The organism is Streptomyces erythrochromogenes (genome assembly GCF_040684695.1).
In the GTDB taxonomy this organism is placed as follows: domain Bacteria; phylum Actinomycetota; class Actinomycetes; order Streptomycetales; family Streptomycetaceae; genus Streptomyces; species Streptomyces erythrochromogenes_C.
In genome coordinates this window covers 1-56,455 of record NZ_JBFBGM010000037.1, presented here as the reverse complement: position 1 = coordinate 56,455, position 56,455 = coordinate 1, and the positions used below count along the sequence as shown (strand labels likewise).

Annotated in this window: 52 protein-coding genes (1 of these 52 cut by a window edge); 29 read left to right on the top strand and 23 right to left on the bottom strand. The window is 72.2% G+C overall.

The genetic code is table 11. The features are described from left to right. Positions 1-249: the 5' end (the start) of an acyl-CoA carboxylase subunit beta gene (locus tag AB0O53_RS35410; protein ID WP_365201160.1), read on the bottom strand. Its footprint begins 1,344 nt before the window's first position; 249 of the gene's 1,593 nt are visible here — the first part of the coding sequence; the start codon lies at positions 247-249; the stop codon falls past the left edge of the window. Between the two features lie 49 nt (positions 250-298). Next, positions 299-1,609 carry an RNA-guided endonuclease InsQ/TnpB family protein gene (locus tag AB0O53_RS35405; protein ID WP_365201158.1) on the bottom strand — a complete coding sequence of 437 codons (1,311 nt, stop codon included), beginning with the start codon at positions 1,607-1,609 and terminating at the stop codon, positions 299-301. A gap of 81 nt (positions 1,610-1,690) precedes the next feature. On the opposite strand from AB0O53_RS35405, the gene AB0O53_RS35400 reads away from it, so the two are divergent. The 5 genes from AB0O53_RS35400 to hutH all read left to right on the top strand — a co-directional run bounded on the left by AB0O53_RS35400 (position 1,691) and on the right by hutH (position 7,778). Beyond that, entirely contained in the window at positions 1,691-2,554 is an 864-nt protein-coding gene (locus tag AB0O53_RS35400) for a biotin--[acetyl-CoA-carboxylase] ligase (RefSeq protein WP_350988352.1), read from the top strand. Between the two features lie 221 nt (positions 2,555-2,775). Further along, the gene (locus tag AB0O53_RS35395; protein WP_350988350.1) at positions 2,776-3,924 is read left to right on the top strand and encodes an adenylate/guanylate cyclase domain-containing protein; all 1,149 of its coding nucleotides are present in this window, start codon (positions 2,776-2,778) and stop codon (positions 3,922-3,924) included. Between the two features lie 187 nt (positions 3,925-4,111). Continuing rightward, entirely contained in the window at positions 4,112-4,909 is a 798-nt protein-coding gene (locus AB0O53_RS35390) for an enoyl-CoA hydratase/isomerase family protein (protein ID WP_365201155.1), read from the top strand. A gap of 112 nt (positions 4,910-5,021) precedes the next feature. Beyond that, positions 5,022-6,137, top strand: a complete 1,116-nt coding sequence (locus AB0O53_RS35385) for a GGDEF domain-containing protein (protein WP_350988347.1) — start codon at positions 5,022-5,024, stop codon at positions 6,135-6,137. A 99-nt stretch (positions 6,138-6,236) separates the two neighbouring features. Beyond that, complete coding sequence (gene hutH, locus AB0O53_RS35380) at positions 6,237-7,778, top strand: histidine ammonia-lyase (RefSeq protein ID WP_350988457.1); 1,542 nt, start codon at positions 6,237-6,239, stop codon at positions 7,776-7,778. Between the two features lie 104 nt (positions 7,779-7,882). Here hutH and AB0O53_RS35375 read toward each other — a convergent pair whose 3' ends face one another. Further along, positions 7,883-8,221 carry a hypothetical protein gene (locus AB0O53_RS35375; RefSeq protein WP_350988345.1) on the bottom strand — a complete coding sequence of 113 codons (339 nt, stop codon included), beginning with the start codon at positions 8,219-8,221 and terminating at the stop codon, positions 7,883-7,885. A 147-nt stretch (positions 8,222-8,368) separates the two neighbouring features. Here AB0O53_RS35375 and AB0O53_RS35370 point away from each other — a divergent pair, with 147 nt between their 5' ends. The 3 genes from AB0O53_RS35370 to AB0O53_RS35360 all read left to right on the top strand — a co-directional run bounded on the left by AB0O53_RS35370 (position 8,369) and on the right by AB0O53_RS35360 (position 11,213). After that, positions 8,369-8,671 carry a hypothetical protein gene (locus tag AB0O53_RS35370; RefSeq protein ID WP_359117458.1) on the top strand — a complete coding sequence of 101 codons (303 nt, stop codon included), beginning with the start codon at positions 8,369-8,371 and terminating at the stop codon, positions 8,669-8,671. Between the two features lie 132 nt (positions 8,672-8,803). Further along, positions 8,804-10,081 (top strand): L,D-transpeptidase, encoded by a 1,278-nt coding sequence (locus AB0O53_RS35365; RefSeq protein WP_350988341.1) that lies wholly within the window; start codon positions 8,804-8,806, stop codon positions 10,079-10,081. A 133-nt stretch (positions 10,082-10,214) separates the two neighbouring features. Then, on the top strand, positions 10,215-11,213 hold the full coding sequence (locus AB0O53_RS35360; RefSeq protein WP_365201150.1) for a GNAT family N-acetyltransferase: 999 nt from the start codon (positions 10,215-10,217) through the stop codon (positions 11,211-11,213). Positions 11,214-11,267: 54 nt separating this feature from the next. Here AB0O53_RS35360 and AB0O53_RS35355 read toward each other — a convergent pair whose 3' ends face one another. After that, on the bottom strand, positions 11,268-12,182 hold the full coding sequence (locus tag AB0O53_RS35355) for a helix-turn-helix transcriptional regulator (protein WP_365201148.1): 915 nt from the start codon (positions 12,180-12,182) through the stop codon (positions 11,268-11,270). Positions 12,183-12,344: 162 nt separating this feature from the next. Here AB0O53_RS35355 and AB0O53_RS35350 point away from each other — a divergent pair, with 162 nt between their 5' ends. Next, positions 12,345-13,433, top strand: coding sequence for an NAD(P)-dependent alcohol dehydrogenase (locus AB0O53_RS35350; RefSeq protein WP_365201146.1), 1,089 nt, complete (start codon positions 12,345-12,347; stop codon positions 13,431-13,433). Positions 13,434-13,521: 88 nt separating this feature from the next. Continuing rightward, positions 13,522-14,007: a hypothetical protein gene (locus AB0O53_RS35345; RefSeq protein ID WP_365201144.1), complete on the top strand. Its 486-nt coding sequence runs from the start codon at positions 13,522-13,524 to the stop codon at positions 14,005-14,007. Positions 14,008-14,018: 11 nt separating this feature from the next. Here the strand turns inward: AB0O53_RS35345 and msrA are convergent, their stop codons facing one another. The 4 genes from msrA to AB0O53_RS35325 form a co-directional block, all read right to left on the bottom strand. Beyond that, positions 14,019-14,687 (bottom strand): peptide-methionine (S)-S-oxide reductase MsrA, encoded by a 669-nt coding sequence (gene msrA, locus AB0O53_RS35340; protein ID WP_365201141.1) that lies wholly within the window; start codon positions 14,685-14,687, stop codon positions 14,019-14,021. 77 nt (positions 14,688-14,764) lie between these two features. After that, the gene (locus tag AB0O53_RS35335) at positions 14,765-15,919 is read right to left on the bottom strand and encodes a hypothetical protein (RefSeq protein WP_350988329.1); all 1,155 of its coding nucleotides are present in this window, start codon (positions 15,917-15,919) and stop codon (positions 14,765-14,767) included. Then, a complete protein-coding gene (locus AB0O53_RS35330; RefSeq protein WP_350988327.1) occupies positions 15,916-17,514 on the bottom strand; it encodes a M48 family metallopeptidase in 1,599 nt (532 codons plus the stop codon). The genes AB0O53_RS35335 and AB0O53_RS35330 overlap by 4 nt, the downstream gene beginning before the upstream one ends. 174 nt (positions 17,515-17,688) lie before the next feature. Beyond that, positions 17,689-18,795 (bottom strand): hypothetical protein, encoded by a 1,107-nt coding sequence (locus tag AB0O53_RS35325; RefSeq protein WP_350988325.1) that lies wholly within the window; start codon positions 18,793-18,795, stop codon positions 17,689-17,691. Positions 18,796-18,871: 76 nt separating this feature from the next. On the opposite strand from AB0O53_RS35325, the gene AB0O53_RS35320 reads away from it, so the two are divergent. Then, positions 18,872-20,029, top strand: a complete 1,158-nt coding sequence (locus AB0O53_RS35320; RefSeq protein WP_060178795.1) for a cystathionine gamma-synthase — start codon at positions 18,872-18,874, stop codon at positions 20,027-20,029. A 73-nt stretch (positions 20,030-20,102) separates the two neighbouring features. Here the strand turns inward: AB0O53_RS35320 and AB0O53_RS35315 are convergent, their stop codons facing one another. From AB0O53_RS35315 to AB0O53_RS35305, 3 genes are read right to left on the bottom strand one after another with little or no spacing between them, the layout of a single operon-like run. Further along, positions 20,103-20,357 carry a hypothetical protein gene (locus AB0O53_RS35315; protein WP_350988323.1) on the bottom strand — a complete coding sequence of 85 codons (255 nt, stop codon included), beginning with the start codon at positions 20,355-20,357 and terminating at the stop codon, positions 20,103-20,105. After that, entirely contained in the window at positions 20,354-20,776 is a 423-nt protein-coding gene (locus AB0O53_RS35310) for a sigma factor-like helix-turn-helix DNA-binding protein (RefSeq protein ID WP_350988321.1), read from the bottom strand. Before AB0O53_RS35310 ends, AB0O53_RS35315 begins: the two co-directional genes overlap by 4 nt. A 56-nt stretch (positions 20,777-20,832) precedes the next feature. Then, on the bottom strand, positions 20,833-21,354 hold the full coding sequence (locus tag AB0O53_RS35305; protein WP_046779115.1) for a MarR family winged helix-turn-helix transcriptional regulator: 522 nt from the start codon (positions 21,352-21,354) through the stop codon (positions 20,833-20,835). A gap of 346 nt (positions 21,355-21,700) precedes the next feature. Here AB0O53_RS35305 and ilvA point away from each other — a divergent pair, with 346 nt between their 5' ends. The 3 genes from ilvA (at position 21,701) to AB0O53_RS35290 (ending at position 25,017) form a co-directional block, all read left to right on the top strand. Beyond that, positions 21,701-22,933, top strand: a complete 1,233-nt coding sequence (ilvA, locus tag AB0O53_RS35300; RefSeq protein ID WP_350988319.1) for a threonine ammonia-lyase — start codon at positions 21,701-21,703, stop codon at positions 22,931-22,933. Positions 22,934-23,125: 192 nt separating this feature from the next. Next, positions 23,126-24,163, top strand: coding sequence for an ATP-binding cassette domain-containing protein (locus AB0O53_RS35295; protein WP_365201134.1), 1,038 nt, complete (start codon positions 23,126-23,128; stop codon positions 24,161-24,163). After that, complete coding sequence (locus AB0O53_RS35290; protein WP_350988317.1) at positions 24,160-25,017, top strand: ABC transporter permease; 858 nt, start codon at positions 24,160-24,162, stop codon at positions 25,015-25,017. Before AB0O53_RS35295 ends, AB0O53_RS35290 begins: the two co-directional genes overlap by 4 nt. Before the next feature lie 97 nt (positions 25,018-25,114). Here the strand turns inward: AB0O53_RS35290 and greA are convergent, their stop codons facing one another. Next, positions 25,115-25,612, bottom strand: a complete 498-nt coding sequence (gene greA, locus AB0O53_RS35285) for a transcription elongation factor GreA (protein WP_136229834.1) — start codon at positions 25,610-25,612, stop codon at positions 25,115-25,117. Positions 25,613-25,792: 180 nt separating this feature from the next. Continuing rightward, complete coding sequence (locus tag AB0O53_RS35280) at positions 25,793-26,206, bottom strand: DUF4307 domain-containing protein (protein ID WP_350988315.1); 414 nt, start codon at positions 26,204-26,206, stop codon at positions 25,793-25,795. Between the two features lie 173 nt (positions 26,207-26,379). On the opposite strand from AB0O53_RS35280, the gene mca reads away from it, so the two are divergent. Further along, positions 26,380-27,261, top strand: coding sequence for a mycothiol conjugate amidase Mca (mca, locus tag AB0O53_RS35275; protein ID WP_350988313.1), 882 nt, complete (start codon positions 26,380-26,382; stop codon positions 27,259-27,261). A gap of 2 nt (positions 27,262-27,263) precedes the next feature. Next, complete coding sequence (locus AB0O53_RS35270) at positions 27,264-27,491, top strand: hypothetical protein (protein ID WP_350988311.1); 228 nt, start codon at positions 27,264-27,266, stop codon at positions 27,489-27,491. Positions 27,492-27,706: 215 nt separating this feature from the next. Here AB0O53_RS35270 and AB0O53_RS35265 read toward each other — a convergent pair whose 3' ends face one another. Then, on the bottom strand, positions 27,707-31,015 hold the full coding sequence (locus AB0O53_RS35265) for a tetratricopeptide repeat protein (RefSeq protein WP_350988309.1): 3,309 nt from the start codon (positions 31,013-31,015) through the stop codon (positions 27,707-27,709). 374 nt (positions 31,016-31,389) lie between these two features. On the opposite strand from AB0O53_RS35265, the gene AB0O53_RS35260 reads away from it, so the two are divergent. From AB0O53_RS35260 to AB0O53_RS35235, 6 genes are all read left to right on the top strand, one after another. Beyond that, positions 31,390-32,115: a DUF4365 domain-containing protein gene (locus tag AB0O53_RS35260; RefSeq protein WP_350988307.1), complete on the top strand. Its 726-nt coding sequence runs from the start codon at positions 31,390-31,392 to the stop codon at positions 32,113-32,115. Between the two features lie 69 nt (positions 32,116-32,184). Next, the gene (locus AB0O53_RS35255) at positions 32,185-34,251 is read left to right on the top strand and encodes a thioredoxin domain-containing protein (protein ID WP_365201128.1); all 2,067 of its coding nucleotides are present in this window, start codon (positions 32,185-32,187) and stop codon (positions 34,249-34,251) included. Between the two features lie 242 nt (positions 34,252-34,493). Beyond that, on the top strand, positions 34,494-35,810 hold the full coding sequence (locus tag AB0O53_RS35250) for a glycosyltransferase (RefSeq protein ID WP_365201126.1): 1,317 nt from the start codon (positions 34,494-34,496) through the stop codon (positions 35,808-35,810). After that, positions 35,807-37,480 carry an ArnT family glycosyltransferase gene (locus tag AB0O53_RS35245; RefSeq protein WP_403138918.1) on the top strand — a complete coding sequence of 558 codons (1,674 nt, stop codon included), beginning with the start codon at positions 35,807-35,809 and terminating at the stop codon, positions 37,478-37,480. Before AB0O53_RS35250 ends, AB0O53_RS35245 begins: the two co-directional genes overlap by 4 nt. Before the next feature lie 6 nt (positions 37,481-37,486). Then, the gene (locus AB0O53_RS35240; RefSeq protein ID WP_350988301.1) at positions 37,487-38,677 is read left to right on the top strand and encodes a glycosyltransferase; all 1,191 of its coding nucleotides are present in this window, start codon (positions 37,487-37,489) and stop codon (positions 38,675-38,677) included. 23 nt (positions 38,678-38,700) lie between these two features. After that, the gene (locus AB0O53_RS35235; protein WP_350988299.1) at positions 38,701-41,115 is read left to right on the top strand and encodes a galactose oxidase family protein; all 2,415 of its coding nucleotides are present in this window, start codon (positions 38,701-38,703) and stop codon (positions 41,113-41,115) included. Positions 41,116-41,227: 112 nt separating this feature from the next. Here the strand turns inward: AB0O53_RS35235 and trhA are convergent, their stop codons facing one another. Continuing rightward, entirely contained in the window at positions 41,228-41,995 is a 768-nt protein-coding gene (gene trhA, locus AB0O53_RS35230; RefSeq protein ID WP_350988297.1) for a PAQR family membrane homeostasis protein TrhA, read from the bottom strand. Between the two features lie 220 nt (positions 41,996-42,215). Here trhA and AB0O53_RS35225 point away from each other — a divergent pair, with 220 nt between their 5' ends. Then, the gene (locus AB0O53_RS35225; RefSeq protein WP_350988295.1) at positions 42,216-44,045 is read left to right on the top strand and encodes a phosphoenolpyruvate carboxykinase (GTP); all 1,830 of its coding nucleotides are present in this window, start codon (positions 42,216-42,218) and stop codon (positions 44,043-44,045) included. A 124-nt stretch (positions 44,046-44,169) separates the two neighbouring features. On the opposite strand, the gene AB0O53_RS35220 is transcribed toward AB0O53_RS35225, so the two are convergent. The 4 genes from AB0O53_RS35220 to AB0O53_RS35205 form a co-directional block, all read right to left on the bottom strand. Then, on the bottom strand, positions 44,170-44,799 hold the full coding sequence (locus AB0O53_RS35220) for a hypothetical protein (RefSeq protein WP_365201122.1): 630 nt from the start codon (positions 44,797-44,799) through the stop codon (positions 44,170-44,172). Further along, complete coding sequence (locus AB0O53_RS35215) at positions 44,786-46,369, bottom strand: substrate-binding and vWA domain-containing protein (RefSeq protein WP_365201170.1); 1,584 nt, start codon at positions 46,367-46,369, stop codon at positions 44,786-44,788. Before AB0O53_RS35215 ends, AB0O53_RS35220 begins: the two co-directional genes overlap by 14 nt. 80 nt (positions 46,370-46,449) lie before the next feature. Further along, entirely contained in the window at positions 46,450-47,637 is a 1,188-nt protein-coding gene (locus AB0O53_RS35210) for a toxic anion resistance protein (RefSeq protein WP_365201120.1), read from the bottom strand. A 13-nt stretch (positions 47,638-47,650) separates the two neighbouring features. After that, entirely contained in the window at positions 47,651-48,727 is a 1,077-nt protein-coding gene (locus AB0O53_RS35205) for a substrate-binding domain-containing protein (protein ID WP_350988289.1), read from the bottom strand. Between the two features lie 144 nt (positions 48,728-48,871). On the opposite strand from AB0O53_RS35205, the gene AB0O53_RS35200 reads away from it, so the two are divergent. Next, positions 48,872-49,312, top strand: coding sequence for a hypothetical protein (locus AB0O53_RS35200; protein WP_350988287.1), 441 nt, complete (start codon positions 48,872-48,874; stop codon positions 49,310-49,312). Between the two features lie 119 nt (positions 49,313-49,431). Here the strand turns inward: AB0O53_RS35200 and AB0O53_RS35195 are convergent, their stop codons facing one another. The 3 genes from AB0O53_RS35195 to AB0O53_RS35185 form a co-directional block, all read right to left on the bottom strand. Further along, entirely contained in the window at positions 49,432-50,085 is a 654-nt protein-coding gene (locus AB0O53_RS35195; RefSeq protein ID WP_350988285.1) for an RDD family protein, read from the bottom strand. A gap of 309 nt (positions 50,086-50,394) precedes the next feature. Further along, positions 50,395-50,787 (bottom strand): SCO4983 family protein, encoded by a 393-nt coding sequence (locus tag AB0O53_RS35190; protein ID WP_365201115.1) that lies wholly within the window; start codon positions 50,785-50,787, stop codon positions 50,395-50,397. 153 nt (positions 50,788-50,940) lie between these two features. Then, complete coding sequence (locus tag AB0O53_RS35185; protein WP_350988281.1) at positions 50,941-52,152, bottom strand: pyridoxal phosphate-dependent aminotransferase; 1,212 nt, start codon at positions 52,150-52,152, stop codon at positions 50,941-50,943. Between the two features lie 468 nt (positions 52,153-52,620). Here AB0O53_RS35185 and AB0O53_RS35180 point away from each other — a divergent pair, with 468 nt between their 5' ends. Next, entirely contained in the window at positions 52,621-52,833 is a 213-nt protein-coding gene (locus AB0O53_RS35180) for a hypothetical protein (RefSeq protein ID WP_031149837.1), read from the top strand. 488 nt (positions 52,834-53,321) lie between these two features. Here the strand turns inward: AB0O53_RS35180 and AB0O53_RS35175 are convergent, their stop codons facing one another. Further along, positions 53,322-53,552: a hypothetical protein gene (locus AB0O53_RS35175; RefSeq protein ID WP_350988279.1), complete on the bottom strand. Its 231-nt coding sequence runs from the start codon at positions 53,550-53,552 to the stop codon at positions 53,322-53,324. A gap of 523 nt (positions 53,553-54,075) precedes the next feature. On the opposite strand from AB0O53_RS35175, the gene AB0O53_RS35170 reads away from it, so the two are divergent. The 4 genes from AB0O53_RS35170 (at position 54,076) to AB0O53_RS35155 (ending at position 56,358) form a co-directional block, all read left to right on the top strand. Beyond that, positions 54,076-55,038 carry an NsdA family TPR-like regulatory protein gene (locus AB0O53_RS35170; RefSeq protein ID WP_365201112.1) on the top strand — a complete coding sequence of 321 codons (963 nt, stop codon included), beginning with the start codon at positions 54,076-54,078 and terminating at the stop codon, positions 55,036-55,038. Between the two features lies 1 nt (position 55,039). Next, a complete protein-coding gene (locus tag AB0O53_RS35165; protein ID WP_350988275.1) occupies positions 55,040-55,354 on the top strand; it encodes a 4a-hydroxytetrahydrobiopterin dehydratase in 315 nt (104 codons plus the stop codon). Between the two features lie 58 nt (positions 55,355-55,412). Further along, a complete protein-coding gene (locus AB0O53_RS35160; RefSeq protein ID WP_350988273.1) occupies positions 55,413-55,889 on the top strand; it encodes a macro domain-containing protein in 477 nt (158 codons plus the stop codon). A 103-nt stretch (positions 55,890-55,992) separates the two neighbouring features. Next, positions 55,993-56,358 (top strand): hypothetical protein, encoded by a 366-nt coding sequence (locus tag AB0O53_RS35155; protein ID WP_350988271.1) that lies wholly within the window; start codon positions 55,993-55,995, stop codon positions 56,356-56,358. Positions 56,359-56,455 lie beyond the last annotated feature (97 nt).

The following is a 56,455-nucleotide window of genomic DNA, read 5'->3' as shown; positions in this document are numbered from 1 at the left end:
GCCGTAGGGGCGGGTCTTCTCCAGCCCGAAGTTGGTGGAACGGTGCCGGGCGAACTCGTCCAGCTCGACGAAGGATCCCTCGTCCAGCAGTAGGGCAACCCGCTCACGCGCCGTCAGCTTGCCCTTGGCGTGCTGCTTCTCCACGGCACGGGCGGAACCGGCGTGGGTGGCTTCGTCGATGCGGCGCTGCAGATCCGCGATCTTGCCCGCGGTGGTGTGCATGTCGATCGGCTCTGACGGATGTGACATCGGGGTCGCGGCTCCCTGCATGGTGTCAACTGCCTGGTCAATTGATTGACTACTGCTGGCTACTGGTGCGTAGCGTATCGGCGGGCATGGCGCTCGGCAGTGCGGCGTTTGACACACCTACATTGGGTTGCTTGGCTTCGTCGCCTTCCCTAAAGGGGGGCCGTCCCGCCCTCACGGGCGGGCCTTCCTGCTTCATCGCGCGCTGCCCCGGCGTGGCGGACGCCCGCCGGGGTCCTACGCCCGCTCCACAGGCGGACACCGCCAGCCCGGCGGCCAGAAGGTTGATCGCCGCGTTCTCGTCACGGTCGTGCTCTGCCCCGCAGCCCGCGCACCTCCACGCGCGGATGCCCAGGGGCATCTCCCGGACGAGTGCGCCGCAGACCGAGCACAGTTTCGAGCTGGGATGCCATCGGTCAATGGTGATCAGCTCGCGCCCGTACCAGGTGCTCTTGTACTCCAGCATGCTCCGCAGCTCGCGCCATGCCGCATCGGAGATGGCCCGGGCGAGCCGCGGGTTCTTCTGCATGGTGCGGACGGACAGGTCTTCGATCACGAGCGTTTGGTTTTCGCGCACGAGTCGAGTCGTCAGTTTGTGCAGGTGGTCCCGGCGCCGGTCGGCGATCCGTGCGTGGACCTTCGCTACACGGATGCGTGCCTTGGTCCGGTTCGCGCTGCCCTTCTCCTTGCGCGACAGGGCCCGCTGGGCCCGTGCCAGGCGTGCGCGGTCCCTGCGCTCGCACTTCGGGTTGATGATCTTTTCCCCGGTCGACAGCGTGACCAGCGCCGTCAGCCCCGCGTCGATTCCGACCGCTTGTGCCACCTCGGGGAACGGGGCAGGGCTGTCCTCGAAGAGCAGGGACACGAACCAGCGGCCGGCCGGGTCCCGGGAGACGGTCACGGTCGTCGGATCCGCGCCTGCCGGCAACCGGCGCGACCAGACGACCGCCAAGGGGCCCGCCATCTTGGCGAGAGTCAGCACGCCGTCCCGGAAGCGGAAAGCGGATCTGGTGTACTCGGCACTCGCCCTGGACCGTCGCTTCGACTTGAACCGGGGGTGGCGGGACCGCCCGTCCCGGAAGGCGTCGAACGCCCGCTGCAGGTGCCGCAGCGCCTGCTGGAGGGGCACGCAGGAGACCTCGTTCAGAAAAGCCAGTTCCGGGGTCTGCTTCCAAGCGGTCAGCATGGCCGACGTCTGTGCGTAGCCCACGCGCTCCCGGCGGGCCCGGGCCTCGGCGCGGGCGGCGAGGGCCAGGTTGTAGACCTTCCGCACGCAGCCGAACGTCTTGGACAGCTCTGTTGCCTGCGCGTCGTCGGGGTAGAAACGGAACTTGAATGCCCGCTTTACCGCAGAATTCCCCACAGCGGGGAAGCTAGGGTCGGTCACGATCCGAACACAAACCCGGGTCAGAGGATCACACACGGCGACATAAGGAATCCGACCATGTCATCAGATGCATCAGCCGGAGCCTCCGCAGGTCGTTGGTCGAGCCTGGACCGGCCGCCGCTCAATGCCGCCGCGCTGCAGCGGGCCCTCGTCACCGGGGACGGGCTGTGGACCTCGCTGGAGGTGGTCGCCTCCACCGGGTCCACCAATACCGACCTTGCCACGCGGGCGGCGGAGCTGCCCGAGGGGGCCGTGGTCGTCGCCGAGGAGCAGAGCGCCGGGCGCGGCCGGCTCGACCGGAGCTGGGTCGCTCCGGCCCGGTCCGGGCTGTTCTTCTCGGTGCTGTTCAAGCCGGGCGACGCGGTGCCGCAGGAGCAGTGGGGGTGGCTGACCCTCCTGGCCGGCGTCGCCACCGCGACCGGGCTCTCCCGGGCCGCCGGCGTGGACACCGCCCTCAAGTGGCCCAACGACCTGCTGGTCAGTGTCGAGGGCGAGGAGCGCAAGGCCGGCGGCATCCTCGCCGAGCGGGTCGAGGACGGCGTGATCGTCGGCATCGGGCTCAACGTCACGCTGACCGAGGAGGAGCTCCCGGTGCCGGCCGCCGGGTCGTTGCTGCTGGCCAAGGCCACGGTGACCGACCGGGAGCCGCTGCTCAAGGCCGTCCTGCGGTCCCTGGAGGAGTGGTACGGGAACTGGCGCGCCGCCGGCGGCGACCCGGCGGCCAGCGGCCTCCAGGAGACCTACGCGGCGGGCTGCGCCACCCTCGGCCGGCACGTGCGCGCGGAGCTCCCGGGCGGGCGCACCCTCACCGGAACGGCCGAAGCGGTCGACACCGATGGCCGCCTGGTGATCCGTACGGCCGAAGGCACCCACGAGGCCGTGGGGGCCGGGGACGTCGTCCACCTGCGGTCCGTGCACTGACGGGGCGGGGCCGGGCGCTCGGCGAGATGCGCGGAATGCCGCGTTTCGGGTGCGTACGGCCCCATGCGCCGCCGTGCGGGGCCCGGCCCCGGTGCCGGATCGAAGCCGGGGAGGGGGAGTGAGCTACGGCACACCTGCCGTATGGTTTAGGCGATCCCGCTGCTCGTGGTGATCAACCGGTTCGGCAGGGCAGTGCGCACGGAATGGACAGGAGGCGGCCCTTGACCGTCGACGACTCTGCCTCCGGCGCGTCCGCCCCCGGGCCCAGCGGTCCGGGCACCCCGATCGGGCGCGACCAGCACACTCCCCACCACGAGGTCGACCACACCGTGCAGCCGACGGCGGATCCCCTCGCGATCCGCCTGGAGCAGCTCATCCTGGGCGCCGAGCGCCGGTACACGCCCTTCCAGGCCGCCCGCAGCGCCGGGGTCTCGATGGAGCTCGCCTCCCGCTTCTGGCGGGCCATGGGCTTCGCCGACATCGGCCAGGCCAGGGCGCTGACCGAGGCGGACGTACTGGCCCTGCGCCGGCTCGCCGGCCTCGTGGAGGCCGGGCTGCTGTCCGAGCCGATGGCGGTGCAGGTGGCGCGGTCCACCGGGCAGACCACGGCGCGGCTGGCGGAGTGGCAGATCGACTCCTTCCTGGAGGGGCTCACGGAGCCGCCGGAGCCGGGGATGACCCGTACGGAGGTCACGTACCCCCTGGTCGAGCTGCTCCTGCCCGAGCTGGAGGAGTTCCTCGTCTACGTGTGGCGCCGCCAGCTGGCGGCGGCCACCGGACGCGTGGTGCAGGTCGCGGACGACGAGGAGATGGTCGACCGGCGGCTCGCGGTGGGCTTCGCCGACCTGGTCGGCTTCACCCGCCTGACGCGCCGGCTGGAGGAGGAGGAGCTCGGCGAGCTGGTCGAGTCCTTCGAGACGACCGCGGCGGACCTGGTGGCCGCGTACGGCGGCCGGCTGATCAAGACGCTCGGTGACGAGGTGCTCTACTGCGCCGACGACGCGGCGACCGCCGCGGAGATCGCGCTGCGGCTCATCGAGACGATGGAGGCGGACCCGCAGATGCCCGAGCTGCGGGTCGGGATCGCCTTCGGCACGGTGACGACCCGGATGGGCGACGTCTTCGGGACCACGGTGAACCTCGCGAGCCGCCTGACCTCGATAGCCCCCAAGGACGCCGTGCTGGTGGACGGGGCCATGGCCGAGGAGCTCTCCCGGACCGGTGCCGCGCCGGTGTCGGAGAAGGAGGCGGAGAGCGAGCCCGACGAGGGCGCGGCCTACCGGTTCGCCCTGCAGCCGATGTGGCAGCGGCCGGTACGCGGTCTGGGCGTCGTGGAGCCCTGGTCGCTGACGCGCCGCAAGCGCCGCTGACCCCTGCCCGACCCCGCCCGACCCCCCGCCCGACCCCCGCCCGCGCGCCGGGCCGATCGGGCCGTCCCCGACCGGCGGGCCGCGCGTGCGGACGTCACGGCCGTACTGCAATGCGCCGCGGGCCCCTACCGATCGGCGGGACACCGCCTACTATCCCGACGTAACGTTCGTTAACCGGGAGGGTCCTATGGCGTCCGAGTTCGAGTCGGAGTTCGTGGCGGTACGCCGCCACGAGGGCGGGGTCGCGGAGCTGGTCCTGGACCGCCCCAAGGCCATGAACGCGGTCTCGACCGACATGGCCCGCGCGATCGGCGCGGCCTGCGCCGCGCTGGCCGCGGACCGTTCCGTGCGGGTGGTCGTGCTCTCCTCCGCCGTGGAGCGGGCCTTCTGTGTGGGAGCCGACCTCAAGGAGCGCAACTCGTTCTCCGACGCCGAGCTGGTGCGGCAGCGGCCGACGACGCGCGGGGCCTACGGGGGCGTGCTGGAGCTGCCCATGCCGACGGTCGCGGCGGTGCACGGCTTCGCGCTGGGCGGCGGCTTCGAGCTGGCCCTGGCCTGCGACGTGATCGTCGCCGACGAGACCGCGGTGGTCGGCCTGCCCGAGGTCTCCGTGGGCGTCATCCCGGGCGGCGGCGGTACGCAGCTGCTGCCGCGCCGCGTGGGTGCGGCGCGGGCCGCCGAGCTGATCTTCACCGCGCGCCGGGTGGAGGCCGCGGAGGCGCTCTCCCTGGGGCTGGTGGACTCCGTGGTGCCGGCGGGCCGGGACACGGCCGAGGCGCTGGCCCTGGCGTCGCGGATGGCCGCGAACTCGCCGGTGGGCCTGCGGGCCGCCAAGCGCGCGCTGCGGCTGGGGCACGGGATGGACCTGGCGGCCGGCCTGGAGATCGAGGACGCCGCCTGGCGGACGGTCGCCTTCTCCGGCGACCGGGCGGAGGGTGTGGCGGCCTTCAACGAGAAGCGCAAGCCGAACTGGCCGGGGGAGTAGGTTCCGCACCAGAGGTCCCGGTGGGGCCTCCGGTGGTCGTTGCGGCGTCGTAGCGGCGTCGAAACTCGCGCCAATTATCTCAAAATCCGACAAAACTCCCTAACCTGGGGTGATGGGAGCTGACGGGCGGCTGCGAGCCGTGGTGGGCCTCGCCCAGGCGATGGCCGCGGCGTGCACGCCGCGCGACAGTGTGCGTGCGGCCGCGCGGGGCGCGCGCCTGGCGATGGACGGCTCGTTCGCCGCGATCTCCGCGTGGGAACGCGAGCGCGGGTGCCTACGCGTGCTCGTCAACGAGGGCGAGCGGCGCGCGGGCGAGGAGGAGTTCCCCGAGGACGAGTCCTATCCGGTGCACGACTTCCCCGAGATCACCGAGTTCCTGCACGAGCGGTGGGTGGGCGGCGGCGGTCCCCACGCCTGGGTCGAGAGCGCCGGCGGCGACCGGCCGGGGCGGCGCGGCGAGGCCCTGCGCCGCCGGGGCCGCGGCACGTGCGTGGTCGCCCCCGTCGTGCTCAGCGGGCGTGCCTGGGGCGAGCTCTACGTCGCCCGGGACGAGGGGCTGCCCGACTTCGACGAGGACGACGCGGAGTTCGCCACCGTGCTCGCCGCCGTGGTCGCGGCCGGCCTCGCGCAGAACGAGCGCCTGGAGGAGGCGCGGCGGCTCGCCTTCACCGATCCGCTGACCGGGCTCGCCAACCGCCGGGCCGTCGACATGCGCCTCGACGAGGCCCTGGAGGAGCACCGGCGGACCGGTGTCGTCGTCAGCCTCGTCGTCTGCGACCTGAACGGGCTGAAGAAGGTCAACGACACCCTCGGGCACGCGATGGGCGACCGGCTGCTGGAGCGGTTCGGCTCGGTGCTGAGCCTGTGCGGGGCGATACTGCCGGGCGCGCTGGTCGCCCGTCTGGGCGGCGACGAGTTCTGCCTGGTCGGCGTCGGCCCGCCGGCGGACGACGTCGTCCGGGTCAGCGAGGAGCTGTGCGCGCGGGCGGCCGGGCTGGAGCTGGGCGAGGGGGTGGCCTGCGGGGTGGCCTCCACCGGTGACCCGATCGGGCCGGTGAAGTCCTCCCGGCGGCTGTTCCGCCTCGCGGACGCGGCCCAGTACAAGGCGAAGGCGGCCCGTTCGGCCGGGCCGGTGGTGGCGGGCCGGGACACGGCGGTGGTGCGGCTGGCGGACGCCGCCGCCCAGGACGCTCCGGGCGAGCGGCGGCGCTTCCGCGGCCGCCCGTGAACGCGGGCCGGTTGCGTAAGGGGCCCAGAGGGTGCGCGATCGTGACAGTTCCAGCTAGTGACATGAAGCGATTCAATCCGTAGGGTGCTGAATATGGATATGCACACTGTCGTGGTGGGGACGTCCGGTACCACCGCCGAGGACGTCATCGCCGTTGCCCGCGGCAACGCACGGGTCGAGCTGTCCGGCGAGGCGCTCGACGCACTCGCCCGCGCCCGCGAGATCGTCGACGCGCTGGCCGCCAAGCCCGAACCCGTCTACGGGGTGTCCACCGGGTTCGGCGCCCTCGCCTCCCGGCACATCAGTCCCGAGCTGCGCGCCCAGCTCCAGCGCAACATCGTCCGCTCGCACGCCGCCGGCATGGGCCCGCGCGTCGAGCGCGAGGTGGTCCGCGCGCTGATGTTCCTCCGGCTCAAGACCGTCGCCTCCGGCCACACAGGTGTGCGCCCCTCCGTCGCGCAGACCATGGCCGACGTGCTCAACGCCGGGATCACCCCCGTGGTCCACGAGTACGGCTCCCTCGGCTGCTCCGGCGACCTCGCCCCGCTGTCCCACTGCGCGCTCGCGCTCATGGGAGAGGGCGACGCCGAGGGCCCCGACGGCACCGTCCGCCCCGCCGGCGAACTGCTCGCCGAGCACGGCATCGAGCCGGTCGAGCTCCGCGAGAAGGAGGGCCTCGCCCTCCTCAACGGCACCGACGGCATGCTCGGCATGCTGGTCATGGCCCTCGCCGACCTCGACAGGCTCTACAAGTCGGCCGACATCACCGCCGCCCTCACCCTGGAGGCGCTGCTCGGCACCGACAAGGTCCTCCAGCCCGAGCTGCACGCCATCCGCCCGCACCCCGGCCAGAGCGCCTCGGCCGCCAACATGGCCGCCGTGCTGAAGGGTTCCGGGCTGACCGGGCACTTCCAGGAGGAGTCCGCACCGCGCGTGCAGGACGCCTACTCCGTGCGCTGCGCCCCGCAGGTCGCCGGCGCGGGCCGCGACACCATGGCGCACGCCGCCCTGGTCGCCTCGCGCGAGCTGGCCTCCGCCGTCGACAACCCGGTGGTGCTGCCCGACGGCCGCGTGGAGTCCAACGGCAACTTCCACGGCGCCCCGGTCGCCTACGTACTGGACTTCCTCGCCATCGCCGCCGCCGACCTCGGCTCCATCGCCGAGCGGCGCACCGACCGGCTGCTCGACAAGAACCGCAGCCACGGCCTGCCGCCGTTCCTCGCGGACGACGCCGGCGTGGACTCCGGTCTGATGATCGCCCAGTACACGCAGGCCGCCCTGGTCAGCGAGATGAAGCGGCTCGCGGTGCCGGCCTCCGCCGACTCGATCCCCTCCTCCGCCATGCAGGAGGACCACGTCTCGATGGGCTGGTCGGCCGCGCGCAAGCTGCGTACGGCCGTCGACAACCTGACGCGGATCATCGCCGTCGAGCTGTACGCGGCCACCCGCGCCATCGAGCTGCGCCACGGGCTGACGGCCGCCCCGGCCAGCCTGGCCGCGATCGCCGCCGCCCGTGCGGCGGGCGTGCAGGGTCCCGGGCCGGATCGTTTCCTCGCCCCCGACCTGGCCGCCGCCGACGAGTTCGTCCGTACCGGCGGGCTCCTCGCCGCGGTGGAGCCGGTGACGGGTCCGCTCGCCTGACGGCCGGCAGTCCAGCAGTACGGCGGAGGGGCCGCCCCGGGAGATCCCGGGGCGGCCCCTCCGCCGTACCGCGCAGCCGTACTGCGCGCGGGTGCGCGGTACGGCTACGAGCCGGGGGAGCGGCGCACCGAGAAGGCCACGAAGGCCGCCCCGACGCCGAGGCAGAAGGTGCCGCCCAGAAGGTACGGGGCGGTGTCGACGGAACCGGTGTCGGCGAGCGAGAGGGACTGGGGCCGCGCGCCCGAAGCGGAAGGCGCCGAGCCCGTGATCGTCGCGGTGGACACCACCCCGTCGGCCGCCCCCGGGGTGTTCGCTCCCGCGGGTACGGCGGAGGTGCCCTCCGTCACCTCCGGTGCGGTCGCGCCCGCCGAGGGCACGAACCACAGGGCGGCGAGGAGGGTGGTCGCTCCGAGAGCGGTGAGCAGCGGTCGGCGTGCGGACACGGTGCGATCCCCCTTGTGGCAGCAGCGAATTGGCCGTGTGCGCCGATGCTACGGAAAGGGGCGGGTCGTGGGAAAGTCAGGGCTTCCGCGGGCCTTACTCTCCGTCGTATGAACCCTTCTGAGACATCACGATATGTACGACTTCGGGTGGATCTGGTACTTGAAGTGCCGGACGCCCAGGCGCTCACGGGAGCCGCGCTCGCCCACATCAAGGCCGACGAGTTCATGCCGGACGAGGAACGCAGCCATGCGGAAGCCGCCGTCCGGGAAGACGAATCGGAAGCCCTCGCCTACCTCGTCGACCCCACTGACCTGGTGCTGGACATCCCCGGGGTGGAACTCGCGCAGGCTTCCTGGAGCAGCGAGCCCGTCGAATACGACCCCGAGTCGATGGAGTGGGACCTCGACGAGGAAGATGGGGACTTCGACGAAGAACCCGACAACGCCTGACCGTGTGGTTGCCCACATCCCAACGGAATGTGGAACCGGCACACGCCGTTAACGCGTTGTCAGGACCGGGCAGGGGGGTGCGCCCCCTGCCGGGCCAACCCCGGGACGGCGGTCTCGGGGTTACCGGCAACGATGGAGTGGCGTGTGAGGACGGACAGCAAGCGGCGGAGAAGGTCCCTGGCGGCCATATCCGTCGTGCTCGGCGGCGTACTGGTGCTCTCGGCGTGCAACGACGGGGGCGACAAGGGCGGGGACCCGAAGGGCAACGGAGAGGCCAGCAAGTCCCAGGCGGACGTGGACGCGGCAGCGGCCAAGGACGCCTCGAAGGCCAAGATCACCATCACGCCGAAGGACGGCGCGACGAACGTCGGCCTCAACGACGCGGCGAACGTGACCGTCACCGACGGCACGCTCACCCAGGTCGAGCTCAAGACGAGCGAGGGCACGGCCGTGGCCGGCGACATAGCCGCCGACGGCAAGAGCTGGAAGCCCAAGGGCGCGCTCAAGCGCTCCACCAAGTACGCCCTGGCCGCGACGGCCAAGGACGCGGACGGCAAGGAAGCGCACGAGAACGCCTCCTTCACGACCGTCTCCCCGGAGAACAGCTTCGTGGCCTCCTTCGTGCCGGAGGAGGGCCAGACCGTCGGCGTCGGCATGCCGGTCTCGATCACCTTCAACAAGGCGATCAAGGACAAGAAGGCCGTCCAGGCGGGCATCACCGTCTCCTCCAGCAGCGGCCAGGAGGTCGTCGGCCACTGGTTCAGCGCCCAGCGCCTGGACTTCCGCCCCGAGCAGTACTGGCAGGCCGGCTCCACCGTCACGCTGAAGCTGGCGCTGGAAGGCGTCCAGGGCGCTCCCGGCGTCCAGGGCGTCCAGAGCAAGACCGTCACCTTCAAGATCGGCCGCAGCCAGGTCTCCACGGTCGACGCGAAGACGAAGAAGATGACGGTCACCCGGGACGGCGCGGTCATCAAGACCATCCCGATCTCCGCGGGCGCCCCGGCCAACCCGACCTACAACGGTCAGATGGTGATCTCCGAGAAGTTCAAGGAGACCCGGATGAACGGTGCCACCGTCGGCTTCACGGACGCCGACGGCAAGGGCGAGTACGACATCAAGGACGTGCCGCACGCGATGCGCCTGTCGAACTCCGGGACCTTCCTCCACGGCAACTACTGGGGTGCGGACTCGATCTTCGGCACCGCCAACACCAGCCACGGCTGCGTGGGCCTGAACGACGTCAAGGGCGCGGGCGACCCGAACCAGCCGGCCGCCTGGTTCTACGACAACTCGCTCATCGGCGACGTCGTCACGGTGGTCAACTCCCCGGACAAGACGATCAAGCCCGACAACGGCCTCAACGGCTGGAACATGAACTGGGCCGACTGGAAGGCCGGCTCGGCCGCCTGACACCCGGCGCGGCCCGCCGCGCGAACGCCGAACGGCGGGGAACCCCACGGGTTCCCCGCCGTTCGGCGTTCCCGGGGGACGGTGGCCGGAAACTCCCGGGCGGTGCGTCCGGGCGCGCTCTAGGGTCGGGCCCATGATGATCCACTCACTTGCCCTGCCCCCGTCCGACGCCGAGGTGGACGCCTGGCTGGCGGTCCTGACCGCGGCCGCGGCCGTCGACCTGCCGCATCTGCCGCCGCCCTCCCGGGTGGAGGTCGCCGGGCGGCTGCGCGTCACGCCGGCGCGCGGCCGGCCGGTGCTGTGGACGGCCGGGGAGGACGGGGGCGGGGGCGCGGGTGAAGGTGACGGCGTGGCCGCCCTGCTCCTGTTCACCGAGGAGGGCAACACGCACACCGCGTTCCTGGACGTGCTGACCGTACGTCCCGAGGCGCGCCGCCGGGGCGTCGGCACGGCCCTGTGGGAGCGCGTCCGCGAGGAGCTGCGCGCCGAGGGCCGCACCTCGGTCGCGGTCATGCTCGACCTCGGCGGTCCCGGCCAGGCCTTCGCCGAGGCGATGGGCTTTGAGAACGTCCTGCCGATGGCCTGGTACGTACAGGACGTCCCGGCCGGCCACGTCACGGCGGACCGGAGTGCCCAGCCCCCCGCCACACCCGGCTACGAGCTCCTGACCTGGTACGGCCTCGTCCCCGACGCGTGGGCACCGGCCGCGGCCGCCGCCCACGCCGCCATGGAGGACGCTCCGACCGGCGACATGGACGAGCGGGTCCAGACCTGGACGCCCGAGCGGCTGCACACCCTCCAGCAGCTGATCCTGGACCGCGGCGGGGACATGATCACGGTCGCGGCGGTGACCCCCGGGGGCGAGGTGGCCGCGTACACGGAGATCGTCCTGCCGGACCCCGAGGGAACGGCCGCCCTCCAGTACGACACGGTGGTCGTTCCCGCCCACCGCGGCCACGGCCTCGGACGCGCCGTGAAACGGCACATGGTCGCGCAGGCCGCCGCCCGCCACCCGCAGCTGCGGCGCATCGCCACCACGGTCGCGGACGAGAACGGCCCGATGCGGGCGGTCAACGAGGCGCTCGGCCAGCGGCGCGAGCGCGGCGTCGGCATCTACCAGATCAAGCTGTAGCGGGATCCGGAACCCGGGATCCGGAACCCGGGACGCGGCGGCTGCCGCCGCAGGTCACACGGCCCGCCCGGCCGCCTTTTCGTCAGCCTGCCCGTGCGCCTTCTCCGTGGCCTGCTCGGCGGTCCGCTGCGCGTCCCAGGACGCCAGCAGCCGCAGCGCGTCCTCGGAAGCCGACCCCGGCTCCGCGTGGAAGGTCACCAGGGCCTGCGTCGGATCGTCGGGGAGCGTCAGCGTCTCGAAGGACAGGCGCATCTCTCCCACCAGCGGGTGCCGCAGCTGCTTCACCCCGTGGGTCTTGTCCGCCACCGTGTGCGCCGCCCACAGCCGCCGGAACTCCTCGTTCTTCACGGACAGCTCACCGACCAGCGCCGACAGCTGCTCGTCGTCCGGGTGCTGGCCCGCGTACAGCCGCAGATTGCTGACGACCCAGCACGCCTGGCACTCCCACTCCCCGTACAGCTCCGCGGTCGCCGGGTCCAGGAACATCAGCCGGACCAGGTTCCGCTCCGCCGCGGGAAGCGCCCCGAAGTCCCCGAAGACCGCGGCCGCCAGCCGGTTCCAGCCGATGACGTCCTGACGGTTGCCCACCAGGTAGGCCGGTACGCCCTCCATCGCGTCCATCAGCGTGCGCAGTGCCGGACGCACCTGCTGCGGCCGCCGGCTCTGGCGGCGCCTGCGCGCCTTCGGCCGGGCCAGGTCCATCAGGTGCGCCCGCTCGGTCCCGTCCAGGCGCAGGGCCCGCGCGATGGCGTCCAGCACCTCCGCCGACACGTTGTGCCCGTCGCGCTGTTCCAGCCGCGTGTAGTAGGCGACCGACACCCCCGCCAGCTGCGCCAGCTCCTCGCGGCGCAGCCCCGGCACGCGCCGCCGGCGCCCGTAGTCCGTCAGGCCCACGTCCTCCGGGCGCAGCCGTGCGCGGCGGGAGCGGAGGAACTCGCCCAGGCACGCTCGCTGATCACGCTGGTCCATGCGGTCCAGTATCTCCGGGCGGTCCGACACCCGGAGGGCGTCAGCCTGACCCCACCAGTAGTAGGTTCGCCAGTCGTAGGAAGCGCAGGGGTCTGGGTGCCGGCGGGCCGGTCCGGCAGCGTGGTGCGCACCGCACACGCCACCGCTTCGAGGAGCACCCCCATGCCCGGCACCGCCCCCGCGACCACCCCGACCGCCCCGGCCACTCCGATCACCGAGGTCGCCGTGTACGCCGCCCCCGCCCCCGGCGTCCCGCTGGAACGCACCACGGTCCCGCGCCGTCCCGTAGGCCCGCACGACGTCCTCATCGACATCAAGTACGCGGGCATCTGCCACTCCGACATCCACCAGGTGCGCGACGGCTGGGGCGAGGGCATCTACCCCATGGTCCCCGGCCACGAGATCGCCGGAGTCGTCGCCGAAGTCGGCTCGGACGTCACCCGGTTCACCGTCGGGGACCGGGTGGGCGTCGGCTGCATGGTCGACTCCTGCCGCGTGTGCGAGCACTGCCTCAGCGGCCAGGAGCAGCACTGCGTCCAGGGCATGACCGGCACCTACAACGCCCTCGGCCGGGACGGCGAGCCCACGTACGGCGGTTACTCCACCCACCTCGTCGTCGACGAGAACTACACCGTGCGCATCCCCGAGGGCCTCGCCCTGGACGTGGCCGCGCCGCTGCTGTGCGCGGGCATCACCCTCTACTCGCCGCTGCGGCACTGGCAGGCGGGCCCCGGCAAGAAGGTCGCGGTCGTCGGCCTCGGGGGCCTGGGCCACATGGGCGTGAAGATGGCGCACGCGCTCGGCGCGGAGGTCACCGTGCTGTCGCAGACCCTCCGCAAGGAGGCCGACGGCCGGCGGCTGGGCGCCACCCACTTCCACGCCACCGGTGACGAGTCCACCTTCGAGAAGCTCGCCGGGACCTTCGACCTGATCCTGTCGACCGTCTCGGCCCCGCTGGCCCTCGACGCCTACCTGGGCCTGCTGAAGGTCGACGGCGCGCTGGTGAACGTCGGCGCCCCGGAGGAGCCGGTCTCCCTCAACCTCTTCTCCCTCATCGGCGGCCGCAAGACCCTCGCCGGATCGATGATCGGCGGCATCGCCGAGACCCAGGAGATGCTGGACTTCTGCGCGGAGCACGGCCTGGGCTCGGAGATCGAACTGATCGACGCCGCCCACATCAACGAGGCCTACGCCCGCGTCGAGTCGAGCGACGTGCGCTACCGCTTCGTGATCGACACCTCGACGATCTGACGCTGCGGGGCGGCCCGTACGAGCCGGTCCCGGCACCCGGCAGGAATCGAAGGTGCGTCGGGGCGCACGCGGCGGCTAGAACGGCACCATGACCGTGTTCCTGTGTACGAAGTGCGGCGGGGCCCTCACGCCGGACCTGAGGCCGCTGCCCGCCGTTCCCCCGGCGCCCGACGACTCCGGACGCGCCGCCCGCGGCGGGCGGGCGCCGGCCACGATGCCGCACGGGCACTACGCGACCGAGACCGAACCCTGGGGCGCCCCGTACGTGCCGCACCCGGACCAGGGCTACGGCGGGCCCACGCAGCCGCGCGGCCTCGGCCTGAGCGACGCGGGGGTGGCCATGGTCTCCGCCGGGCCGCGCGACAACATCGTGGTCCACCCCGACGACGCGCCCGGCCTGCGGCCGCTGCCGAACGGCGAGAACGGCGCCGGATGCTGCGGGCCGTCAGGAGGGAGCGGGCTCAACCGCGCCTGCTCCTGCGGCGCCCGGGTGGCCACGCTCGCCGCGGACTGCTTCGGCCCGTACGAACTCCACCTCGACGCGAAGCGGGTCCACGGCCACGACCCGTCCTGATCAGCACCCGCTCACTCGCCGGGGGCCGTGGCCACGCCGATCGGGCAGCTCACGCCCGTGCCGCCGATGCCGCAGTAGCCGCCCGGGTTCTTGTCCAGGTACTGCTGGTGGTACGCCTCCGCCGGCCAGAAGGGGCGGTCCGCCGCCGGGAGGACGGCCGTGGTGATGCGGCCGTGGCCCGAGGAGCCCAGCACCCGCTGGTAGGTCTCGCGGGATGCCTCCGCCGCCTCCTGCTGGGCGGGGGAGTGCGTGTAGAGCGACGAGCGGTACTGGGTGCCCACGTCGTTGCCCTGGCGGAAGCCCTGGGTGGGGTCGTGGGACTCCCAGAAGAGCTTCAGGAGGGCGGCGTAGGAGACCTGCGCGGGGTCGAAGACCACGCGGACGACCTCCGTATGGCCCGTCAGGCCCGAGCACACCTCCTCGTACGTCGGATTCTCGGTGAAGCCGCCCTGGTAGCCGGCCAGCGTCGTCCACACCCCCGGCGTCCGCCAGAACGCGCGCTCCGCGCCCCAGAAACAGCCCAGCCCGAAGTCGGCGACCTCCAGGTGCGCCGGATACGGGCCGGCCAGCGGGTTGCCCAGCACGGTGTGCCTCTCCGGAAGGGCGAACAGCGGCTCCGCGCGGCCCGTCAGGGCCTCCTCGCGGGTGGGCAGCACGGGCGTGCGGCGGTACGAGAACATCGGTTGCCTCCTTGTGGGAGGGACAACGGAGAAGGGGCGGGCCGGATTCCCCGGCCCGCCCCCCCGTTCCCCGTGCCTCACAGGCCCGGCGTGACCTCGCGCACCGCCCAGTCCCGGGCGTACACGTAGCGCGCCGGCGACGCGTAGTACCAGGGCATCGCCCCGATGTGCCCGTCGATGTGGCGGAACTGCTCCACCGCCTCCGCGTCCCGGTCCTGCCAGAACAGGAACGACGCCAGCAGGTGCCGCAGCCGGATCGACCGCCAGTCCGCCGGATCGGCCGCCGCCAGGTCGGCCAGGGCGTCCTCCACGGCCGCCAGCACCTCCGGCTCCTTGAAGAAGGTCTCCGGCTTCAGGTCCGACTCGTGCAGCTCCTGCTCGACGTAGGCGATGAGCGGGAGCATGGACAGCAGCTCACCCGGCTCCGCCCCGGCCGCGCACTCGCGGGCGAAGGCCAGCGCCTGCTCGTGCGAGCCGCGCCACTTCTGGCTCCAGTACTGCATGGCGCTCGTGTGGGCCGACAGGTTCTTCGGGTCGCGCTTGATGATCTGCGACCACAGCTCCCGGTACTCCTCGTGCGCGTACCCCAGGCCCTGGCTGAGGGCCTGCTCCACCATGTACGGAACCGGGTCCGCGGGATCCGCCAGCCGCTGGGCCTCGCGCACCTGCTCCCGCGCCGTGAGCAGCAGCTCGCGGAAGATCCGGAACTGCTCCTGGGTGGTGTGGCTGGCCCGCGCGGAGCCCCGCACGTTCCACGCCACCAGGATGCCCGTGTCCGCGTTCACCAGCGCCGCGGACGGATCCGACGGCCTGGCCGCGCGCCAGGCCAGCAGCCAGGCGTCGTCCTCGGCGGCGAGCTCGGACAGCGGACGCAGGCGCTGCCAGCGCTCCTCCCAGTCCTGCCCCGCCCCGTCCAGGTAGGCCGCGGCCGCTTCCCAGTCGCCGGCCTTGACCGCCGCGACGGCCGCGGTCTGCTCGGGCGGGACGGGCCGGGCGTTCTCCGTGTCGAGCTCGGCCTCCGGTACGAAGCCCAGCGCGACGACCGCCGCGGCCTGCTCCGCCTTCCGCCCCGCCTTGACGGCGGCCGTCCCGGCGTTCAGCTCCTCGGTCCGGCCCTCGATGACGGCGATCTCCGCCTCCAGCCGCTTCGCCTTGCGGAGGTAGTAGACGCCGCGCAGGACCTTGAAGGCGCCGAAGAGCAGCATCGCGCCGAGGATGTACAGGCCGATCACGGGGCAAGCACCAGCTTTCGCAGGGGTTCGGTGTCGGACAGGTCGGCGACGGCCGCGTCGAGGGCCGTGCGGAGCTGCTCCTCGAAGCCCTCGGCCGGGTAGCGCAGGGCGGCCGAGTCGGACCAGGACAGCTGCCAGCGGGCGGCGCCGCGGCCCGTCAGCTCCACGGTGACCAGCTGGTTCAGGGCCCGCCGGACCACCGGGCGGGCGAACTCGCGGGCCGTGCGGCCCGTGGCGGCCGCGGCCTCCTCCGACTTCGGGAAGCGGTCGGCGACGCGCCAGCGCACCGCCGGGTCCGCGTCGATCGCGTCGAGCAGGGCCGACAGCCCGGGGCCGGCGCCCTCGGCGGCGAAGGCCTCGCGGATGTCCTCCGCGCCCTGGCCGACGTACTGCGTCATCGACTCGTGGACGAGGTCCTCCCAGTCGACCCGCTTGAGCGCGAGGGCCTCGGGGGTGAGGACGACCTGCTCCAGCGCCGCCAGCGCGGCACCCGCGTCGGACAGCAGCTCCAGGGAGGGGCGGGCGCTCTGGGCGCCGCGGCCGTCGTCGGGCAGGGCCTCGATGCGGGCGACGCGCTCGGCGAGCGGCGGGTGGGAGTCGTACGGGGACGCGGGCTCGGTCGACAGGTCCCGGCGCAGGTCGTCGAGGTCCTCGGAGCGGGCGTCGAGGAGCTTGCGCAGGCCGCCGAAGACCTCACCGGGACGGGGCAGCAGGCCCGCGCCGACGCCGAGGGTGGCGTACGAGCTCATGTAGAAGCCGTGCGCGGAGTCCAGGGCGTTGATCTCGCGCAGGGCGGAGGCGGCGGAGTCCCGGCCGGCGACGCGCACCGAGGCGAGGTCGGCGGCCAGCTCCTGGCGGCGCCCGGCGGTGTGGGTCGCACGCATGTAGAAATTGCCGTACGCCATGTAGATCTTCGCCATGGCGCGGTACGTCGCGCCCTGACCGGAGGTGTCGACGCCCTTGGCGCCCTTGCCCTTGGCGACCCGCTTCTCGTCCCGCTTCTCCTGGCGGGCCCGCTCCTTGGCGACCTTGTGGTCGGCGCGCTCGTGGAAGTGGGCGATCGTCCGGATCAGCTGGGCGCGGCCGCGGGCGATCAGCGGGGTGAGGCGGGTGTCGAAGTTGGCGTAGTGGCCCATCTCGTGGGCGAGCACGGCGCGCAGCTGCATCTCGTCCAGGCCCGTCATCAGCGGCAGGCCCAGGTAGAGGCGGCGGGTCCCGGGCCGCAGGCCCAGCAGCCGGGCGTCCTCGGAGACGGCCGCGTTCACCTCGTCGATCAGCACGATCTCGTCGGGGGCACGGGTGCCGACCTGCTGCGCGACCTCGCGCACGGTCTGCCACAGGACGGGCTCCTGCGCCTCGGTGACGGTGATGCCGGCCGGCGGCTCGCCCTTGGGGGTGCGGAGCATGAACAGACCGCGGACGATCGGAACGGCGAGGACGACCGAAACGATTATGATCTTGAAGGCGACCGGGCCGTGCAGCCAGGTGACGACGGCGAAGTCCACGCCGACGAGGGCGGCGAGCAGGAAGACGCCGAGCAGATAGAAGCCTGCGAGCAGGACGAGCGCGCGCACGGCACGCAAAGAAGCGCCCATATGGACAGATCCCCCCACGGGATGAAAACGGAGCCGAGGTGCGTGGCGAGGGCCGGGCCGATGCCCGATGGCCCAGGGCCGCCACGCCGCATCATGCGGCTCGAAGAATGTTGACGGCAACCTTATTCACCGCTCGTCGCCGCTGGTCGTGGGGGGTACCCGTCGGTAGCCGGCCTACTGGGGGAGGGTCGCCGGAGAGCCGCCGTTGGCCTCGTAGCCGGCCACCGCCAGGGCCCGGTACAGCGCGTACTGCGCCGCCGGGTCGTCCGCCGCCGACCACGGCAGCGCGCCGACGTACCCGTCCACGTGCCGGACCTGCTCCATCGCCTCCGCCCACCGCTCCATGTTGACCAGGAACAGCAGCAGCAGGTGCCGTACGTGCGCCAGCATCGGGTCGTCCTGCCGCGCCGTGTGCACCGCGTACAGCGCCCCCTCCACCGCCCGCGTCACGGCCTCACCGCGGTAGAAACCGCCGCTCAGGATCACGTCCGGCAGGTTCTCGTACAGCGCGAACAGCGGCAGCGCCGCCAGCAGCGAACCCTGCGGGGCGCGCGCCGCGGCCGCGTGCGCGAAGGCGTCGGCCTTCTCCCGCGACCCGTGCCACTTCGCGCACCAGTAGTGCAGCGCCGCCAGGTGCGCGCCCATGTGCTCCGGCGCCCGGTCGATCACCTTCGCCCACAGCTCGTCGAACTCCGCCTCCGGGTACGCCAGACCCCGGGCGATCGCCAGCTCCGTGATGTACGGGACCGGGTCCCCCGGCGCCAGCAGCGCGGCCTTGCGGCACGCGTCCCGGGCCTCCTCCAGGATGATCCGGTGGTCGTCGGACCCGACGCCGCCCGAGTGCCGCCACGCCTGCTGCACCAGCAGCTCCGCGTGCACCTGCGCACCGCCCGCGTCCTTGTCCGCCTCCAGCCGCCACGCCTTCAGCCACTGCGCGCCCACCCCCGGCTGCGCCACCAGCTCCAGCGCCGCCGCGCCGCCGAAGGCCTGCACGCGCTGCCAGCGCCGCTCGCCCTCCCGCGGGGTCCCGGCCAGCAGCTGCGAGGCCGCCTGCCACTGCCCGGTGCGCCGTACGTTGTCGAGGGCGTCCATCAGGTCCTGGTCGGGCCCGGGGACGCGGATGTCGAGGTCTTCCTGCCGGTCGAATCCGTAGTTCGCCGGGTCGGCGGCGTCAGGGCTGTTCGGCGAGACCAGACGGATGCCGCCGCGCCGGCGCCGGACGAACGGGCCGACGATGAACAAGATCATGAGCACGGCGAACAGGAACCACAGAATCTCCATGCCTCCAGCGAACCAGACCGAGGGCCCCACAGGCGAACAGGGGGGTGCACACCGGCCCTGGGCATAGCATCTGACCATGAGCGACGACAGCCACGAGCACCAGAGCTTCGAGACCCGCGCGATCCACGCGGGCAACACCGCCGACCCGCAGACCGGCGCGGTCGTACCGCCGATCTACCAGGTCTCCACCTACAAGCAGGACGGCGTCGGCGGCCTGCGCGGCGGCTACGAGTACAGCCGCAGCGCCAACCCGACCCGCACCGCGCTGGAGGAGAACCTCGCGGCGCTGGAGGGCGGCCGCCGCGGCCTCGCCTTCGCGTCCGGACTGGCCGCCGAGGACTGCCTGCTGCGCACGCTGCTCTCCCCGGGCGACCACGTGGTCATCCCGAACGACGCCTACGGCGGCACCTTCCGCCTCTTCGCGAAGGTCGTCTCCCGCTGGGGCGTGGAGTGGTCGGTGGCCGACACCTCCGACGCCGATTCCGTACGTGCCGCCCTCACCCCGAAGACGAAGGTCATCTGGGTCGAGACCCCCTCCAACCCGCTGCTCGGCATCACCGACATCGCCGTCGTCGCCGACATCGCGCGGACCGCCGGCGCCAAGCTGGTCGTGGACAACACCTTCGCCTCGCCGTACCTCCAGCAGCCCCTGGCGCTGGGCGCGGACGTCGTCGTCCACTCGCTGACCAAGTACATGGGCGGACACTCCGACGTGGTCGGCGGCGCGCTCGTCACCGCCGACGAGGCGCTGGGCGAGGAACTGGCCTACCACCAGAACGCGATGGGCGCGGTGGCCGGGCCGTTCGACTCGTGGGTCGTGCTGCGGGGCATCAAGACCCTGGCCGTGCGCATGGACCGGCACGCGGAGAACGCGGCCAAGATCGTCGAGGTGCTCAAGCGGCACCCGAAGGTCACCAAGGTCCTCTACCCGGGCCTGCCCGAGCACCCGGGCCACGAGATCGCCGCCAAGCAGATGCGCAACTTCGGCGGCATGGTGTCCTTCCAGGTCGCCGGCGGCGAGGAAGAGGCCGTCGCGGTCTGCGGCCGCACCAAGATCTTCACGCTGGCCGAGTCCCTCGGCGGCGTCGAGTCCCTCATCGAGCACCCGGGCCGCATGACGCACGCGTCGGTGGCCGGCTCGGCCCTGGAGGTCCCGGCGGACCTGATCCGCGTCTCGGTGGGCATCGAGAACGCCGACGACCTGATCGCGGACCTGACCCAGGCCCTGGGCTAGTCGCCCCGAACCGGCTCCGCCACGCCGCTCCGGCTTCGCCGGGGGCCGGCACGGCGGAGCCGGAAGGGTTCGGCTACCAGCCCTCCAGCGGCGGGGAGATGCCCGTCGGCGGGCCCGCCCAGGGGCGGGTCAGGGAGGCCCAGACCGCGAAGGCCACCGCGGCCGCGAACAGCACCGCCCAGCCGAACCTGCGCAACGCCCGCCGCCTGCGCAGGAGTTGGTCCCCGCGGGCCGCCGCACCCGCCGCCAGGCCCGTCGGCACCACCGGGTACGGGCCGTCCAGCAGACGCCTGACCTGCGCCTCCTTCCGGTCCGGCAGCCCGCTCACGCCGCCTCCCGGGCCCGCAGCAGGGACACGGCCCGGTTGCACAGCACGCGGACCCGCTCCACCGGCATCCCGAGCTGCGCCGCCGTGACCTCCTCGGCGAGCCCCTCGTAGAGCCGCAGCACGACCACGAGCCGTTCCGGCGGGCTCAGCCGCCCCAGCACCCCGCTCCCGCCGTGGTGGCGCCAGCCGGTCCGGGCGAAGGCCGCGCACAGCTCGTGGCGGGTGAAGTCGTACGGGTCGTCCGCGCGCAGGCGCCGCCAGTGCGCGTACGTACGGGCCAGCGCGCCCGCGAGCAGCCGGCGGGCCGACTCCGGCTCGCCCGTCAGCAGCACGGCGACATGCAGGAGACGCCCCGCCGCACCCGCGACGAAGGCTTCGAACTCGCCGTAGGAACCGGCCTGTTGATCAACCGCCCGCATATTCACATAGTGCGGCCGGTGGGACCGGTCAGGTCAAGAGGGCGGACCGACTCAGCTCAGGAGGCCGGACCGGCTTCGGCCACGGCCGCCATCAGCTCCGACAGCGACAGGTTGAAGCGCGTCAGCAGCCCCGTGAAGGACTCGCGCTCGTCCTCGCTCCAGCCCTCCGTCACCCGGGCCATGAGCTCGCGCCGCGAGGACCGCACCTCCTCCAGCCGCGCCAGCCCCCGCGGGGACAGCGCGAGGACGACGGCCCGACCGTCCTCGGGGTGCGAGGTCCGCTTGACCAGACCGCCGTCGACCAGCGGCGCGACCTGCCGGGTCACCGTCGAGGAGTCGATCCCCATGCCTCCCGCGAGCGCCTTGACGCCCATCGGGCCCTCCAGGTCGAGCCGGTTGAGCAGCAGGTAGGCGGCGCGGTCCATCGAATTGCGGGCCTGGCCCACGCCGCCCAGACGGGTCTGCTCGGCACGCCGGGCGAAGACCGCCACCTGGTGCTGGAGCGCGTCGAGGAGACCGGCTCCGGCGGGCGCTTCGGCCTGCACGGGCAGATCGGAATTGGCCGGGGAGGAAGGCATGGCCGTGGGCTCTCTTCGCATGGGTCCGACAAGGATGGGGGACAGAGTACGCGGCCCTGCGGCGGCTCGTACGCCTCGTACGAGAACTGGTACGGCCCGCCGGGGCACCCGCTCCACCGGCGTCCCGGATGGCGAGATTTCGACCCTGCCGGCCCAGACCCCGGCCTGGCCCCGCCCCGGCCCCGTTCCCGGCCCCGCCCCGGCCCCGTTCCCGGGCTCCGAGTCGACTCCGGCATCCCCGCCAGTCATCGCCTCCGGTCATCCCCGCCGGTCACCGGCCCGGACCCTCCCGCGGCCCCGCCGGACGCTCCGCGCCGGGCCGCGCCCGGGCTGCGAGACTGGCGGCATGAACTACCGCCTGCCCCAGCCCGTTCCCCAGGTCATCCTCGACGACGTCCGGGGGGCGCAGAAGATGCTCTCCGGCGTCTCCCGGGTCACGCCGATGGAAGGCAGCAGGCACCTCTCCGCACTCACCGGCTCGCCCGTCCACTTCAAGTGCGAGAACCTCCAGCGCACCGGATCCTTCAAGCTCCGCGGAGCCTACGTGCGCATCGCGGGCCTGCGCCCCGAGCAGCGCGCCGCCGGCGTCGTGGCCGCCAGCGCCGGCAACCACGCCCAGGGCGTGGCGCTGGCCTCCTCGCTCCTCGGCGTCCGCTCCACCGTGTTCATGCCGGTCGGGGCGCCGCTGCCGAAGGTCGCCGCGACCCAGGAGTACGGGGCCGACGTACGCATGCACGGTCAGGTCGTCGACGAGACCCTCGCCGCGGCCCAGGACTACGCCGACCGCACGGGCGCGGTGTTCATCCACCCCTTCGACCACCACGACATCATCGCCGGCCAGGGCACGGTCGGCCTGGAGATCCTGGAGCAGTGCCCGGAGGTGCGCACCATCCTCGTGGGCATCGGCGGCGGCGGGCTCGCCGCCGGCGTCGCGGTCGCGGTGAAGGCGCTGCGGCCCGACGTGCGGGTCGTCGGGGTACAGGCGGCGGGCGCGGCCGCGTACCCGCCCTCCCTCAAGGCCGGCCACCCGGTCTCGATCGACGACCCGAACACCATGGCCGACGGCATCAAGGTGGGCCGCCCCGGCGACGTCCCCTTCAGGATCATCGGCGAACTCCTGGACGACGTGCGCACCGTGTCCGAGGACGCGCTCTCCAGTGCCCTGCTGCTGTGCCTGGAACGGGCGAAACTCGTCGTGGAGCCGGCCGGGTGCAGTACGGTGGCGGCCCTGCTGAGCGAGCCCGAGCTGTACGGCGCGGGCCCGGTCGTGGCCGTGCTCTCCGGCGGCAACGTCGACCCGCTCCTGCTCCAGCGGATCCTGCGGCACGGCATGGCGGCGGCGGGCCGGTACCTGTCCCTGCGGCTGCGCGTGACGGACCGGCCCGGGGCACTGGCCGGGCTCCTGGGGGTGCTGTCGGTGGTCGACGCGAACGTGCTGGACGTGAGCCACGTACGGACCGACCCGCGGCTGGGGCTCACGGAGGTGGAGGTGGAACTGCAGCTGGAGACCAAGGGACCGGAGCACTGCGCGGAGGTCGCGCGGACGCTGCACGGCGCGGGGTACAAGGTGATGGGCTGACGGCCCCGCCAGGCCCCCTGCCGCCGGCCTCGGCCGGCCCCGCCGGACCCGGTCGGCCCTCCACCCCCGCTCCCGGAACGGCCCGTACCACCCGTTCGGCCGAGCGGGACCGGCCCGGCGCCCATAGGATTTGCGCAGAAACGCCCCGAACGGCACGACCCCACTGGCCCGATTCACATGGGGAGAATCCACATGCCAGGTGCTATCCACGCCGAGGGACTCGTCAAGACCTTCGGTGACGTACGGGCTCTGGACGGCGTCGACCTCGACGTCCCCGAAGGCACCGTCCTGGGCCTGCTCGGCCCGAACGGCGCGGGCAAGACCACGACCGTACGCGTCCTGACCACCCTCCTGCGCCCCGACAGCGGCAGGGCCGTCGTCGCCGGCATCGACGTGCTCAAGCACCCCAACGAGGTCCGGCGCGCCATCGGCCTCTCGGGCCAGTTCGCGGCCGTCGACGAGTACCTGACCGGCCGCGAGAACCTCCAGATGGTCGGGCAGCTCTACCAGATGCGGGCCAGGGCGGCCAAGGCACGGGCCGTCGAGCTCCTCGACCGCTTCAACCTCGCCGACGCCGCCGACCGCCCCGCCAAGACCTACTCCGGCGGCATGCGCAGGCGCCTCGACCTCGCGGCCGCGCTCGTCGTCAGCCCGCCCGTCATGTTCATGGACGAGCCCACCACCGGACTCGACCCCCGCAACCGCCAGCAGCTGTGGGGCATCATCCAGGAACTGGTCGCCGGCGGCACCACGCTGCTGCTGACCACCCAGTACCTGGAGGAGGCCGACCACCTCGCGGACGACATCTGCGTGGTCGACCACGGCAAGGTCATCGCCCGCGGCACCTCCGACGAGCTCAAGGCCCGCACCGGCGGCGAGCGCGTCGAGGTCGTCGTCCACGAACGCGCCCGTATCGCCGAGGCCCGGGAGGTCCTCGCCGGCTTCGGCAAGGGCGAGACCACGGTCGAGGAGCACACCCGCAAGCTCACCGTGCCGGTGTCCGGCGGCGCCAAGCTGCTGGCCGAGGTCATCCGGGAACTGGACGGCCGGGGCATCGAGATCGACGACATCGGACTGCGCCGCCCCACCCTCGACGACGTGTTCATCTCCCTGACCGGCCACGCGGCCGAACGGGAGGCGGAGGAGGAGAACGGCGACGGCCGGGGCGGCGGCGGGGCCGGCGCAGAGGCCAGGGGCCGCAGGGCGGCCCGTAAGGAGGCGGCGAAGTGACCCTCACCTCCCCGACCGGGGACCTCGCGGCACCGCGCCCGCGCGGCGGCCTCGCCCAGGGCGTCAGCGACTCGCTGGTGATCGCCAAGCGGAACCTGATCCGAATGTCCCGGATTCCCGAAATGATCATCTTTGGTGTGATCCAGCCGGTGATGTTCGTCGTGCTCTTCAGCTACGTCTTCGGCGGATCGATCAGCGTCGGCGGCAGCACCTCGCCCGCCGCCTACCGCGAGTTCCTGATGGCCGGCATCTTCGCCCAGACCGTCACCTTCGCCACCGCGGGCGCCGGCGCGGGCATCGCCGACGACATGCACAAAGGCCTCATCGACCGCTTCCGCTCCCTGCCCATGGCCCGCGGAGCGGTCCTCACCGGCCGCACCCTCGCCGACCTCGTCCAGACCTCGTTCACCCTCGTGATCCTGGCCGTCGTGGCCCTGCTCGTCGGCTGGCGCACCCACACGAGCCCCGGCGAGGTCCTCGCCGGCTTCGGCCTGCTGCTCCTGCTCGGCTACGCCTTCTCCTGGATCGGCGCCCTCATCGGCCTGTCCGTGCGCACCCCCGAGGCCGCCACCTCCGGCGGGCTGATCTGGCTCTTCCCGCTGACCTTCATCTCGAACGCCTTCGTCCCCGCCGAGAACATGCCGCCCTTCCTGCGGACCATCGCGGAGTGGAACCCCTTCAGCGCCACCGTCCAGGCCTGCCGCGAACTCTTCGGGAACCTGCCGCCCGGCTACCCGGTCCCGGACGCCTGGCCCATGCAGCACCCGGTCACGGCATCCGTCCTGTGGTCGCTGCTGATCATCGTGGTCTTCCGGACCCTCTCGGTCCGCAAGTACCGCTCGGCGACGGCGTAGGTCCCCGCCCGAGCCCCGACAGGGGCGCTCACGCGTGATGCCCCGGCCGGAGGACCGGCCGGGGCATCACGGGTGAACCAGGGGTGACCGAGGGTGATCAGCCGGTGAAGGGCTTGACGTCCAGGATCTTGACCGAGGCCTTCTTGCCGTTCGGCAGCTCGTACTCGGCGTCCTCGCCGATCGACTTGCCGAGCACGCCGGTGCCCAGCGGGGACTGCGGGGAGTACGTCTCGAAGTCCCCGGACGCGTACTCGCGCGACGCCAGCAGGAACTCCATCGTGTCGTCCTCGTCACCGTCGAAGGCGATCTTCACGAGGGTGCCCGGCGCCACCACGCCGTCGGACGCGGGAGCCGTGCCGACCTTGGCGTTCTCCAGGAGCTGCGTGAGCTGGCGGACCCGGAGCTCCTGCTTGCCCTGCTCCTCCTTGGCCGCGTGGTACCCGCCGTTCTCGCGCAGGTCGCCCTCCTCGCGGGCGGCTGCGATCTTCGCCGCGATCTCCGTGCGGGCGGGACCAGAGAGGTAGTCCAGCTCCGCCTTCAGCTGGTCGTACGCCGCCTGGGTCAGCCAGGTGACGCTCTCGCTCGTCTGGGTCACGGGTGCTCCTCGTCGGTACAGGGGACTACAAGGCCGCCAGCGGCGGACGAAACCACGAGCCTAACAATTCGGGAAGAAAAGGGGGAGGACCCCAGAGGGCCATTGCCCCGCGGGCCGCCCTCCCAAGCCTCGGCCGAGCGCCGTGCGCGCGTGCCCCGGCGGAACGCCCCGCCGGGCGTTTCAGCCGGCGGATCCCGCGGGCTGGCAGCCGATCAGCTCGATCATGGTGGCCCGGCCGGTGGTCTTCACCGACACGACCTCGTCGACCCGCGAGCTGGGTTGGGCGAAGGTGAAGTCGGCCCGGCCCACCTCGGCGTGCTGCTCGTCCTGCGAGACCATGGTGCACACACCGGTGACCGACGCGTCCTTGCGGACCTCCAGGTGCACCTTCACCTCGGTGTCCGAAATCACCTGGAACTTGATCACCTCGGCGCTCACGCTCCGGCCCGCGACGTAGTCCCAGCCGATCCAGCCGATCACGCCCAGCAGCACGGCACCCGCCGCCGCCCCGATGATCTTGAGCTTCCGGTCCGCACGCTCGTCCGCCGACCGGCCGTACCGGCCCTCGGGCAGTCCCTCGCGCACCGCGCTCATGATCTCTTCCTCTCGCCGGGGCGGGTGGGTCGTCGCCGGGCCGCGCCCGGGTCCTGCCCGTGCCGTGCCCGGGCGGTACCCGGGTCGTCCCCGGGCCGTCCCTGGAATTTTCCGTCCCCCAGTTCGGTCACTATAGAAGCCGAGTGTCGCGCCGAATCGCAGAGGATCCTGTTTTGACCGAGCAGCTTCGACTGATGGCCGTCCACGCCCACCCCGACGACGAGTCGAGCAAGGGCGCGGCCACGATGGCAAAGTACGTGTCCGAAGGGGTCCCCGTCATGGTCGTGACCTGCACGGGCGGCGAACGGGGCTCCGTGCTGAACCCCAAGCTCCAGGGCGACAAGTACATCGAGGAGAACATCCACGAGGTCCGCGCCAAGGAGATGGAAGAGGCCCGCCAGATCCTCGGCGTCGAGCAGGAATGGCTCGGCTACGTCGACTCCGGCCTCCCCGAGGGCGACCCGCTGCCCCCGCTCCCCGAAGGCTGCTTCGCCCTCGCGGACGTCCACGAGGCCGCCGGCGAGCTCGTCAAGAAGATCCGCGCCTTCAAGCCGCAGGTCGTCACCACGTACGACGAGAACGGCGGCTACCCGCACCCCGACCACATCATGACCCACACCATCTCGATGGTGGCCTTCGACGGGGCGGCCGACACCGAGAAGTACCCCGAGGCCGAATACGGCCCCGCCCACCAGCCGCAGAAGCTCTACTACAACCAGGGCTTCAACAAGCCGCGCACCATCGCCCTGCACGAGGCGATGCTCTCCCGCGGCCTGGACTCCCCCTACGGCGAGTGGCTGGAGCGGTGGAAGGAGTTCGAGCGCAAGGAGCGGACCCTCACCACCCACGTCCCCTGCGCGGACTTCTTCGAGATCCGCGACAAGGCCCTCATCGCGCACGCCACCCAGATCGACCCGGACGGCGGCTGGTTCCGCGTGCCCATGGAGGTCCAGAAGGAGGTCTGGCCCACCGAGGAGTACGAGCTCGCGAAGTCCCTCGTCGACACCTCCCTCCCCGAGTCCGACCTCTTCGCGGGCATCCGGGAGAATGCGTAGCTATGAGCGCTACGCAGGCAGCACTGACCCAGCTCCTTCCCCTGGCGGGTGACACCTTCGACAAGAACAAGGTGACCCCCGGCATCCTGGGCTTCCTCGTGTTCGCGGCCCTCGCACTCGGCGTGTGGGCCCTGATGAAGTCCATGAACCGGCACATGGGCCGGGTCGACTTCGAAGAGGCCCCCGAGCCGGCCCCCACGGCGACCCCGGCGGCCAAGCCGACCGCCTAGGGCACCACCCGCCCGTGACACCGCCCCGCCCCACGGCGGGGCGGCCCCCACGCACGCCGCCCGGCCCAGGCCGGGCCGGGCCGAGCCGAACGCCCACCACAGCCGCGTGGTCCTGCACCCCTGCGGTCCGGCCGCCGCCGAGCCCTGCGACTCTGCCGTGCGGCCCCGGCCGTGCGGCGCGTTCCCGGCACGGGCAGCGCCGCCCGGCCGGGCCGTCAGGGGCGGGGGACGCCCATGACCTCCCGCGAGTGCAGGTTCGGCACCAGACCCAGCCGCCACGCCTGCCAGCCCTCCGCCGCGTCCACACCCCGGCCCAGGATCACCCCGTACGTCTCCAGGCAGTCCACCAGCCGGCCGTCCCGCGCCGCGTGCGGCGCCTCCACCAGCCGCGCCAGCTCCGCCCGCGCCTCCTCCGCCGCCCCCGGACCCGCCACCCCCACGTACGGCAACAGCGTGCACCGCAGGAACCGCGCCCAGTCCTCCCCGCGCCGGTCCCCGTACGAGATGAACAGCCGCACCGCCTCCTCGCACAGCCCCAGCGCCTGCGACAACCGCCCGTTGCCCGCGTCCACCACCGCCAGCTCCAGGCACGTCCACGCCTCACCGTGCGCCAGCCCGATCCGCTGGAAGTCCGCCCGCGCATCCACCAGCAGCTGCCGCGCGAAACCCGAATTCCTCAGGTTCCCCGTCTGCGCCGCACGCTGGTCCCGCGTCACCCGGCCCGAATGGTGCCGGGCGTGCGCCAGCCCGTACACGTCCCGCATCCGCGAGAACATCGTCCGCGCCCGCTCCAGCTCCCGCACCGCCCGGTCCCGCTCGCCGCTCACCTCCAGCGCCTGCCCCAGGTAGTACTGCGTCCACGCCTCCCCGCGCGCGTCCTCCGCCTCCCGGTGCCGCGCGAGCGCCTCCCGCAGCCGCTCCACCGCCGGCTCCGGATCCCCGTCCACCACCCGCGCCCGCCCCAGCTGCGTCAGCGCCCAGGCCTCACCACGGTCGTCCCGCGTCCGCCCGTACAACTGCAACGCCAGGTCCAGCTCCTTCTCCGCCCGCTCCACCTCACCGAACCGCAGGTGCACCTGCCCCAGCTGGAAATGCGCCCACGCCTCCCCGTGCACGCTCTCGCTCTCCCGGTGCAACGCCAACGACGTCTCCAGCAGCCGCGTCGCCTCCGCCAGATGCGCCAGGTCCCGCTCCACCGCCGCCAGCGCGTGCAGACCCCACGCCCGGTCACCCGCCAGCTCCGCCGGCTCCTGCAGCACCAGCGCCTCACGGATCCGCACCGCCGCCTCCGGCAGATTGCCCTGGTGGTGCAGCGTGATCCCCAGCGAGACCAGCGCCATCGCCGCCCCCGCCTCCTGATGGGCCTCCATGTACTGGTCCACCACCGACGTCAGCGTCGTCCGCGCCTTGTCCAGCTCACCCAGCTGCCGCGCCGCGATACCCGTACGCCACTGCACCGACCGCGCCAGCCGGCCCTGCTGCCCCAGCTGCCCCTCCCGGCCCTGCCGGCCCGCCTCCACCGCCTGCGTGAGCTCGTCGATCTCACCCAACCGGTACAGGTCGCCGCGCAGCAGACAGAAATCGCACAACGCACCCAGCAGATCCAGCACCGCCTGCTGGTCCACGCCCTCCGAATGCCGCAGCGCCGCCGTGATGAAACTCGACTCGTCGTCCAGCCACCGCAGCGCCGCGTCCAACGAGACGAAGCCGTGCCCGCCGAACTGGTTCGCCCGCGTCGACATCTTCCCGTCGACCATCCGGATCACCGAGTCCGCCAGCTGCGCGTAGTTCCGGATCAGCCGCTCGTGCGCCGCCACCGCCTGCGCCCGGTCCTCGTCCGCCGCCAGCCGCGCCGCCGCGTACGCGCGCACCGCGTCATGCATCCGGAACCGCTGCCCCCGGACCCGTTCGATCAGCCCGGCCTCCCACAGCTCCTCCAGCGTCCGCAGCGCCGCCTGCTCCGGTACGTCGGCCAGCGCGGCCGCCGCCGCACCGCCCAGCGAAGCCCGCCCCGCCAGCGGCAACCGCCGCAGCAGCAACCGGGCCGGCTCGGCCAGCCGCGCGTCCGCCGCCCGCAGCGCCGCCTCCACCGGATGCACCCCGCCCCCGGACCCGTCCCCCTCACCGGCCCCGGCCCCGCCCCCTTCACCGGCGGGCGCCGTCACACCCCCGACCACCAGCGGAGCCAGCATCCGCAGCGCGAGCGGCAACCCGCCGCTCATCTCCACCACCGAAGCCACCCCGGCCGCGGCCCCCTCGCCGGCCGCCCCCGGCGCCGCCGCCCGCACCAGCTCCGCCGCCTCACCCCCGTCCAACCGCCCCACCGGCAGCTGGTGCACCCACGCCGCCAGATCCCCCGGCAGCTCCAACGGCTCCCGAGCCGTCACCAGCACCAGACTCTCCGAACGCTCCGGCACCAGCATCCGCACCTGCGCCGCATCCGCCGCGTCATCGAGCAGCACCGTCACCGGCAACCCCCGCAAGTGCTGGTGGTACAACTCGCCCAGCCGCCGCACCTGCTGCTCCGCCGACGCACCCTCGCGGAACAGCAACTGCTCCCGCGGCGCACCCAGCCGGTTCATCAGGTGCAGCAACGCCTCCCGCGTCGACAGCGGCGCCTCGCCCGGCTCCCCGCCCGGCGAACCACCCCGCATGTCCACCACACACGCACCCCGGAACTGGTCCCGCAGCGCATGCGCCGCCCGCAACGCCAGCGCCGTCCGCCCCACCCCCGGCTCGCCGTGCAGCACCACGACCACGGGGCGCGTCTCCGTACTCGCCCGCGCCGCCTGCACCCACTGCGCGATCCGCGTCAGCTCCGCCCGCCGCCCCGCGAACCGGTCCGCCACGTCCGGCAACTGCCCGAAGGAATGCTCCAGCGCACTGCGCCGCCTGGCCTCCGCACTGCGGTCCGCCCCGCGCAACCGCCCCGCCGTCCCCGCCGGCGACAACCCCACCGGCCGCGGCGCCCGCGCCGCAGCCGCCACCGCACGCTGCTGCTCCAGGAACGGACGTATCCCGCGCACCTCCAACGCCGACAGCCACTGCAGCTTCAACTGCTCGGCCCCGCCCGGCCGGCCCAGCTCCCCGGCCCGCCGGTTCGCGGCCGGCACGTGCAGCGCCGTCACCTTCGCGACCGTCGCCACCGCCCCCGCGATACCGACGACGGCACCCGCCGTCAGCGCCGTACCCGCGGCGACCCCCAGCGACAGGTCCGCCCCGACGGCCGCGGCCGCGGCGACCGCGGTCACCAGCGCCGCCGTCGAGGTGTTCCCGCGCCGGAACGCCTCGCCCAGCGACTGCTCCCCGGCCGCCGCCTCGTCCAGCGCCCGCACGTACGCCTCGTACTCGGGCGCCGCACTCGCGGCGAGCGCGTCCAGCGCCTCCCTGCCGCGGACCAGCAGCGCCGCCCGGTCCACCACCGCCCCGCCGGCGGCATCCGCCGGGCCCGCCCCCCGCCGGACCGCCTCGTCCACGGCCCGCTCCAACAGACGCTCGGCCTCACCACGATGGCTGTCCCGCATCGGCATCCCCCTCAGAGAGCTCCGGCAACGTGCCCCAAGTGTCCTGCGGGACTCCGCCGCGCGCGAGGGAATCTGAGCTAGTTCAGAGGGAAGCGACCATTCCTTCGCACACTCGACCAAGAACCCGCCAACTCCCGTGCGTGCAAACTCGCATGACACTCCATGAGCTCTGCCCTGACGGTCGCGTGCCGGTCCGACCGATCGCCGGGAGGAAGCCTGTACTGGCAGCGCGCTGGTCTGCGCTTGCACCCACACGGGTGCCACCCTCTCGGCGGTCATGGCGGGAGTTCGCCCCCGACTCTGGCGACCTCGGCGAGCCTGTCCATGGCGAGATGCCAAAGGTTCCTGAGAGTCGACGTGTTGGGCGTGTGGCGGTGAACGAGGTGCGCTCACTGCTGGAGCGGCACGGCCACATCGTGCAGGAGATCGACGGCGCGAACGATCACGGGGAGGACCTGCACGTCACCTTCGTCCAGGAGGGGCAGCGCACCGCGGACTCCCTCGCCGTGCAGGTCAAGGGCGGGGTTTCGTGGCGTACCCGCAGGGGTCACCGGGTTCCGGTCGGGGACCACGGGGACAACTGGCGTGACGGCAGCCCCCCGGTGCTCTGCATGGTTCATGATCCTGACCGGGGCGGCCTCTTCTGGGCCAACGCGACCCGCCAGCTCCGCCGAGCCAGGGCGTTGCGCAAAGCGATGAAGTCCGTGATCGTCGGCCGGGAGTCCGTACTGGACGATTCCACGGCCGACGCCTTCGTGCAGACCATGCGAACGTACCTGGCTTGGGAGCGAGAGGGCGTCGGCAGGTGGGCGGACATGGCGGACGTCGAGTTCGCGGCGGGTGACATCGTCAAACCGTTCGAGAACGATTGTGGCGAGCCCATGGTGTTCTGGCAGAAGCGCGGGGAGCCGTTCGCGGTGCTGCTTCACCACGACTTCGATTGGGATCCTGTGCCCATCCAGGAGCGGATGCTCCGCCTTGACCTCATCCCGTCGATCGGTCCCCTCATTCTTGACACCGCCGAGGCGCACTGGCTGATGGGATGCTTCAAGTCCACCGAGTGGTGGCGACGACCGGTCGACCGGAGCGCCATGCGCTGACCGACACGGAAACGGGGTCGGGGACGCGCCGGACCCGCGGGGTATCGGGGCACGGCATAGATTTGGCCCATGCCGAATCGCCTTGCGAACGAGACCTCGCCGTACCTGCTCCAGCACGCGGACAACCCCGTCGACTGGTGGCCGTGGTCGCCGGAGGCCTTCGCCGAGGCGCGTGAGCGGGGCGTGCCCGTCCTGCTGAGCGTCGGGTACAGCTCCTGCCACTGGTGTCACGTGATGGCCCACGAGTCCTTCGAGGACGAGCCGGCTGCCGCCTACATGAACGAACACTTCGTCAACATCAAGGTGGACCGGGAGGAGCGGCCCGACGTCGACGCCGTCTACATGGAGGCCGTGCAGGCCGCCACCGGGCAGGGCGGCTGGCCCATGACCGTCTTCCTCACCGCGGACGCCGAGCCGTTCTACTTCGGGACCTACTTCCCGCCCGAGCCCCGGCACGGGATGCCCTCCTTCATGCAGGTGCTCGAAGGCGTGCGGGCCGCCTGGGTGGGGCGGCCCGAGGAGGTCGCCGAGGTCGCGCAGAAGATCGTGCGGGACCTGGCCGGGCGTCAGCTGGACTACGGGAAGGCCGGGACCCCGGGGCCCGAGGAGCTCGCGCAGGCGCTGCTCGGCCTGACGCGCGAGTACGACGCCGTGCGCGGCGGGTTCGGCGGGGCTCCGAAGTTCCCGCCGTCCATGGTGCTGGAGTTCCTGCTGCGCCACCACGCCCGCACCGGGTCCGAGGGCGCGCTGCAGATGGCCGCCGACACCTGTGAGGCGATGGCCCGCGGCGGGATCTACGACCAGCTCGGCGGCGGGTTCGCGCGGTACTCGGTGGACCGGGAGTGGGTGGTCCCGCACTTCGAGAAGATGCTCTACGACAACGCCCTGCTCTGCCGGGTCTACGCCCACCTGTGGCGGTCCACCGGTTCGGAACTCGCGCGGCGCGTGGCGCTGGAGACCGCCGACTTCATGGTCCGGGAGCTGCGGACCGCACAGGGCGGTTTCGCCTCCGCCCTCGACGCCGACAGCGAGGACCCGCTGACCGGTGAGCACGTGGAGGGGGCGTACTACGCCTGGACGCCGGCGCAGTTGCGGGAGGTGCTCGGGGAGGACGACGGGGCGCTCGCCGCCGGGTACTTCGGGGTGACCGAGGAGGGCACCTTCGAGCACGGCACGTCCGTGCTCCAACTGCCCCAGGACGGGCCGGCGGTGGACGCGGAGCGGATCGCCGGGATCAGGGCGCGGCTGCTGGCGGCGCGGGCGGAGCGGCCCGCCCCGGGGCGGGACGACAAGGTCGTCGCCGCGTGGAACGGGCTGGCCATCGCGGCGCTGGCGGAATGCGGGGCGTACTTCGAGCGTCCCGACCTGGTGGAGCGGGCGACCGAGGCCGCCGATCTGCTGGTGCGGGTGCACTTCGACGCGGCCGCCGGCCGGGCCCCCCGCCTCTCGCGGACCAGCAAGGACGGGCAGGTGGGGGCCAACGCGGGGGTGCTGGAGGACTACGGCGACGTCGCCGAGGGCTTCCTCGCCCTGGCCGCGGTGACCGGCGAGGGGGTGTGGCTGGAGTTCGCGGGCTTCCTGCTGGACCTGGTCCTGGACCGGTTCACCGCCGAGGACGGGTCGCTGTACGACACGGCGCACGATGCGGAGAAGCTGATCCGCAGGCCGCAGGATCCCACGGACACGGCCGCGCCGTCGGGGTGGACGGCCGCCGCGGGCGCGCTGCTCTCGTACGCGGCGCACACCGGTTCCGAGGCGCACCGTACGGCGGCGGAGCGGGCGCTCGGGGTGGTGCAGGCGCTGGGTCCGCGCGTGCCGCGTTTCATCGGGCACGGGCTGTCGGTGGCGGAGGCGCTGCTGGACGGGCCGCGTGAGGTGGCGGTGGTCGGGCATCCGGAGGATCCGGCGCGGGCGGCGCTGCACCGGGCGGCGTTGCTGGGGACGGCTCCTGGTGCGGTGGTGGCGGTGGGCCTGCCGCAGCCCGCGGAGGGTGGCGAGGGGGAGTTCCCCCTGCTGGCCGAGCGCACACTCGTGCGCGACCTTCCGACGGCGTATGTGTGTCGACATTTCGTCTGCGCGCGGCCTACGACGGACCCGGTCGAGCTGGCGGAGCAGTTGGGCGCGGTTCGTCCCTGAAGTACCCGGAGTGCCGTCAATTCCGTTTGTGTACATGTCGATTCAGAAACATGCGCTTCATCGACACTGAGGCTGGATGTCATGTTCAGTGCCTAGTCTCATGGCTTCGGGATTGACCGGGACGGCGCGCTGGGGGGTGCGCTCGGGGGGAAGCGGGGCGGCGGCGGGCCGGGGGGCCCGCCGCGAGTCTCCGGGGGGTTTGTGATCGCCGCCTGGGGGGCGGCGGGTCTGTGGGGGGCCTTGTGTACACGTCTGTGTTCATCGCTGCCATTTCACTGGCGCTCTTCTGGATGGCCGCGTTCACGCTCTGGTGGCAGATGCACGCGTGGCGGACCCCGGAGACGCTCGCCGCCACGCGCTTCGACCGTCCCGACGGGGAGGGGCGCCTGGCGTTCTCGCTGCTGCTGCCCGCCCGCCACGAGCAGGCGGTGCTGGAGCACACCATCGACCGGCTGCTGGAATCGAGCCACACCGACTACGAGATCATCGTGATCGTCGGGCACGACGACTCCGAGACCGCGGCCGTCGCCGAGCGGGCCGCGGCCCGCGAGCCGGCCCGGGTGCGGGTGGTCGTCGACCACCACGAGACGAAGAACAAGCCGAAGGCCCTCAACACCGCGCTGCCGTCCTGCCGCGGCGACATCGTCGGGGTCTTCGACGCCGAGGACCAGGTCCACCCCGAGCTGCTGGCGCACGTGGACCACGCCTTCCGGTCCACCGGCGCCGACGTGGTCCAGGGCGGGGTCCAGCTGATCAACTTCCACTCCAGCTGGTACAGCCTGCGCAACTGCCTGGAGTACTTCTTCTGGTTCCGCTCCCGGCTCCACCTGCACGCCGAGAAGGGGTTCATCCCGCTGGGCGGGAACACCGTCTTCGTCCGCACCGAGGTGCTGCGCGAGGCCGGCGGCTGGGACCAGGACTGCCTGGCCGAGGACTGCGACCTGGGGGTGCGGCTGTCGTCGGTCGGCAAGAAGGTCGTCGTCGCCTACGACTGCGACATGGTGACCCGTGAGGAGACCCCGGGCTCGCTGGTGAGCCTGCTCAAGCAGCGCACCCGTTGGAACCAGGGGTTCCTGCAGGTGTACCGGAAGAAGGACTGGCAGCAGCTGCCCGGCCGGGGCCAGCGCTGGCTCGCCCGCTACACGCTGATGACCCCCTTCATGCAGGCCGCCTCCGGGGTGATCATCCCGGTCAACTTCGCCGTCGCGGTCTTCCTCGACGTTCCCGTGGGCATCGCGATCATCACCTTCCTGCCCATGATCACGGCGATGGTGACCTTCGTCTTCGAGATCGTCGGCCTGCACGACTTCGGCCGGCAGTACGGGCTGCGCGTCCGCTTCGTGCACTACGTCAAGCTCGTGGTCGGCGGCCCGTTCTACCAGGTGATGCTCGCGGGCGCCGCGATCCGTGCCGTCTGGCGCGAGCAGCGCGGCCGCAACGAGTGGGAGCTGACCAGCCACACCGGCGCCCACCTGGCGACCGTCCCGGCCGCCTCCGTCTCCGCCGTCGCCGTCCCCGCCGCCACCTCCGCCGCGACCCGAGAGGACAGCCGCCCGTGACCGCCACCCTGCCCACGGCCGCCGCCCCCGGGCCCGGGGCCGAGACCCAGGCCGTTCCCGCCCGGCGCACCACGGCCGGCGGGCCCGGCGTCCGTCCGGCCCCGTCCGACCGCCCGCTCGTGCGCTTCCGCTCCTCCCGCCCCGACCTGCTGCTGTGCGGGGCCCTGCTGCTCGTGATCGTCGCCGTCCAGGGCTGGAACATCACGGACTTCCCGACCCTGAGCGACGACGAGGGCACCTACCTGGCCCAGGCGTGGGCGGTCCAGCAGGGCGAGGGCCTGGCCCACTACACGTACTGGTACGACCATCCGCCGCTCGGCTGGATCCAGGTGGCGGCCCTGACGTACCTGCCGTCGCTGTTCGTCCCCGAGTGGATGACCGTCGCACCGATGCGGTTCTCCATGCTCGCGGTGTCCGCCGCCTCCTCGGTGCTGCTGTACGTGCTGGCGCGCCGGCTGTGGCTGCCGCGGTGGGCGGCCGGGCTCGCGATGGCGCTCTTCGGGCTGTCACCGCTGTCCGTGGTCCTCCAGCGGGAGATCTTCCTCGACAACATCGCCGTGATGTGGATGCTGCTGGCGTTCTGCCTCGCCGCGTCGCCCAGCCGCCACCTGTGGCACCACTTCGCCTCCGGGCTGGCGGCCGCCACCGCCGTCCTCACCAAGGAGACGATGCTGGTGGTGCTGCCGGCGCTGCTGGTGACGATGTGGCGGCACAGCCACCGCGACACCAGGAAGTTCGCCGTCACCGGAGCCGTCACCGCCTGTGCGCTGATCGGTCTGTCGTACCCGCTCTACGCCCTGCTCAACGGCGAGCTGCTGCCCGGCTCCGGGCACGTCTCGCTCATCGACGGCATCACCTACCAGATGGGCCGCGAGGGATCCGGGTTCATCCTCACGCCGGGCTCCGGCTCGAACGGGGTGCTCCGGTCCTGGCTCTACTACGACACCGTCCTCCCGCTCGGCGGCCTGGCCGGCGCGGTGCTGCTGATCGTCACCGTGCGCCGGTCGGTGACCGCCCGCGCGCTGGCCGGCCCGGCCCTCGCCGCCGTCATCCTGGCCGCCGTCGCGATGCGGCCCTCCGGCTACCTGCCCGCGATGTACGTGATCCAGGCGCTGCCGTTCCTGGCCCTGGTCCTGGCGGGTGGCGCGGCTAGCGTCACGCACGCCGTGCTGCGCCGCCGCGAGGCCCCGGCGCGCGGCGCGCGGGTGCGGGCGTGGGTGCGCTGGGCGGTGCTCGGCGTACTGGCCGCCTCGGCGGCGGTGTACGTGCTGCCGCGCTGGTACGAGGGCAACCGCACCGCGCTGACGGTCGACGCGAACGCCCCGTACCGGCAGGCGGCGGCGTGGCTCGGCCGCGAGGTCGCCGACCCGGCGCGCACGCGGGTGCTGCTCGACGACGCGCTCTGGCTGGACGCCGTGCACCACGGTTTCGAGCCGGGGCCGGGTGCCATCTGGTTCTACAAAGCCGACCTGGACCCGGCGGTCACCGAGACCCTGCCGCGCGGCTGGCGGGACATCGACTACGTGGTCTCCTCGCCCACGGTGCGCCGTGACGCGGTGGACCTGCCCACGGTGCGGGCCGCGCTGGAGCATTCGACCGTGGTGGCCGTCTTCGGTTCGGGCGAGGACCGCATCGAGATCCGCCGCACCGACCGCGAGAGTGGGAGCTGAGCCGCCATGAGCGAGGACCTGTGGTCCCTGCACGCCCCGGTCGGTGCGGAGCGACATGATCCGCACGTGGTGGCCGGCAGTGTCACCGTGATCATCCCGACCTTCAACGAGGCCGGGAACATCGTGGAGTTGCTGCGCCGGCTCGGGCAGGCGCTGCCCGGTGACCGGTCCTGCGCGGTGCTGTTCGTGGACGACTCCACGGACGACACCCCCGCCGTCATCGAGAAGGCCGCCGCCGACCACCCCTTCCCGGTGTCGGTCCTGCACCGCGAGGTGGCCGAGGGCGGCCTCGGCGGCGCGGTCGTGGAGGGCATCGGGCGGGCGGACACCGACTGGATCGTCGTCATGGACGCCGACCTGCAGCACCCGCCCCACCTGGTCCCGGAGCTGGTGGGCGAGGGCGAGCGCACCGGGGCGGACCTCGTCGTCGCCTCCCGCTACATCAGCGGCGGCAGCCGGGCCGGGCTCGCCGGGAGCTACCGCGTGGCGGTGTCCCGCGGTGCGACGTGGCTGACGAAGGGGCTCTTCCCGCGGGCGCTGCGCGGGATCAGCGATCCGATGAGCGGCTTCTTCGCGATGCGCCGCTCGGCGGTGACCGCCGGGGCGCTGGAGCCGCTCGGCTACAAGATCCTGCTGGAGCTGGCGGTGCGCTGCCGTCCGGCCCCGGTGGCGGAGGTGCCGTTCGTCTTCCAGGAGCGCTTCGCGGGGGAGTCGAAGTCGACGGCCCGGGAGGGCATGCGCTTCCTGGCGCACCTGGCGTCGCTGCGTTCGGCGGCCCCCCTCGCGCGGATGATCGGCTTCGGGCTGATCGGGCTGACGGGTTTCGTGCCGAACCTGGCGGCGCTGTGGCTGCTGACGGGCGCGGGGATGCACTACCTCCCGGCGGAGATCGTCGCGAACCAGGCCGGGGTGCTGTGGAACTTCGTCCTCATCGAGGTCCTGCTGTTCCGGGAGCGGCGCAGGCACCGTCACTGGGCGGACCGGGTGGGCCGGTTCGCGCTGCTCGCCAACGCCGATCTGCTGCTGCGGATCCCGCTGATCGCGGTGTTCGTCGCCCAGCTCGGGATGGCGGTGCTGCCCGCCACGGCGCTGGCGCTGGTGACCACTTTCGTCCTGCGGTTCGCGGCGACCGAGGCCCTGGTCTACCTGCCGCGCCGTTCGTCCCCGGCCGGGCCGGGGCGTCACACCAGGAGTTGAGCCGCACAGAAAGGAACCTTTCCATGCGTCCGACCTTCCGGCGGAGGGCGGGGCGGCGTGCCGCACTGCTCGCCGTCGGGGCGATGACCGCGGGCCTGCTGCTCACCGCACCGCAGCAGGCCACGGCCGGTCCGCCCAATCTGCTGTCCAATCCCGGCTTCGAGACCGCCGGCGCCGCCGGCTCCGACATGCCGTCCTGCTGGTCGAAGTCCGGCTGGGGCGACAACGACTTCACCTTCGCGACCGTCGCCGACGCGCACGGCGGCACCAAGGCGATGAGGGTGTCCCTGACCCGTCGGGTGGACGGCGACCGCAAGGCGCTGGTCACCGAGAACACCACGTGCGCGCCGACGGTGACGCCGGGCCGGCAGTACGACCTGTCCGCCTGGTACAAGTCGAACACCCCGGACGTGGCGGTGACGGTGTTCCGCCGTGACACGACGGCGGGCTGGCAGTACTGGACCGACCTGCAGAATCCGCCCGTCAGTGCCGGGTGGGCGCGTACGGAAGTGCGTACGCCGGTCGTCCCGCCGAACACGGACAAGATCGCCTGGGGGCTGTCGGTGTACGGGGTGGGCACGCTCACCACGGACGACTACGCGCTGGAGGAGGTGGGGGCGGTCCCTCCGCAGCCGGCGTGCTCGGGTACGGCGGAGGAGTGCGCGAAGGGCAGGTGGCAGGTGATCCCGGCCCAGAACCCGGTGCGTTCGATGCACGCGGTCGTACTCAGGAACGGCAAGGTGCTGTTGATCGCGGGCTCGGGCAACGACATCGCGCAGTTCAACGCGGGCACCTTCACCTCCGCCGTCTACGACCCGGCGAACGGGTCGTTCCGGACGATCCCGACGCCGGTCGACATGTTCTGCGCGGGCCATGTGCAGCTGTCGGACGGCCGGGTGCTGGTGATGAGCGGGAACAAGGGCTATCCGTCGGCCGACGGATCGATCGGCTACCAGGGGCTGAAGGACTCGTACACCTTCGACCCGGTCACCGAGACGTACACGAGGACGAACGACATGAACGGCGGGCACTGGTACCCGTCGGCGACGATCCTCGGCAACGGCGACGTGATCTCCTTCGGCGGACTGAAGGAGGACTCCACGGGCAACGTGACCGCGGAGAGGTTCTCGGCGGCCCAGAACAAGTGGCTGCCGATGAACCAGGTCAACCAGACCTGGTCGTACTGGGGCCTGTACCCGTCGATGATCCTGATGCAGGACGGGCGGCTCTTCTACTCGGGCAGCCACACCTTCGGCAACGGCACCCCGGGGACGGGCGCCTCGATCTACGACTACGACGCCAACACCATCACCGACGTGCCGGGCCTGCGCAACAAGGACGAGCGGGACGAGTCGGCGAGCGTGCTGCTGCCCCCGGCCCAGGACCAGCGGGTCCTGACGATCGGCGGCGGCAACAACGAACGCAACCCGGCGGCGAACCGGATCACCGACATCATCGACCTGAAGCAGCCGAGCCCCGCCTACACGGCCGGCCCGGACCTGCCCCAGGGCCTGGTCGACACGGGCACCGGGAAGCGGCCGCAGACCGGCGCCGAGGGCAAGATGTACGTCTCGGCGGTGCTGCTGCCGGACGGCAAGGTGCTGGAGACGGGCGGCGGGCTGCACGACCGGGCCGACCCGGTCTTCGAGGCCTCGTTCTTCGACCCGGCGACCAACAGCTACCAGGCGGGTCTGGCCACCGACCCGATCCCGCGGACCTACCACTCGGCGTCGTTCCTGATGCCCGACGGGCGGGTCATGTCCGTGGGCGACAACCCGGGCAACGGCACCTACAACCACAACGTGTCGATCTACACGCCCCCGTACCTGTTCAAGGGCCCCCGCCCGCAGATCACCTCGGTGATCGACACGCAGTGGGTGTACGGGGACACGCAGCGCATCACCGTGAACCGGCCCGTCGCCAAGGCGGAGCTGATCCGCCCGGCGGCGGTGACGCACTCCTCGGACCCGAACCAGCGGTTCGTGGACCTGCCCATGACGGTGGACGGCACCACCGTCGACCTGAACGTCACGAGCAACCCCAACCTGGCGCCGCCCGGCTGGTACATGCTCTTCGCGGTCGACGCGAACGGCGTCCCGTCCGTCGCGACGTGGGTGCACCTGGGCGGCCCGTCGGCGCTCGCGGCCGCCCAGGAGCAGCCGTCCGCGCACGAGCACACCTTCGCGGACAGGCCGGGGCCGGCCAAGCAGAACCCGGCGAAGCGGGACTCCGTCCCGGTCGCGCCGAGCGTGGCGGGCTGCGACCGGCACTACGGCACGGCCAACGTGTGCGTGCCGACCCGGTTCCCGGCCGAGGTGAGGGCGACCACGCAGGCCCGCTGCGCGTGGCTGGCCTCCCACCGGTACCCGGCGCGCCTGAAGGTCAACGGCAGCGATCCGCTGCGGCTTGACCCGGACGGCGACGGCCGCGCCTGCTGATCGCACGGGGTACGAAGGAGGGGCCCGGCCGCGGGCGTGCGGCCGGGCCCCTGCTCCTGGCCCCTGCTCCGGGTCCCCGATCCGCACCCTGCTCAAGGCCCTCCCGGCGGGATCAGTGCTGGTAGGCGGCGAGCGAGATGCCGACGTAGTGGGCGACGAAGGCCGCGAGGGTCAGGGAGTGGAAGACCTCGTGGAAGCCGAAGAAGCGGGGCGAGGGGTTGGGCCGCTTCATGCCGTAGATGACCCCGCCGACGCTGTAGAGGAGGCCGCCGACGATCACCAGGACGAGGACGGCGATGCCGCCGGTGCGCATGAAGTCGGGCAGGAAGAAGACCGCGGCCCAGCCCATGGCGATGTAGCAGGGGGTGTAGAGCCAGCGCGGGGCGCCGACCCAGAAGACGCGGAAGGCGATGCCGGCGGCGGCCGCGATCCACACCGCCCACAGCAGGGTCCGGCCCGTGGAGGGCGGGAGCAGCAGGACGGTCAGCGGCGTGTAGGTGCCCGCGATGATCAGGAAGATGTTGGCGTGGTCGAGCCGTCGCAGGATGGCTTCGCCGCGCGGCCCCCACGTACCGCGGTGGTAGACCGCGCTCACGCCGAAGAGCAGGCAGGCGGTGAGGATGTAGACGCCGCAGGCGACGCGGGCCCGGGTGGAGTCGGTGAAGGCCATCAGCGCGAGGCCGGCGACGACCACGGCGGGGAACATGCCGAGATGGAGCCAGCCGCGCAGCAGCGGCTTGGCCTCGATGGCGGACTCGACGGCTTCCGCGGCCTCGACGACCGGGGAGGCCTCGACGGCGCGGGAGGCCTCGACGGCCGGAGAGGCCCCGGAGGCCGCGGCGGCCTCGGGGTCGGGGACGGCGGCGGCGTCAGAAGTCATGCGCGCCATGCTACCTACGGGTCCGTAGGTTCCTGCTCATCGTCTTTACGGAAGATTGACGGACGTGGCAATGCTCACGTGAGAGGCCCTCTGGACATATGCGCACATCCACCGGATGATCAGATGAGTGCGGTCGACACCGGATGAGCGGAGCGCGAAGCGTCCGGGTCGCAGCCCCCACGGGGCCTACACCAAACAAACCCCTCAACAAGGAGCAATCGTGGCGCGCGACAACGCGGCTCCCACTTCCATCCCGACGACCCACCAGGAGCTGATCTCCTGGGTGGACGAGATCGCTGCCCTCACGCAGCCCGACCGGGTCGTCTGGTGCGACGGCTCCGAGGCCGAGTACGAGCGCCTGTGCGAGGAGCTCGTCGCCAAGGGAACGTTCAAGAAGCTCGACGAGACGAAGCGCCCGAACTCCTACTACGCCGCCTCCGACCCCTCCGACGTCGCGCGCGTCGAGGACCGGACCTACATCTGCTCCGAGAAGGAGGCGGACGCGGGCCCCACGAACCACTGGAAGGCCCCGGCCGAGATGAAGGACATCTTCGCCGGCGAGAAGGGGATCTTCCGCGGCTCCATGAAGGGCCGGACGATGTACGTCGTCCCGTTCTGCATGGGCCCCCTCGGCTCCGAGCTCTCCGCGATCGGCGTCGAGATCACCGACTCCGCCTACGTCGCCGTCGCCATGCGCACCATGACCCGCATGGGCAAGCCCGTCCTCGACGAGCTGGGCACCGACGGGTTCTTCGTCAAGGCCGTCCACACCCTCGGCGCTCCGCTCGCCGAGGGCGAGGCCGACGTGCCGTGGCCGTGCAACACCACCAAGTACATCTCGCACTTCCCCGAGTCCCGTGAGATCTGGTCCTACGGATCCGGCTACGGCGGCAACGCCCTGCTCGGCAAGAAGTGCTACGCCCTGCGCATCGCGTCCGTCATGGCCCGCGACGAGGGCTGGCTCGCCGAGCACATGCTGATCCTCAAGCTGACCCCGCCGGCCGGCGAGGGCGAGACGAAGTACGTCGCCGCCGCCTTCCCGTCCGCCTGCGGCAAGACCAACCTCGCCATGCTGGAGCCCACGATCCCCGGCTGGACGGTCGAGACCATCGGCGACGACATCGCCTGGATGCGCTTCGGCGAGGACGGCCGCCTCTACGCGATCAACCCCGAGGCCGGCTTCTTCGGCGTCGCCCCCGGCACCGGCGAGCACACCAACGCCAACGCCATGAAGACGATGTACGCCAACACCGTCTTCACCAACGTCGCGCTCACCGACGACGGCGACGTGTGGTGGGAGGGCATGACCGAAGAGGCGCCCGCCCACCTGATCGACTGGAAGGGCAACGACTGGACCCCGGAGTCCGCGACCCCGGCCGCCCACCCCAACGCCCGCTTCGCCGTCCCGGCCTCCCAGTGCCCGACGATCGCCGCCGAGTGGGAGGACCCCAAGGGCGTCCCGATCTCCGCGATCCTCTTCGGCGGCCGCCGCGCCTCCGCCGTGCCGCTGGTCACCGAGTCCTTCGACTGGAACCACGGCGTCTTCATCGGCTCGAACATCGCCTCCGAGAAGACCGCTGCCGCCGAGGGCAAGGTCGGCGAGCTGCGCCGCGACCCCTTCGCCATGCTGCCCTTCTGCGGCTACAACATGGGCGACTACATGGCCCACTGGGTCAAGGTCGGCGCCTCCGCGGACGCCGCCAAGCTCCCGAAGATCTACTACGTGAACTGGTTCCGCAAGAACGACGCGGGCAAGTTCGTGTGGCCCGGCTTCGGCGAGAACAGCCGCGTCCTGAAGTGGATCGTCGGCCGCCTCGACGGCACCGCCGAAGGCGTCGAGACCCCCATCGGCGTCCTGCCGACCAAGGACTCCCTCGACCTCGACGGCCTGGACCTCCCGGCCGAGGACCTCGACTTCCTCCTCACCGTCGACAAGGAGGTCTGGCGCGAGGAGGCCGCCCTGGTCCCCGAGCACCTCAACACCTACGGCGACCACACCCCCAAGGAGCTGTGGGAGCAGTACCACGCGCTCGTCGAGCGCCTCGGCTGAGCGCCTGAGCCGTAACACGCCCTGAAGAAGGGCCTAGGAACGTGGGAGCCCCCGACCAAGCGGCGTCCCACCGCTGTGGGAGCCCCCGACCAAGCGGCGCCCACCGCAGCACCGGCCTGACCTGTCAGGAGCGTCCGCGCTCCTCCAGGTAGGTCGTGTGCGTCTGCTGACGGCGGGCCTCCACCTCGTGGAGGCCCGCCGTTACGCGTCGCGCCTCCTCGCGCAGGAGCCCCAGCTGCCGCTCCAGGTGGCGCTCCGGCGACTCGCCGCCCGGCGCCATCCGGCTCCACCAGCGGGTCCGGTGGTACGCGTCCACGCTCTCCGGCACGTCCTGGCGGACCGCCCGCGACACCGCGTGCACCGCCTCCGGGTCGGCGGCCAGCACGTCCGCCACCCACCCCGGCTCCAGCAGCGCCCCGTACAGCTCCAGCAGCTCCGCCAGCGCCTCTCCGGGCCCCGGGGGCAGCTCCACCCCGTCGACGTACCCGCGCAGCCGCCCGAAGTCCTCGCGCAGCACGCCGAGCTCCTCGCGCGGATCGAAGGGCGGCGGCGCCGTCCGCTCCGGCGGGGCGATCAGCGCGCCCGCCCCGTACAGCCCGGCGACCACCAGCGGCCAGTACGCACCCGCCACCCCGGCCAGGGCGAGGGCCAGCCCGGCCACCCCGCAGGCGGAGCCGGCCAGGTTCTTCCTCGACTCCAGGTACGTCAGGACCGTCCGGCCCCTCGGGCCCCCGGTCGTCCTACTGGTAGCCACGGATCTCCTCGAAGGCTCCGGCCAGCGAACCGGACCCGCCGGTGGCGTCGAAGAGCCTCCCGCCGGTCAGTTCGGTGATGTGGGTGAGCTCCTTGCGGTCCGAGTCGCCGAACAGCACCGCGAAGACCGGCGTCCGCTTCTGCGCCTCCGGCAGCTTCGCGTAGAGGGAGTCGAAGTGCCCCGCCCCGACGCCCTCGGTGTTCTCGCCGTCCGTCATCAGCACGATCGAGGTGAAGGCGTCCGCGCCGCCCTTGGCGATCTGCTCGTACGCCGCCTCCAGGCTGCCGTAGACCGCCGTCCCGCCGTCCGGCTCCAGCGACTTCACGTCCCGGCGGATCGCGTCCAGGGCCGGCCCCGGATTGCCCGGCTCCACCACGTGCGTGGCCACCTTCTTCACCTTCGACCCGAAGGGCAGCAGCGTGACCTCCTCGCGGTCCCGGAAGCGCCGCCCCGTACCCGAAGTGCCCGTGCCCGTCAGGTCGGTGAGCGCCGACCTCAGCCGCCCGATCCGGTCGTCCTCGCTCATCGAACCCGAGGTGTCCAGCACGTACACCGTCCGCGAGGGCCGGCGCAGTTCGTTCTCGTAACTGGCCAGCAGCCCGTCGGCGACGACGCGCGAGCCGGGGAAGGGCAGCTCGCGCCGCTTCTCCTGGTCCAGCCCGGCGGCCGGCGCCACCCCGACCGCGACCGGCCGGCGGAAGGTCTGCCCGGTGATCGCCTGCTGCGCCTCCGGGCCGCGCAGCCAGTCCGTCAGCGCCCGCCCCGCGTCACGGGCCCCGGCCGGGGCCGAGGTCAGCAGCGTCAGCGGGTAGTGGGCGGTGACCACGCCGTCGCGCGGCCGGACCACCGTCAGCGGCGCCCCGCCACCCTTCGCGTCACGGTTCATGGACAGCAGCACCGACTCGTAGTTCACCAGCGCGTCCACGTCCCCGCGCTTGCCGTACGCGGCCACCAGCCAGCCCGAGGAGCCCGACGTCAGCTTCTGCCCGGCGAAGAACTCCTTCAGCCGGGGCGTGGCCGCCTTCACGTCCGCGTCGGTCAGCGCCGCCTGCGCCCCCGACAGCCCCGAGGCCACCGAGACCAGCGCGGAGAAGCCGGAGTTGGAACGCACCGGGTCGGTCATCCCGTACGTGAGCCTCCCGGCGGCGACGGCCTCGTGCACCGCCGGCCAGGTCACCTCCCCGGGCTTCCAGCCGAGCCGGGCCAGCGCCTCCGGCTTCACCCCGAGGGCCACGGGCGAGGACATCACCGGGGTCTCGCTGGAGAGCTTCCCGGCGGCCTCGGGCCGCAGCCGCAGGTAGTCGTTGGAGGAGAGCCAGATCGCGTCGTACCTGCCGTCGGCCTGCCCGGAGGCGACCTGCTCGGCGGCGTCCAGCGTCCCGGACCACGTGAGCTTCACGGTGACCCCGGTCGCCTTCCGGGCCTGCTCCAGCACCGGCTCCATGTCCGCGAGCTCGCTGGAGGCCAGCACCCGCAGGGTGCCCTCCTTGTAGGCCGTCTCCGCAGGCCCTTCGGGCCCCTCGGAGGTACAGGCGCTCGCCGCGGCGAGCACGGCCAGAACCAGCGCGATGCCCGTGCCGGCCCGCCGGCGCCGCGGGCGCGGGGGCCGGGGCGGAGCCCCCGCCGCCGCCCGGACCCGCCCGGCCGCGCTCACAGGGCACCGCCGTCGAGCGCGCCGGCGGTCCGCGTCCGCGCCAGGTACGCCGACGCGCTCTGCAGCTCACCGGCCAGCGACTCCACCGTCGCCGCCATGTTTTCCGTGGCCTGCGCCTTGAAGGTGTCGATCGCGTCCAGCGTCTTGTAGATCTGTGCGAAGGCCGTCCGCAGGGTCTCCGCGCCCACCGCCGGATCGGCCGCGATCCGCTGGATCTCGCCGCTCTGCGTGGCCAGCATGTCCGCGTTGCCGCGGATCAGGTCCTCCGTGGTCCCCTTCAGGGCGTTGACCTGCTCGATCACCGCGCGCTGGTTCTCCAGCGCCGAGGCCAGCATCACCGCGATGCGCAGCGCCGAGACGGTGGTCGTGGCCGCCCGGTCGACGCCCTTGATCAGCTCGTCGTTGTTGCGCCGGACCACGTCCATCGCCAGGTAGCCCTGGGCGCAGACGGCCAGCTGCGTCAGCAGGTCCTGGTGCTTCTGCCGGACAGGGAAGAGCACGTCCGCGCGCAGCGCGTCCGCCTCCCGCGGGTCGGTGTGCTCGGACTCGGCGACCCGCCGGGCGACGGCGCCGTCCAGGGCCTCGGTGAGGACCGCGTACTCCTGGAGCTTGCCCATCGTCTCCCACAGCCGGGAGCGCTCGGTGTGCAGGGCCGCGTTGTCGCGGCGCAGCTCGTCCTGGCCGCTGCGCAGGGCGCCCACGATCCGGTTCAGGGTGGCCTGCGAGGAGGCGTACTTCGCCACGTGGTCGCGGAACCTGTTGCCGCCCGGCAGCTTCGCCAGCAGCCTGCGGGCGCCCTTGGCGGGCGTGTCGCGGGGGTCGAGGTCCTCGACCGTGCGCCGCAGCTCGACCAGGGAGCCGGCGACGCGCGCCTGGGCGTCGCCGCCGCCGTCGGAGCCGAGGGAGCGCACGGCCCGCTCCAGCATCCGGTTGGACTGCTGGGCGGCGGTGCGGATGTCGGCCGAGCCGAGTGCGGTGATCTCGCCGATGCGCTGTGCGAACTCGGGGGAGCGGGCGTCGATCCCGGCGAGCGAGCCGACGTACTCCCCGGCCCGGCGGGCCATCTCGTCGTGGACGCCGTCCTGGAGCGGTACGAGTCCGGCGGCCTGCTCCTTGCGGACGGGGGCGACGGGCTCGGGGGCGCTGAGGACGAGCGGGGTGTCCTCGGGAGGTGTCAGAGTCATGTGTGAAGTCCCCCTAGCCCTTGGCGCGCTGGGCGAGCGCCATCAGGATCTTGACGGTGGGTGTGCCGACCTGGCGGATCCCGGTGAGGCTCGGGTTGAGGTAGTCGGCGTGCGGGGCGGTGGCGGCGGTGAACTCGGCCACGCCGTCCTGCGGGCGGAACCCGCGCAGCACGGCCAGCTCGCGCAACCGCGGATCGGTGGCCAGGAGCGTGCCCAGCTCCTTCGCGTCCTCGCTGAGCGGTACGAAGGTGTGCGCCGTGTTCACGGTGGTGTCCGGGTAGAGCACCACCATCTCGCCCGGGTTCTGCTTCTGCAGCAGCAGCGAGGCCACCTGGGACTCGTACACCAGGATCAGCGGCTCGCCGCTGCCGCTGATGAAGGCCCGGAAGGGGTCGTCGCTGCTGGTCTCCAGGGCGCCCTGGACGGAGATCAGCTTGCGCATCAGGGGCGCGGTGCGCTCGATCCCGGCGTCGTCGGCGACGACGCTGTTGCCGTTGGCGACGTTGGAGGTGGCGGCGAGGAAGAGCGCGCCGGAGTTGGAGGCGGCCGGGTCGGTGGTCTTGACGAACACCGTGCCGGTCAGCTCGGCGTGGGCGGAGGAGCCGGGCAGCTGCTGCCAGGTGCGGTCCTCGGCGGCGGCCTTGAGGAAGGGGCCCATGAGCAGGGTCCCGGAGTTCTTGCCGGTCATGGTGGCGAGGCCGTTCGCGGCCAGTACCCGGGCGGCGTCCGGGCGGGCGATCACGACGAGCGGGGAGTAGAAGGGCCTGGTCTCCTGGGCTCCCTTGAGCCCGGCGGCCGCCGCGACCTCCTTGGCGGGTTCGCTGCTGCCGGGGAAGGCGAAGTCGAAATCCTTCAGGGCGAGTTGGTCCATCGCCCAGGAGCCCGAGGTCTCCGTCTTCACGATGTAGCCCTTGGCGGCAAGGGCTTTGACGACGTCGGGGTCGTGGAAGAAGTCGGACTTCTCCGAACCGATGACGCCACGCACGGTCTTCGTTGCCGTGGATCCCGGGTGTTCCTGCCCCTGCAGTGCGACGTAGAGCACGCCGCCGATCAGGAGGAGGCCCAGGACGATTCCTAGGATGCGTCTCACGGGTGCAGCGTGCTCACGGAAACCCACATTCCGCGCCGCCTTGAGTGAACGTCAGGTGTCCAGGCGGTCCCACTTCGAAATGCTGTGTGAGTTCGCGGGTGCTGGTGGGCGGGGCGGCCGCCCGGGAGGATCGGGGGCATGGGCGTGAGCGCGTTGAAGTGGCAGGGCTGGCTGGTCGGCCTGGTGACGATCGCCGGGCTGCTGGTGTTCGCCCCGCTGGGCCTGTACGTGTGGGCGAGCGGCGGTGAACCGCAGGAGGCGCCGCCGCGGCCGGCGGTCCAGGACGTACGGGTCACCGGCTGCCGTGTCGATCCGGCCAGCCGGCGGGTGGCGGCCTCGGTGGAGGCGACGGGGCGGGCGGAGGGCGCCGGCGCGTACGTCGTGACGGTGGAGTTCCGCGACCGGGCCGAGGCGGATCCCGGGCGGCGGGCCGCCCAGGCGCTGGTGCGGATCCCGGGCGTGGCCCCGGGCGCGACCGAGTACGGGGAGGCGGTCGGCCCGGTGTGGCCGGTGGCGACGGTGCCCTGGTGCGGGGTCGCCGGCGCGGAGTTCACGCGGGCGACCCCGTCGCCGGGGGTTCCGTAGCGAGTGGCCCGAGCGGCCCTAGTGGCCCGAGTGGCCCGAATGGCCGTGGGGCGGGTGCCCGTGGGGCGGGTGCCCGGTGGCCGGTGCTCGGTGCTCGGTGGCCGTTGGCCGGGGGCCGGTCAGCCGTTCTTGTTCACCTTGACGACGACGGTACTGCACACCTTGTCGGCGAAGGTCTGCTTCTTCTCGTCCCACAGCGGCCACAGCCAGCCGAGGTAGCAGGTGATGCTGTCCAGGAAGTGCGCCAGCTTGCGCACGAAGGCCATGCCGAAGCCGAGCGTGGCGCCGTCGGCCTCGCGGTGCAGGCTGATGCCGACGACCTTCTTGCCGAGCGTCTGGCCGGTGGTGCCTTCCTTGTAGAGCTGGAAGAAGCCCATGCCGATCGCGTACAGGAAACCGACGAGGCCGAGCACCGCGCCGACGCCGTCCTCGCCGCCGTCGATCGCCACACCGATGCCGGTGAGCGCGTACATCGGGCCGGCGATGATCAGGGCGTCGAGCAGGTACGCACCGAAGCGCAGGCCCCAGTGGGCCAGCGGCGGCATGCCGACGGGCATGCCGGACATGCCCGGAGGCGGGTAGGAGCCGTAGGGGGCCGGCGGCGGGACCTGCTGCGGGTAGCCGTACTGCGGGGCCGCGCCCGGCGCCGGCTGCTGCGGGTAGCCGTACTGCGGGGGGACGCCCTGCGGGGCCTGCTGGCCGTAGCCGGGCTGGCCCTGCGGGGGCTGCTGGGGCTGCTGGCCGTACGGGTTGTTCGGATCGCCGAAGCTCATTGGCGCATCTCTCCAGGGTGCTCGATCGGGGACGAAGCGGAGTGGAGGAGATGGTTCATATGAGCGGCCTCCCCCGTGCTGCCGCGATGTTTCAGCCAACATCGTGTTCGGCAGGCCGGGATCTGTCCAATTCATTGGCCGCGCGACGAGCGGCCGGCGGGCCCCGGGAGGGCCGTCGGCCGAGGGGTGTGACCGGGCAACGGCGGGGCCGTGGCGGGGTGATGGCGGGGTGATCGCGGGGCCCTGGCAGGGCCGTGGCGGGGTCATGGCGCCCGGTCCGGAGCCTCCGCGGCCCCGGACCGGGGCCGTCTAGAGGGCGCCGGCCAGGTCCAGGGACTCCAGGGCGGCGGCGTGCGCGTCCATGCGCTCGGCGGCGAGGATCGCGACGGTGGTGTCGGCGCGGGACGCGGCGACGAGGAGTGCGCGGGCGGCGAGGTCGTGCGCGCGCTGGTGCAGCGCGGCGGCGTCCCCCGCGGGGCCCTGGGGTGCCCGGGCGGGCTGGGTGCCGCGCAGCCGGGTCACCTGGGCGGCGATCTCGGCGGCGGCTTCGTCGAGCCCGAGCTCGTCGGTGACGGCGAGGAGGGCCGCGAGGTGGCCGGCGAGCTGGATGCCCAGTGCTTCGCCGCGGCTGCTGTGGGGGTAGTCGACCGTGGCGCCGCCCATGCGCTGGACGACCGGCTTCGTGCGGATCGGCTCGTACATGAGGAGGCCTCCTGCGTGGTCAGGAGACCATCCTACATTGGATTGGTTCTAAAGTTGAGCTGAATCCTGTTGTTGTCCGAGTACGCCCGGCCCGGTGGCTCGATGCGGCCACCGGGCCGGGCGGCTCGATGCGGTGTCCCGGTCGGGTCCCGGTCAGGCCTGGCTGTAGCCGTCCAGGAAGTTCCCGATCCGGGTCACGGCATCGGCCAGGTCCTTGGCGTTGGGCAGGGTCACGATCCGGAAGTGGTCCGGCTCCGGCCAGTTGAAGCCCGTACCGTGCACGACCATGATCTTCTCGGCCCGCAGCAGGTCCAGGACCATCTGCCGGTCGTCCTTGATCTTGTAGACCGTCGGATCCAGTTTGGGGAAGGCGTACAGCGCACCCTTCGGCTTCACGCAGGAGACGCCCGGGATGCGGGTGAGCAGGTCGTACGCGACGTTGCGCTGTTCCAGGATCCGCCCGCCGGGCAGGACCAGGTCCTCGATGGACTGCCGGCCGCCGAGGGCGGTGGCCACCGCGTGCTGCGAGGGCATGTTCGCGCACAGGCGCATGTTCGCGAGGATCGTGAGGCCCTCGATGTAGTCGGTGGCGTGCTTCTTCGGGCCGCACACGGCCATCCAGCCGGCCCGGTAGCCCGCGACGCGGTAGTTCTTGGACAGGCCGTTGAAGGTCAGCGTCAGGACGTCCGGGGCGATGGCGGCCGTGTTGAAGTGCTTGGTGCCGTCGTAGAGGATCCGGTCGTAGATCTCGTCCGAGCAGACGATCAGGTTGTGGCGGCGCGCGATGTCCGTCAGCCCCCGCAGCATCTCCTCGTCGTAGACGGCGCCCGTCGGGTTGTTCGGGTTGATGATCACGATCGCCTTGGTGCGGTCGGTGACCTTGCGCTCGATGTCGGCGAGATCCGGCATCCAGTCGGACTGCTCGTCGCAGCGGTAGTGCACGGCCGTGCCGCCGGCCAGGGAGACGGAAGCCGTCCACAGCGGGTAGTCCGGTGCCGGGACCAGTACCTCGTCGCCGTCGTCGAGCAGCGCCTGCATCGACATCGTGATCAGCTCGGAGACGCCGTTGCCGAGGTAGATGTCCTCGACGTCCAGCTCGATGCCCTTGGTCTGGTAGTGCTGCATGACCGCGCGGCGCGCGGACAGCAGGCCCTTCGCGTCGCCGTAGCCGTGGGCGGTGCCCAGGTTGCGGAGCATGTCCTCAAGGATCTCCGGCGGGCACTCGAAGCCGAAGGCCGCGGGGTTGCCGGTGTTGAGCTTGAGGATGCGATGACCTGCTGCTTCGAGCCGCATGGCCTCTTCGAGCACGGGGCCGCGGATCTCGTAGCAGACATTGGCGAGTTTGGTTGACTGGATCACCTGCATGACGGGAGCTTACGGGCCCGGGTGCGGGCTCGACCCGCCTTTTCACCCACGGACTCGAAGGTCGTTTTGTCATGATTGGCGTGATGGGTGGGTGGGTGCGCGCTCTTCCCTTGGAATCCGGGGTCGCGGCCGCGCTCCGGCCTGCGGAATGGGTGGGGTGAGCTGCGGGGGCGGGGTGCGTGTTGCCCTCGTCACCCCGGGGATCGGTGGGGGGTGGGGGGTGCCCGGCTTGAGTGTGTGGCCTGGGTGCGGGGCCTGAGTGCGTGGCCTGGGTGCGTGGCCTGGGTACGGGGGCTTGAGTACCGGGCCTGAGTACGCGCACTCATGCGGCCGCCGGGCCTGCGGTGGAGGGTGGAGTCCTGAACCAGGGCGTGCGACGTGTGCGATGCGAGCGACGCGGGAGATGCGAGCGATGCCTGAACGGCGGCGAGTGAGGGGCGCGGGGCAGTGGAGTTCCTAGTGGGTGACATGGCGATCACCACGATCGGCACGGATGGCGACGACCGGGCGATCGAGTTCCTGGTCAGGCCGGAGGGCACCCCGGAGGAGGGGCACTTCGCGATCTTCCGTGAGCACGGCCGCGGCTGGGAGGACGCCCGCCTGACCATCGACCCCGCCGCGGGCAGCGTCCCGGTGGCCGCGGTGGAGTGGGCGGTGGAGTTCGCGCGGGAGTACCTCTGAGAGGTGCGGCGGGGTCGGAGCGCGGCGGCAGCCGGCGGGGGCGGGACGGGGAAGGTGCGGGGCGGTGGTGATGGGCGGCATTCCGGCGGGGGTAGGGGTTGAAGGTGCGGCGGTGGCTTCGGGTGGGCGGTATGCACTCGGGCGGTATCGGAGTTGTTCTGGGGGTTTTTCCGTCTGTCCGATGGTTTTCCGGGTCGTGCCGGTCCCTCAAGGGCGCTCCTGCGTCGCGTCGCGTTGCGATGGCCTTCGGCCACCCTTGACCGCCCGTCCCGCCCCGGAACTACGAAGGACCGGCGGAAAACCCCAAAAGAACGAGCCGGGCGACGAGAGACCATCGGGGCGGTGTCCAGCGCGGGCAGGTCCCTGAGCGCCCCAGATCGCTAAGCGCTCCTGCCCGAGGGCGTCTGCGAGCCCCGTGGGCTGGACATAGGCCGCCCTGGATCGCTACGCGCTTCGCGATCACGCGACTGCGAGCCGTCCGGGGCCGGTCAGGCGCGTTGGGTCGGGTGGAGTTCGGTCGGCTGGATGTTGTCGACCGCGGTGGAGAATTCGCGGCCGGACGGGCCGCGGATGTAGGCCAGCTCGACCCAGTGGGGGTGGGCCGAGTTCGAGACGTCCTCATTGATCACGGCCATCAGCTCGCCCTCGACGCCGCTCGCCACATCACGCACCCGGCGTCGGAGCAGTGGGTGCGGCACGTACTCGTAGCGGTCAGTCATCGTGGGGCGCCGTATGACCGTGTGCGGCGCGCAGGAAGCGTGCCGGCGTCTGCGCGGGCGAGCAGTTCGGGGCTGGGGCTTGGTGGCGGGTGCACCAGGGAGTCTGATGGCCGCCTCGGAGTGCTGAAGTGCTCTTCTTCTTGCGGGTGTTCGCGTGCGGTGTTGTCCGTCATACCGAGATGATGGGTCGGCGTGGAGGGGCGGTGATAGGTCATTGCGCGGCCATCTGTGGCCAGGGTGTGGCCACGGCTGGGAACAAGCTTGATGGCACCTCATGCTGGGGCCATGGGCGCTCGAAACGACGCACTCCGAGCGGCGAGGCTCCGGGCCGGCTGGCGGACGATGGATCAGGCCGCCAGGAGTCTTTCCGAGTATGGGAAGCGGCTCCTCGACGACCGGCACTTCGAGGTGTCGCCGCGGACCTGGCGGCGCTGGGAGGGTGAGCGCCCGGGCTGGCCACCGGGAGAGACCGCCATCGTGCTCCACCATGCGCTCGGGCGTTGGCCCGAGGAACGAGGACGACGTGAACCGTAGACAGTTCGCATCCGCCACCGCTGCGGCACTCGTCACCGGGCCGACCGCGAGTCAGCACGTCGATCCCGCCCTCATCGGCTATTTCGAGCAGCAGCTCGAAGGGCATTACCGGGCCGACATGTTTCTCGGGCCCCACGATCTGATCGGCACGGTGAGCGCTCAGTACCAGCTGATCGACAAGCTGGTCCGATCGGCGAAGGGCGATGTCCGGCGCGGTCTTCTCCGGGCCGGGGCCGCCTATGCCGCGCTGGTCGGCTGGCTGTACCAGGACGCGGGCGATCTGGCGGCTGCCACGTTCTGGCGGGGGGTGACGCAGGAGATCGCGGTCCGATCGCGCGATCCTCACTTGATTGGCTACAGCCTGGTGAACCAGGCGCACGTTCGTACCGACCTGGGTGATGGACACGGAGTCATCGATCTGTGCGAAGCAGTTCTTGAGGGATCCGATCGGCTGTTCCCCAAGGTGCGGATCATGGCGATGCAGCAGCAGGCTCACGGGGCGAGCCTCGTGGGGGACCGGGCGGCGGTCGATCGGCTCATCGACACTGCTGGAGGGCTTCTGCCCAGGGTCGACGACGGCCTGCCGTGGGGTAATGCCTGTCGAAGGACGCCGGGATATCTGGAGGTCCAGCGCGCGACGTGCTACGGCAGGCTCGGCCTCGGGCGGGAGGCAGAAGCGCTGTGGGCGCAGGTCCTCGATGGTGTCCCCCTGACCGCGCGCCGCGACCGGGGCGTGTACCTCGCCCGGCGGGCGACCGTGGCCGCAGAGTCCCGGCAGCCCGACCATGCCGTCGAGATCGCCCGCTCGGCCGTCGAGATCGCGAGGGAGACCCGCTCCGCACGGATGCTTCGTGAACTCGGCGCTCTGGAGCGGGCCATGGGGCCGTGGCACGATGCCCCGGTAGGCCGGGACCGTGCTGAAATCCTGGCGCCTGTGACCGAGGGGAGCTGACATGGGCGTACCGAAGGCTTTGTCCGAGGAGGAGATCGCGGACCATCTGGCGGGGCTGCCCGGCTGGGAGCGCACAGGCCATGCGATCACCCGGACCTACGAGATCCGGTACCACGCTGCGGTGGCCGCGATCGTGACCATCGCGGACCGGTCGCGGCGGATCCAGCACCATGCGGATCTTGATCTCCGCATCGACCATCTCCGTGCGTCGATCACCACGCATGACGCCGGGCACCGGATCACCGCTGCGGACTTCGATCTGGCGCACCGCATCGATGCCATCGTCGCGGCGCATCAGGCTCTCCCGCTGGACTGACGCTGCCGTGCCCTTTATTGCATTCGGCGTTGTCGGTGGGGCGGTTTACCTTCGGGGCATGAAGTCGTTGAGGATCATCGCCGGGGACGCTACGAGTCCCCAGGCCAAGGGGCCCAAGATCATCGCTCATGTCTGCAACGACCTCGGCGGGTGGGGGAAGGGCTTCGTGCTGGCCGTCTCGAAGCGGTGGTCCGAGCCGGAGGCCGCGTACCGGGCCTGGCATCGGGGGCGCAGTGGCAACGACTTCGGGCTGGGCGCCGTGCAGGTGGTGCGGGTGCAGCCCGACGTGTGGGTGGCGAACATGGTCGGGCAGCGCGGGATGCGCACCGGGAGCGGGGGACCGCCTATCCGCTACGACGCCCTGGAGCGCTGCCTGGACGCACTGGCCGGGCATGCCGTGGAGCTGGGCGCGAGCGTGCACATGCCGAGGATCGGCTGCGGGCTCGCGGGCGGCAGCTGGTCGAGGGTCGAGCCGCTGGTCACCGGGGCGCTGTGCGAGCGCGACGTGGCGGTGACGGTCTACGACCACGGCTGATCCGGCGCCACGCCGAGGGGGTGCGGAGGATCGATTCAGCGGGTGTGGGGCTCACTAGGGTCGTGCCCGCAGGTTTCCCGGTTCCCTCCGAAGGGTTTCCCCGATGAAGCTCCGCCACGCCGTCGCCGCGGTCGCAGCCGGTGCGCTGGTGCTCGCGCTGCCCGGTTCGGCCCTGGCCGCCGAAGGGCAGTTCCACTACAAGTACGCGGACGACTCCGGCCAGGAGCAACGCGTGATCCTGGACGACCCCGACAGCGGCGAGTGCATCAACCTCTACGCCGTCGGCTCCGACGACGTGGAGCCCGGCTACGCCCCGCAGAACCAGACCGACTCCTGGGTGACCGTCTACGCGGACGCCGACTGCACGGGCTCCCCGTGGCGGCTGCGCCCCATGGGCCGGCCCGCGACCGACCACCTCCGGGTGCGGTCGGTGCGGTTCGAGGTCCGGGACGAACCCGGCAGGGTCTAGGTCGTCTCTTTCGGATCTTGTCGGCCGAGCCCGCGTTGTCCGGTGCCGTGCATCGCAAGGCGGAGGAGCTCCTCGTGTACTGGCCGTACTCGGGAGC

Excerpts from the sequence above, each read along its gene's own strand:
- AB0O53_RS35360 (WP_365201150.1), top strand. The coding sequence starts at position 10,215 with ATGATGATCCACTCACTTGCCCTGCCCCCGTCCGACGCCGAGGTGGAC.
- msrA (WP_365201141.1), bottom strand. The coding sequence starts at position 14,687 with ATGTTCTCGTACCGCCGCACGCCCGTGCTGCCCACCCGCGAGGAGGCC.
- AB0O53_RS35305 (WP_046779115.1), bottom strand. The coding sequence starts at position 21,354 with ATGCCTTCCTCCCCGGCCAATTCCGATCTGCCCGTGCAGGCCGAAGCG.
- AB0O53_RS35160 (WP_350988273.1), top strand. The coding sequence starts at position 55,413 with ATGAAGTCGTTGAGGATCATCGCCGGGGACGCTACGAGTCCCCAGGCC.
- AB0O53_RS35235 (WP_350988299.1), top strand. The coding sequence starts at position 38,701 with ATGCGTCCGACCTTCCGGCGGAGGGCGGGGCGGCGTGCCGCACTGCTC.
- AB0O53_RS35390 (WP_365201155.1), top strand. The coding sequence starts at position 4,112 with ATGGCGTCCGAGTTCGAGTCGGAGTTCGTGGCGGTACGCCGCCACGAG.
- AB0O53_RS35310 (WP_350988321.1), bottom strand. The coding sequence starts at position 20,776 with ATGCGGGCGGTTGATCAACAGGCCGGTTCCTACGGCGAGTTCGAAGCC.
- AB0O53_RS35345 (WP_365201144.1), top strand. The coding sequence starts at position 13,522 with ATGACCGTGTTCCTGTGTACGAAGTGCGGCGGGGCCCTCACGCCGGAC.
- AB0O53_RS35175 (WP_350988279.1), bottom strand. The coding sequence starts at position 53,552 with ATGACTGACCGCTACGAGTACGTGCCGCACCCACTGCTCCGACGCCGG.
- AB0O53_RS35400 (WP_350988352.1), top strand. The coding sequence starts at position 1,691 with ATGTCATCAGATGCATCAGCCGGAGCCTCCGCAGGTCGTTGGTCGAGC.
- AB0O53_RS35165 (WP_350988275.1), top strand. The coding sequence starts at position 55,040 with ATGGGCGTACCGAAGGCTTTGTCCGAGGAGGAGATCGCGGACCATCTG.
- AB0O53_RS35355 (WP_365201148.1), bottom strand. The coding sequence starts at position 12,182 with ATGGACCAGCGTGATCAGCGAGCGTGCCTGGGCGAGTTCCTCCGCTCC.
- hutH (WP_350988457.1), top strand. The coding sequence starts at position 6,237 with ATGCACACTGTCGTGGTGGGGACGTCCGGTACCACCGCCGAGGACGTC.
- AB0O53_RS35325 (WP_350988325.1), bottom strand. The coding sequence starts at position 18,795 with ATGGAGATTCTGTGGTTCCTGTTCGCCGTGCTCATGATCTTGTTCATC.
- AB0O53_RS35155 (WP_350988271.1), top strand. The coding sequence starts at position 55,993 with ATGAAGCTCCGCCACGCCGTCGCCGCGGTCGCAGCCGGTGCGCTGGTG.
- AB0O53_RS35265 (WP_350988309.1), bottom strand. The coding sequence starts at position 31,015 with ATGCGGGACAGCCATCGTGGTGAGGCCGAGCGTCTGTTGGAGCGGGCC.
- AB0O53_RS35195 (WP_350988285.1), bottom strand. The coding sequence starts at position 50,085 with ATGAGCTTCGGCGATCCGAACAACCCGTACGGCCAGCAGCCCCAGCAG.
- AB0O53_RS35350 (WP_365201146.1), top strand. The coding sequence starts at position 12,345 with ATGCCCGGCACCGCCCCCGCGACCACCCCGACCGCCCCGGCCACTCCG.
- AB0O53_RS35385 (WP_350988347.1), top strand. The coding sequence starts at position 5,022 with ATGGGAGCTGACGGGCGGCTGCGAGCCGTGGTGGGCCTCGCCCAGGCG.
- AB0O53_RS35180 (WP_031149837.1), top strand. The coding sequence starts at position 52,621 with ATGGCGATCACCACGATCGGCACGGATGGCGACGACCGGGCGATCGAG.
- AB0O53_RS35240 (WP_350988301.1), top strand. The coding sequence starts at position 37,487 with ATGAGCGAGGACCTGTGGTCCCTGCACGCCCCGGTCGGTGCGGAGCGA.
- AB0O53_RS35270 (WP_350988311.1), top strand. The coding sequence starts at position 27,264 with ATGAGCGCTACGCAGGCAGCACTGACCCAGCTCCTTCCCCTGGCGGGT.
- AB0O53_RS35255 (WP_365201128.1), top strand. The coding sequence starts at position 32,185 with ATGCCGAATCGCCTTGCGAACGAGACCTCGCCGTACCTGCTCCAGCAC.
- AB0O53_RS35295 (WP_365201134.1), top strand. The coding sequence starts at position 23,126 with ATGCCAGGTGCTATCCACGCCGAGGGACTCGTCAAGACCTTCGGTGAC.
- AB0O53_RS35210 (WP_365201120.1), bottom strand. The coding sequence starts at position 47,637 with ATGACTCTGACACCTCCCGAGGACACCCCGCTCGTCCTCAGCGCCCCC.
- AB0O53_RS35365 (WP_350988341.1), top strand. The coding sequence starts at position 8,804 with ATGGAGTGGCGTGTGAGGACGGACAGCAAGCGGCGGAGAAGGTCCCTG.
- AB0O53_RS35190 (WP_365201115.1), bottom strand. The coding sequence starts at position 50,787 with ATGTACGAGCCGATCCGCACGAAGCCGGTCGTCCAGCGCATGGGCGGC.
- ilvA (WP_350988319.1), top strand. The coding sequence starts at position 21,701 with ATGAACTACCGCCTGCCCCAGCCCGTTCCCCAGGTCATCCTCGACGAC.
- AB0O53_RS35330 (WP_350988327.1), bottom strand. The coding sequence starts at position 17,514 with ATGGGCGCTTCTTTGCGTGCCGTGCGCGCGCTCGTCCTGCTCGCAGGC.
- AB0O53_RS35280 (WP_350988315.1), bottom strand. The coding sequence starts at position 26,206 with ATGAGCGCGGTGCGCGAGGGACTGCCCGAGGGCCGGTACGGCCGGTCG.
- trhA (WP_350988297.1), bottom strand. The coding sequence starts at position 41,995 with ATGACTTCTGACGCCGCCGCCGTCCCCGACCCCGAGGCCGCCGCGGCC.
- AB0O53_RS35320 (WP_060178795.1), top strand. The coding sequence starts at position 18,872 with ATGAGCGACGACAGCCACGAGCACCAGAGCTTCGAGACCCGCGCGATC.
- AB0O53_RS35185 (WP_350988281.1), bottom strand. The coding sequence starts at position 52,152 with ATGCAGGTGATCCAGTCAACCAAACTCGCCAATGTCTGCTACGAGATC.